Raw genomic sequence first — 42,236 nt, 5'->3', positions numbered from 1 at the left:
TTGAATCGAATCGTCCCGGAATTGGCATTGGAAACAGGAGTGATCTCAGAATCTCTCGGACGGGGGAAACATACGACCCGTCATGTGGAGCTTTTGCCGATTTGTGATGGATTGGTTGCCGATACACCAGGATTTAGTTCGATCGATTTTCTGGAAATCGAAGCAGTAGAGTTACCAAAGCTCTTCCCTGATTTTTTAGCAGTAGCTTCCAACTGCCGCTTTAGGGAGTGTATGCACCTCAATGAACCTGATTGTGCAGTTAAACAGGGAGTTGCAGCAAATGAGATTGCTGAAACTCGTTACAAAAACTACGTGCAATTTTTAGAAGAGATTGAAAACCGACGTCCGGTTTATAAAAAGAAGAAAAAGTGAGGGAAAAGCATGATGAAACTAGCACCATCTATTTTAAGTGCCGATTTTGCAAATCTTCAAAGAGACATTGAGCTGGTAGAGCGCCATGGCGCAGATTACATTCACGTAGACGTGATGGACGGTCATTTCGTTCCTAATATTACCTTAGGCCCAAACATCGTTAAAGCGATTCGCCCAGTTACCAAGCTGCCGTTGGATGTTCATCTAATGATCACCGAGCCAGAAAAGTATATCCATGCCTTCGCGGAAGCTGGAGCAGATATCATTGGTATCCACGCGGAAGCAACGCCTCATATCCATCGTGCGATCCAAATGATTGTGGCAGAAAATGTCAAAGCAGAAATCGTCATCAACCCAGGTACACCAGTTTCAGCCATTGAACATGTTTTATCCATGTGTGATCAAGTGTTAGTTATGACGGTCAATCCAGGGTTTGGTGGGCAATCCTTTATTGAAGAATCACTGGAAAAAATTGCGGCGCTGGCTGCTTTAAAAGAAGAAAAAGGCTACCATTATGATATCGAAGTAGATGGCGGGATCGTTCCTGATACAGCCAAACGCTGCCTGGAAGCAGGCGCAAATGTCTTTGTAGCAGGAAGCTATATTTACGATGCCGATGAACCTGCGGCGCAAATCAGAGCCTTGAAAGAAGCTTTACAGTAAATGAAAATTTTGTTAGCGGCAGGTGGAAGTCCTGAAAATTGGCCACAGTTGATGGCGTATGATAAATACATTGGAATTGATCGTGGGGCCCTGTTTTTGCTTCAGCACCAACGGCCAGTCGATCTAGCAATCGGTGATTTCGACTCCCTGACCGCAGCAGAATTGCAAGCGGTCAAACAACAAGTTAAGACAGTGATCCAAGCCCCTGCTGAAAAAGATGATACAGATACTCAATTGGCATTGGTTGAGACGTTGCGTCTTTATCCAGAAGCGCAAATCGACGTGATTGGTGCAACGGGGGGACGCCTTGACCATCTTTTAGCCAATCTGTGGTTAGTTTTAGAAGATCGGTTTCGTCCATTTGCCCCAAATCTGCGTTTTTTAGATCGTCAAAATGTCGTTCAGTTCTTTTTACCAGGCACCTATCAATTGGAAAAAGAACCCGGGATGCAGTATTTGGCGTATTGCTGTTTGACGCCGGTAACAGATTTGACGTTAACAGGTAGCAAGTATTTATTAGAAAACGTCCAAGTACCGTACCCAACTTCTTATGCTAGCAATGAATTTCTGACACAAACAGCAGGTTTTTCCTTTAGCAGCGGGATGATAGCAGTCATTCAAAGTTGTGATTAAGAGACGGAACGTCTCTTTTTTTTGTTGAAAATTTCAGAAACTTAATTACAAAAAAAACATTAAGACGGACAACTTAGCTTTTGTTTGCAGGGTATTAATGGTAAAATTGGAACTACAGTTTGGAATTATTTGAGGTGTCTTTGTGAAAAAGTTTAATCCTAATAAAAATATTATCATCACATTGATTATTGTGATTTTAGTTGTCACCGTATTAAGCGTGACGATCGCCCGCCGAGCAGCGGGAAACTCCACCAATGCCGTGCAATCTACGGTCAATGACTCCGTTGGCTTTATCGATAAAATGATTACCGCTCCTTTTCGTTGGATCGAAAATGGTGCCAATTCAGTCAAAAATTTGTTTGTGACCTATGAAGAAAATGAACGTTTAAAAGAGAAATTGGACAGTTTTGAGGAACTGGAACAAGCGAAGGACAATGCGCAAAGAGAAATCGATGCCTTGAAAGAAGAGCTAGAGCTGAATGCAACCTTGACGAATTATGAACGGATCTCCGCCAATGTCATCAATCGGTCACCTGATACTTGGCAAGATATGCTGATCGTGGACCGCGGCTCAAGAGATGGTGTTGAGGTCAACATGGCAGTCATGTCGCAAAAAGGCTTGATTGGTCGTGTCATTGAGGTCAATGCAGCTTCTTCTAAAATTGAACTTTTGACTTCTGAAAACCAGAATTCCAACCACTATCCGGTTCGGATCAGCGGCGAAGATGGGTCAAACTTTGGGATCCTAAGTAGTTACGATCAAAAAGAACGTTCCTTAGTCATTACCCAATTGACGGGGGACAATGAGCTGAAGGAAGGCGATGTCGTGCAGACCTCTGGATTAGGAGGAAACTCGCCCGCCGACTTAGCGATCGGAACAGTGATCCGTACCACCAAAGATGAGTTTGGTCTTGATACCCAAGTATTTGTAAAACCGTATGCCCAAATGTATGATATTCAAGCTGTAACGATTATCAAACGCTTGGCAGGTGAGGAATAGCCATGAAAAAGCATGACTACATCAAATACCTGGCAGCGGGCGTCTTCTTTTTGATGATGTTGGCAGATGGACAACTGACGCGTTTTTTGGAAAAATGGACCCAAGACAATTATATCGCCAGTGCGCATCTTTTATTGATCGCTCTTTTATGTGGCGCGAAGTATTTGCCGAAAAACTTTTTGATTACCACGGCGCTGGTGATCGGCTGTCTCTATGACGTGTATTATGTCGGTGTGATCGGCATCTACACGGTGGCGTTTCCCTTGATCGTGTGGATTATGTATATTTTGAAAAATACGCTTTATCAAAATGTATTTACCATGTTTTTCGGAATGATCATCTTTGTTACAAGCTTAGAAGTTGTGACATTGGGGGTTCAATTGCTGTTTAAGATCGCATCAGTTAGCACGTCATTCTTTGTTTCCCGCTTTTTAGCACCAACGCTTTTATTGAACATCCTTTTGTTTATCCTTTTAGTTGTTCCATTCATGAAGCTATTCAAAGACGAATAGCTTCATTTTTTTTGCGTTTGACTGTATAAAAATAACAGCGATTGAAATGTTTTTGTAATATTCCTTTTATCTCTCTGACATACGGCTGTGTTACAATCACACTATCGTGAAGGACTTTAGGTATTCTTAAGCATTTATACATAAAAAAACCATATTAGGGGAAGCAACAGCCGGAGGAATGAAGAGTGAAAAAGCGAATTTTATCTTTATTGTTAGTAAGTTCAATTGTTCTTACTTCTGCAGCAGCACCGACACTTGTCTTTGCATCAGATTTTGACAATAAAATTGAAGAAAAAAATCAAGAGATCTCTGACTTGCAAAACCAGCAAGCGAGCATCCAGTCACAAGTAGCAACACTTGAAAGCGACTTGACTGCAATCAATGAAAAAGCCCAAACTTTGTTGCAACAACAAGGGGATTTGCGTGCGGATTCTGAAAAGTTGAAGCAAGAAATTGCCGATTTGAAAGTCAGAATCGAAAAGCGTGAAGAAGCGATCCAAAAACAAGCTCGTGATGTTCAAGTCAATGGACAAAGCACGAACTTTATTGATGCAGTATTAGAAGCTGACTCTTTAACAGATGCTATTGGCCGTGTGCAAGCAATGACGACGATCGTCAATGCTAACAAAGATCTTGTAGATCAACAAAAGGCAGACCAAGAAGCAGTTGAAGCGAAAAAAGCGGAAAACGACGATAAATTGGCAGAGATCGCAGCGAACCAATTTGAATTAGAAACACAATTAGGGGATCTACAAGCCAAACAAGCTGATTTGAATGTTTTGCAAGCGGAATTGGCTGTTCAACAAGCATCTAAAGAAGATGAAAAAGCTGATTTAGAAAAACAAAAAGAAGAATACGAAGCAGAACAAGCTCGCATCGCTGCAGAAGAAGCGGCGGCAGCAGCAGCTCGTGAACAAGCAGCACAAGAAGCAGCGGCTCAAGAAGCGGCAGCAGCTGAAGCAGCTACTCAGGAAGCAGCACCAAGCGAATCTTCAACGTCGAATTCAACGACATCAAGCGCCACAACAAATTCTAGTACGACGACTGATACTACGCAAGGCAGTTCATCACAAGGCAGCGGTTCAGCAAATACGACACCATCGACACCTGCCAATAATAACAATAGCAATAACAACCAAGGATCAAATAATAGCAGCAACGGTTCAAGCAGTACTCCTGCACCCGCACAAACGGTCAATGGTTCAGCAATCGTAGCAGAAGCAATGAAATACATTGGTACTCCTTATGTTTGGGGTGGTACGACACCAGATGGCTTTGACTGTTCTGGCTTTACACAATATGTATTTGCTAAAGTTGGGATCTCATTACCACGGGTAACTTACGCACAAGAATTTTCCGGTACGGTAATTTCGATCAACGAAGCAAAAGCCGGTGATTTGTTATTCTGGGGTAGCCGCGGAAGCACACACCACGTGGCGATCGCTATGGGTAACGGACAATACGTTCATGCACCAACACCTGGTCAAAATGTTTCTGTCAGCAGTTACTCTTATTACTCACCAGATTTCGCGGTGCGCGTAAACTAAATCAATTGAAGCTATTTCAAAAGCTGGCGTTTTACGTCAGCTTTTTTTGATTTCTGTTTTAAAAAACGTATGCTTTTTTTGTTTTCAGTCTTGCCAGAACATCTTATAATAGAGAAGAGAAAGGAAGCGGATAAAATGAACAAGACCTCGTCTTCCAGAGAAAAAATGATAACGGTTAAGTTTTATACGAATTATCTTTCTCGCATGATGATGCCGAATTTAAGTATTTTTATTGCGTGGATGCTGATTTCATTCCTGTTGCCTTTTTTCTCAGTCGATCAACAAGTGATCCAGCAAATGGAACAAGGGGTCTTGACTGTGTTGCTGCCCCTCATGATTGCCTATACAGGTGGGCAAATGTTGGCACCTGAACGCGGTGGGGTCGTAGGAGCAGTGGCGGTTTTAGGGGCTATTCTTGCAACGGATATTCCCCAAGTCTTTGGGGCGATGCTACTGGGACCACTGGCAGGCTGGCTGTTGTATCGCAGTGATTCGTTCGTGAGTAAGGTCAAAAGTGGCTATGAGATGCTGGTGCGCAATTTTATTGCAGGTGCGCTTGGCGGACTCCTTTTTTTAGGCAGTTACTTCCTATTGGCGCCGCTTTTTAATTGGTTCAGTCTCGGCAGCTATCAGCTCGTTGATTATTTCGTTCGGCAAAACGTCTTGCCTTTTATTCATATCATTGTAGAACCATTGAAGGTTTTGTTTTTTAATAATATTGTCAACCATGGACTATTTACGCCGCTAGGAATCGAAGCCGCGGCACTCAATGGGCAGTCGGTTTTATTTTTGATCGAGGCCAACCCCGGTCCGGGATTAGGGGTCTTAGCGGCGTATCTTTTCTTTGGTTCAAAGCGAAACCGAACGAATGCCGCAGCATCCATTTTTGTGCAGGCCATTGGCGGGATTCATGAAGTGTATTTCCCGTTTGTTCTGCTCGATCCTTGGGTGTTGCTCGGTCCGATCGTTGGTGGTTTCAGCGGTACACTGATCTTCCAATTTTTAGGAGTAGGCTTGAGAGCACCGGCGTCCCCGGGCTCGATTTTGGCGATTTTGCTCAATACACCGGCTTCTATGATCCTTGGTGTCTTAACTGGGATTGTCGTCAGTACGGTCGTATCGTTTGCGATCGTTAGTGTGCTATTAAAACGGAAGACCAATACAGAAAATGAGGAGCGTAAGATGCCGAAAATGAAGAAAGTCACGGAGATCGTCGTGGCCTGTGACGCAGGGATGGGGTCCAGTGCGATTGGTGCCAGCATACTAAAAAAACAGTTGCAAGAAGCCCAGCTAACGTTTCCTGTCCGCTATCAGTCGATTTATCGTGTGACCGATGATCCCAAGCTGTTAGTGATCACCCAACGGGAATTAGCAGCTATTGCCCAAAAGCAGACACCACACGCACAGCATTATGTGCTAGATAATTTTTTGGCGGCAGATGAGTATGCTCCGCTGATCCAAGAATTACAAAGAAGAGAACAGGATCCGCAAAAATCGTTACAAATCGAAGCAGCAAATTCGCTAGGGTTTTCAACGATCATCTTTTTGTATACTGGAAAAAAACGCGGTTCACAAACGATGGCAGTGGAGATATTAAGAAAAATGGCTCGCCAACAAGCGCTGTCTTTGACCATCAAAAAAATGGCATATGAAGGACAAGCTCTTGATCCTACGGCAGTCTATATCCTCCCGAAAGAACTTGCAGAAAAGTGCCCGATCCCAGATGTTTCTTTACTGGTGGTGGATGATTTATTGACGACAGATGCGTATCGTCAGTTACTGACAGAAGGAGTCGACTATGTTTTTGACCAATCGTGAAACACTTTTATTAACGGAATTGATGAATAGTACCGGTCCGGTTTCTTTAGATCGCATGATGCAAGTCTTAAAAGTCAGTAAACGAACGGTGTACCGTGAACTGGCTAATCTAGAAAAATCCCTGGAAACAGTAGGTGCTACCTTAGAGAAGGTCGGTCGTGGTCATTTCCAAATTTTTGCATCAGAAACGAGCATTCGCCAATTGCAAGAAGCCATTATGGCAGATACCGATCAAGAATTCGCGGCTAGTGAGCGGCAACACCGTATTTTGTTGCAACTGACTACCGCCACGAAGCCTGTATCCAGTCATTTTTTCTTGGAGCGTTACCAAATCAGCAATACGACGTTTTTTTCAGACATCAAACAGCTTGAAGAGAGTCTCGCACGGCTGCCGTTAAGGATCGTGCGCAATCAAGGGTATGAGATTGAAGGCTCCGAAAAGTATCGGCGGTTGATCACAGCCAATACACTAGTGATGGAGATCAATGAATACCAATTTTTCCATTTACTGGAAACCGATGATGAAGCCCCGTTTATTTTTCAATTTCTGTCCCGCGACCATCTATTGCTAGCCCAGCGGCTGATTCGGGAAACCATCGAACCCCAATTCAAGGAACTTAGTGACCGCAAATTAGCCTTTATCGTCTTGATGCTGGCGCTAGCCATGGATCGGGTAGCTTTGGGCTATACGGTGGAAGAAGAGACGTACCCGAGTCAGATCAACAAAGACTTGCTGAAGGTGGCGAAAAAGATTTTTGCTCAGATCGCCGAAAAGACCAAACTGCTTTATTCCATCAACGAAATCGTCTTTTTTGCCGTGTTACTAGGTGATTTTGCCAATTCCTTTGACCGTGATTTTTTTGATGACAATTTTGATACCGACTTGGCTTATCGTGTAAAACGCTTGATCGAATTGGTCAGTGAGCAAACAGAAGTGGCGTTTTATGAAGACACGAACTTGTATAAAATGCTGCTGACCCATATCTCAGGAGTAATGACGCGGGCGATTTTAGAAGAAGATCATTTGAACAACCCTATCCTAGAAAAAATCATGAACCAGTATGTCGAGATTGCCAGCGGGATTCGCAATCATCTGCCGCAAGTCTTTCCGCAGCAGCAGTTCTCGGAAGAAGAAATCGCCTATATGGTCCTGCATTTTGCCAATTCGTTGGAAAAAAATCCGAAAGTGTTAGAAGTCAATATTGCAGGGATCTCTCCTAGCGGATTAGCCTCCATCAGTTTGTTAGAGATGCAGCTGCGGAAACATTTTCCCTTTATCAATCAAATCACCTTCTTTCGAGTGGGGGATGTCAAACGGGAAAATATCGAGGAGACCTATGACTTGGTGATCTCGACTTCATTGTTGCCAGGGTATCAAGGAGAGTACAAACTCGTTTCACCGATCCTGTTAGAAGAAGACATTCAAGAGTTGAAGAAGGCCTTCCAAGCCATTAGTCAGAAAAAACGTTCCGCCAAAAAAGCACCCTCTGCTTTGGTCAAAGAGGAATCCTATGAAGCGGTCTTGGCTTTTATCGAAGCTATTAACCAGCTATTGGCGCTGTTTCAAGTGCAGGCGATTGATAACCCAGCGGACTTGGAAGAAACGTTGCAGCTGGTGCTGACGTCTTTTGATGCACATGTTGTTTTGGATCGTGAGAAAGTCGTTGATCGTCTCTTACGGCGCTACTTCCAAGCGCCAGTGGGCATTCCTGACACCCACTTTGCCTTGTTTCACGCGGCGAGTTCGGCGATCCTGCAACCAGTTTTTCGTATTTTCGATTTGAAACAGCCGCTGCCACTTCTAGCGATGGATAAAAAAGAGATCGCTGTTACCCGTTTATTAGTCATGCTGGCGCCCTATCCTATCAATGAAACAAGCTCTCAGATGTTAGGAAAAATCAGTGGTTCGATCATTATGAATGATCTAAATACGGAGATTTTTAATTCCGGCAATGATTCGATTATTTATCAGTTACTCTCTTCGCTCTTGATTGAAGAAGTAAAACAATAGGAGGGATCAGCGATGTATATTCCACAGGAGCGGATTTTGTTGGATCAACACTTTACCGATGCCACAGAGGCCCTGACAAAAATTGGCGAGTACTTAGTCAACCAGGAAATCGTCTCTTTACCTTATGTCAAAAGCCTTTTGCGGCGTCATCAAAAAACAGGTGTTTACATCGGGAACTTTGTTGCACTGCCCCATGGGGAAGAAGAAGCCCAGCAATGGATCAAGGAAGAAGGGCTCTTTTTGATCCAAGTGCCTGATGGCGTTGACTTCGGCACGAAGGAGCAGCCCAAAACCGCTACGATCCTTTTCGTAGTCGTCCTAAAAGAGCAGCAATTAGCTGTTTTGCAAGAAATCGCCTTTTTTTGTTCTGATATGCAGAATGTTCGGGCGCTTAGTGATGCCGAATCGGTTGAAGAGATCCAACAGATTTTGCTGGCAGAAGAATAAGCAATCAGCAGCAGACTGGCTTGCAACAATAGCAGCGAACGAAATACATGAATGAGCTACAGCCGTGTGCTCGCTCTTTCTACCTTGTGTAGAAGGAGTGGGTACACGTTTTTTTTTGCGTTTTGGCAAAAACCAAATAAAAATGCTTCACGTGAAACATAACAAAAAGCCAGTGAGTGCAGGGGCTACTCGCGTTTTTTTGTTCTGTCTGTTTGGCTACAAGTTTTGGCACAGTTTTTTGTGACAAAGTACGACTTTCGACCGTTTTGGGAAGCGCCTACAATAAGGGTGTAAGCAGACGAGAGGAGAGAAAAAAATGGAACAGACACAAAAAGCAGCCAAATCATCAGTAAAAGCAAAAGTTCAAAAATTAGGCAGTACGTTGTCGAGTATGGTGATGCCGAATATCGGCGCATTGATTGCATGGGGTGTATTAACGGCATTATTTATTCCAGATGGGTATTTACCAAATGAAGCCTTTGCAACGATGGTTGGTCCAATGCTGACGTATTTGATCCCAATCTTGATCGGGTATACCGGCGGGAAAGTGATTGCTGGCGACCGCGGGGCCGTGGTTGGGGCGATCGCGACGATGGGGGTCATCGTCGGAACGGATATCCCAATGCTATTGGGTGCGATGATCATGGGTCCTTTAGGCGGTTGGGTCATCAAGAAATTTGACGAGATCTTCCAAGACAAAGTTCGCGCTGGCTTTGAAATGTTGGTCAACAACTTTTCATCAGGTTTGATCGGCTTTGCCTTAGCATTACTGGGCTTTGTAGCAATCGGACCAGTTGTTAACACCTTGACACAAGCAATGGCAGCAGGGGTAGAAGTGATCGTCAATGCCCACTTGATTCCATTAGCCAATATTTTTATTGAACCAGCAAAAATCCTATTCTTAAACAATGCCATCAACCATGGAATTTTGACACCACTAGGTACTGAGCAAGTCAGCGAATTTGGGAAATCGATTCTTTACTTATTAGAAGCCAATCCTGGACCTGGTTTAGGAGTCTTGCTAGCCTTCACTTTCTTCGGAAAAGGAGCAGCGAAATCTTCGGCACCTGGAGCGATCATCATTCACTTTATCGGTGGGATCCATGAGATCTACTTCCCATACGTCATGATGAAACCATTGATGTTCTTAGCAGTGATTGCCGGCGGTGTATCAGGAAGCTTTACCTTCCAATTGCTAGGTGCAGGCTTACGGGCACCTGCTTCACCAGGTTCGATCATTGCGATCTTAGCAATGACGCCATTCAACTCGGTGATGAGTGTCGTTTCTGTCTTAGCCGGAATTGCCGTAGGAGCAGGCGTGTCCTTTATCGTCGCTGCCGCAATTTTGAAAGCGGATGCGAAGGATACAGTGGATAATTTTGAAGAAAAAGTACAACAAACGCAAGCAGCAAAACTCAGCGCTAAAGGCTTGGCGGCTCAACCAATGACTGGCATTAATCGCATCATCTTCGCATGTGATGCAGGCATGGGCTCCAGTGCTATGGGGGCATCGATCTTACGTAAAAAAGTCAAAGAAGCGGGTCTTCCACAAAATGTCTCGAATTCCGCCATCAACAATTTGACGGACGATGCCAATACGCTGATCGTCACTCAAGAAGAATTGCAAGAACGTGCCAAACAAAAAGCGCCAAATGCGACCTTCGTCGCGGTTGAGAATTTCCTGAACTCTCCACGGTACGATGAAATCGTAACCACATTGTCAGGGACTAAGACAGCGGGGGATTCAGAAAAAACGTCTGAAGCAGGCAATCAGGCAGATGTTCCTTCCGCCAATGACCTTAAGCAAGTCAGTGAAATCATTTTGGCCCACGATGATCGCAAAGGTTCGGCAACGATGGCTCAGAAAGTCTTCCAAGATCTTTTAGCCAAAGAAGCTCTGACGATGCCAATCAGAAAAAGCCATATCAATGATCTCCATGCCAACGCCTCTTCCCTGGTGATCACAAAAGAAGCCCTAACGCCGCAAGCGCAAACCTCAGCGCCAGAAGCGATCCATCTATCCGTTAATAATCTGATGGGAACGACGAACTATCAACGGATCGTGGCATCGATCAAAGCAGCGAATTAAGAAAGGATGAGCCGAATGCAAGTATTAGAAAAAGACATGATTGAATTGAACAAACAATTTGCGACCAAAGAAGCAGCCATTCGTTACTGCGGCGAAAAACTGCTGGCGGCAGGCTGTGTGGAAAAAGAATACGTCGAAGCCATGCTTGAGCGTGACGAGATGCTCTCAGTCTATATGGGGAACTTTATTGCGATTCCTCACGGTACGGATGAAGCCAAAAAATACGTCAAAAAATCAGGTATCTGTATCGTGCAAGTGCCTGATGGCGTGAATTTCGGTACAGCGGACGAAGAAAAAATCGTCACCGTCCTTTTTGGTATCGCGGGCAAAGGGGAACATCATCTGCAATTGGTCCAACAAATCGCCCTCTTTTGCAGCGATATCGATAACGTTGTCGAATTGGCGGATGCCTTAGATAAAGAAGAAATCGCCCAAAGTTTGACCGTAGCATAAGGATTTAAGGAGGAGACAAGACATGAAGGCAGTTCACTTTGGTGCAGGTAATATTGGTCGCGGCTTTATCGGCGAGATATTGGCTGCCAACAACTTTGAAATCACATTTATTGATGTCAATGAAACGATCATTGACGCCTTAAAAGCAAGACAAGGGTATACCATCGAATTAGCCGATGAGACCCAAGAACAGATCCACATCGAGCATGTGACGGGATTGAACAATGCCAAAGAACCAGAAGCGGTGATCCAAGCGATCGCCGAGGCAGACATCCTTACGACCGCCATTGGTCCCAACATTTTGCCGCATATCGCTGAGCTGATCGCCAAAGGCTTAGAAGCACGTCAGCAACACCCAGACAAGCCAGCCATTGATGTGATCGCCTGTGAGAACATGATCGGCGGATCGACCTTTTTAAAAAGCGAAGTGCAAAAATACGTTGCGGATTGGTCAGCATTGGAAGCGACGGTTGGTTTTCCAGATGCAGCGGTGGACCGTATCGTACCGCTGCAGCACCATGAAGATCCCTTATTCGTTCAAGTAGAACCTTTTTGCGAATGGGTGATCCAAGAGTCAGGGATGAAATCATCGATCCATCTGCAAGGGGTCCATTATGTGGCGGACCTGGAACCGTATATTGAACGGAAATTATTCAGTGTCAATACGGGTCATGCCACGGTAGCGTACACAGGCGCTCTCCAAGGCTATCAGACGATCGATGAAGCGATGCAGGACCATTTAGTGGTGATCCAATTAAAATCCGTTCTCGAAGAAACTGGCCGCCTTTTAATTGAGAAATGGGCCTTTGATCCTGAAGAACATGAACGGTATATCGAAAAAATCATCCAACGCTTTAAAAACAAGCACATTTCCGATGCCATCACTCGGGTGGCACGGACACCTGTCCGCAAATTAGGGACCGAAGAACGCTTTATCCGACCAGTCCTTGAGTTAGAAAAACGCAACATGCAGCCAGATCATCTCTATGAAACGATCGGCATGATCTTCAATTACAAAGACCCTGAAGATGAGCAAAGCCAACAGTTACAAGCACTTTTGGATGAAAAATCACTACCGGAAGTCATTGCAGAAATCACTGGCTTGCGTGATGAAGACATGATTGAAACGATCCGACAAAACATTGAAAAATATGCGTATGTTGCCGCATAAAAACGAGTAACACACAGAACAAGCGTTGAAAGAAATTGACCTATCCGCAAAAGCTCGCTTGTTGGGCTAGCTTTTACGGATGCGGCAATTTATCTGCTTGTTCTGTGTTTTTTTGCTCACCGATTGACCTTTGCTGCCAACTTGACGATAATAAGAAAAGAAATGAGGGAGAGCAATGGAACGATGGTTTGAAGAAGCCCAGCTTCAAGTAATTGAGTTGCCGATCGAATGGCAGGAAAACCGCCCCGTCTATCGGGCCTTTATCCGTGAATTGCCGACGATCCAAGGGGAAGGAACATCGCGGCAAGCTGTTTACCGGCAGTTGGCAGAAGCCTACGCGGCTTACCTTGCCCAACTTCGAGAGGTCAATGAGGCGCAGGAAGAAATGACGTCTTCCTTATTATCGACGGAAGAATTATTGCGCTACTATGATGGTGAGACCTTCGATGGTTTTGAGTTGCCCTCTGACGAGTAACAGGAAAAAAGCCATTCACTGAAAATTGAAAAGCTACGCAAGAAAAAACCACTCAGCTGCAGCTCGATCGATACGAAGGATCGAACGCTGCAACTGGCGGCTTTTTTTCTATCAAAGAAACCACGTCTTATTCGTGGTTAGTTCAATGCCTCAGTAATCGCTTGATTGAAGGCATCTAAGTCATCTGGGTTCCGGCTGGTGATCAACCGATAGATTTCGTCGATCACGACGGGCTCATCTTTGACGGTGGCTCCCGCGTAGGCTAAATCTGGTCGCACAGAATCATAAGCCGTCAAGGTCAAATCTTTCGTCAGTCCTGTTTGGATAAACAGTTGTGGGCCGTGGCAAATGGCAAAGACGGGACGATCAGATGTTAAAAAGTCTTTCGTCAATGACACATAGCGCTCATCGGTCCGTAATTGGTCAGGGGAGAAACCGCCTGGGATCAACAAAGCATCAAAACTGGCGGGATCGATCGTATCGATGGCCGCATCAACGGGAAACGTTCCACCTTGTTTGCCTTTTACGGTCTCGGCGCCTTCATTACTAATAACGACTACTTCATGTCCGGCCGCTTCCAGTGCTTCTTTTGGTGACGTCAATTCAACATCTTCAACTAGATCAGTGACAATAACAGCAACTTTACTCATTCGATCTCCTCCTTATTACTTGATGAACAATTTGTTCACCTGCTATTATTTATGCTAACGAAGATTTTCGCTGTTGACAAATCATCTGTTTGTCTGCAGCTTGAAAAAGAAAGAAGGCAACGCCATGGCAACGATCCAACTATTTATCTCTGATACCCCCCTTTGCTTTGAAAAAGCGGAATTCACTTTTATGGAAGAAACATTTGTCATCGAGAAACAGCAACTATTTGAAAAAGTCGATGCGGTGATGCATCAAGAGGTATCCTCGTCCTTGGTTTCATTGGTAGAAAAAGCCCTTTTGACGCTAGAAGCGATCGGGGAAGAAGAGGATTATTTCGACCTGCTTTATTTGACCTATGAGAATACCCGGCGTTCCCTCAGCGGACAGCAATTACTCGCACAGCCTTTTCCAGCTGTAGAGGCAGCCTTGCAGCCGGTCTTTGATGAGTTGGCAGAACCGATCGTAGAAAAGTTTTATGAAGAGCTGACCAATCAATTAGAAGAAATCACCGATGATGAGCTGTTTAGTTCCTACTATCTGGATGATGAGCAAGCGGTGATTCAAATCGATGCCCCGATCCAACATGAAGAAGTAATCGCATTGCCCGCCCTTTTACGGGATTACCATGGCACGTTGCACCTGACCTTTGAAAAGTTTTATGAATACCTTGTGTAGCGGCGGCAACTGTCGTCGTTATTTTTTGTGAAAACAGTTACATGTTTAGTTTTTTTTAAATCCTGCGACAGAAGCCTCGGGAATCTTGACCCTTTTGTCAGAAACGATTATAAAGGTAAGAAGAGGCTGAAGGAACCGAGACTGCCGATGGGCAGAATCGGGTAAGAAAAGGATGAGAATCATGCGAAAAGTCCCGCCTATTTTAAAACCAATTGCACTTTTAACGATATCAACGATCATTGCCACTGCCACCGGCGTGGTGAATTCAGGCAGTTACCGCCAACCAAGTCGTGCGACGGAAACGACAGAAACGACCGAACAAGCACCAAGTGAAAGCACACCGTCTTCGATAACGGAAGACAGTCAAAATCAAACACCTGCTAGCACGGACTCACAACCGACGAACGATGACCAGCAGAACACACCGTCATCCAGCAGTGAAGTAGTAACACCAGAAACGACCCCGTCTTCTTCGGTGCCTGCAGAAACGACGCCATCAAGCGATGCCAATGTTTCACCGGCACCATCGGAAAACAATCAGGAAACACCTTCTTCAAGTGAAGAGACCACGCCAGATCCACAAGGGATCATGGATGAGAATCAAGGAAATGAGTAGGTGAGAAAATGACGCTTATTTTAGATTTAATCAACGGCATCCACAAATTTTTGGGCTATCTTGACATCAGTCCCAAATACTTGAATCGCGCCTATACCATCCTCAGTATTATTCCAACGGCGTATATTTTACGGATCATCTATGGAATGTTTGCGAACCAAAACTATTTTCAAGCGATCCTTTATACGATCGGCTTTTTGGTCTTAGTCTATTTTTGGGTACTGAATATCTTCTATTATTTCTTGAATAAAAATATGAAGTTCGATGTCACTCAGACCTTTGTCAAAGTCTTACCGGACGAAGTCTTCAATATTGAAGGGGAAACTATCAGCACCACCGACATTGATCGTTTGACGACTGAAAAAGCGGTGATCGATTTTGAAGAAGACTATCAGCTGGTATTGGCGAATCATTTGCAGACCTTGATCGCTCAAGAAGAATTGGCGATCAAACCGTCATCCAACGGCTTTACGATTCCGAAAAATACCTTGTACCCTTACTATTTTGTCAAACAGCAAGGGAAAAACGAGTACGTATTGCAGATCGGGACCAGCTACACGGAGATGACGAAAATTGGCACGATTCAATGGACAGGCAAGCAACCTTTAGAGCCAGTGGGCTTATTTATCACTGGCGGTGATTTTGTCAAAAACGATGTCAAATACCACGAACCATACAGTTTAAAATTGTATGTCAAAAAAGAGGTCTCCGAAGAAGAACCGCAGACCTCAAGACAGGCGTATCGACGACAAGCACGCAAATAAGAAAAGCAGTCCCGACCAGAGTTTCCTCTGGGGGGACTGCTTTTTTAATTTGTTGTTATTCGATCGGAATGTTTTTTGCAGGTGCGTCTTTGTAGCTAGCTTTCGGTAAAGTCAGGGTCAAAACGCCGTCTTCAAACACTGCTTTGATGGACTCGTCATCAATGTCTGTGATGGTGAAGGTCCGTTGATAGGCACTGCTGGAGCGTTCTTTGCGCAAATAATGTCCGAAATCATCCTCGGTTTCAGTGGTTTCTGTTTGAGCCGCTGAAATCGTCAGCGTGTTGTTGACGTAACTGACGCGGATATTTTCTTTCTTGATGCCGGGTAAATCTGCTTGAACGAGATACTTGTCTTCGTATTCTTTAATGTCCGTGTTCATTTGTCGTTCTTGCCAAAAACTGTTCATTAATTTGCCTAATAGTTCTTCGCCGCCTGCTAAATCTCTTGGAATCAAATTTGCCATGTGGTTCCCCCGCTTTCTTTTATCCATTGAGTTGGTACCTCTATTTTACGAGGAACCAAGCCAAAGGGCAACCAAAATGGCAACAATCATAAAAACAAGAGAAATCACTCAACTATCTTATAAGAATCTGCTATGATAGAACTAAATAACTATCAGATGATTGGATGAATGAAGATGGAGATTATTGAAAAAGCGCCAGCTAAGATCAACCTCGGTCTCGATGTGTTAGAGAAAAGAACAGACGGCTACCATGAGTTGGAAATGGTGATGTCTAGTGTTGATCTAGCCGACCGTCTGATAATGGAAGAGATAGCAGAAGATAAGATCATTGTAGAAACCAACAAAGCTTTTTTACCGATCGATAAACGCAATAATGTCTATCAGGCCGCCAGTATTTTAAAAAAACGCTATGGTATCAAAAAAGGCATTCGTATTCGCATCACCAAGAATATCCCGGTGGCAGCTGGGTTAGGTGGTGGCAGTACGGATTGTGCGGCAGCGCTGCGGGGGATGGTTCGCCTTTGGGACTTGGATCTCTCCATGGCAGAGCTGATCGATATTGGTATGGAAGTTGGCACTGATGTTCCCTATTGTCTGTATGGGACCACTGCTCATATTGCAGGAAAAGGGGAGCTGGTGACGCCGCTGCGGCCGATGCCGCAATGTTGGGTCATCTTAGTCAAACCTCGTCTGAGTGTTTCAACGGGGAAAATCTTTCAAGAAGTTGAGCTGGACCAACTGCACCATCCAGATATCGCAGCATTGTCTGCCGCCGTCTTAGCCGAAGACTACTCGGCTATGATCGCTGCCATGGGCAATAGCCTAGAAGCCATCACGATCCCCAAGTATCCGATCGTCCAACAGATCAAAGATCGCATGATGAAATATGGCGCAGATGTTGCCTTGATGACCGGCAGCGGACCGACTGTCTTTGCTCTTTGTCAAAAATATTCGCGGGCACAGCGGGTCTACAATGCCTTAAAAGGATTCTGCGATGAGGTTTATCTTGTACGTACATTGAAATGAATGAGTCAAGGACACAGGCTGGATTCGCCTGTGTTTTTTTGCATTCCTTCTATAAAATCCAGTTCAATAGTAAAGAATAAGGCAGCTGAGGTAGGGAGGAAGCATCTAGAAGCTGCCTTACAGAAAAGACCCCGACGAAAAAAAGGCGTCGGGGTCTGATTCTTTACGTAAAGCAAAGGCTACTCTTTTTGGTGCTGCTTCTTTGCGGATTTTTTCTTTTTGTCTTCTTCGTACAATGGTTTGTCGATCGTTTTGCGGATTTCTTCGGTTTGCTGCGATGCAGGATCTTCTGGTAAATCGATTCGATTCAGCAGTTCGCTGTTGTTTACAGTTGGCGGCACAGTTACAAATTCGTTCATCTTCGTTTCCTCCAAGTGCTTTTAGATGATTATCCTACTTACTCTCTAATTTTTCAAGTTATCACAAAGGAATCGCATGGCCAACGGTGTAAAATAAGACGATGTTCCCGAGAGAAGAATCCGCTTCAAATGAACGTTTTCTCCTATGTTTTCCGATTTATCTCGAAATAAAAGTTTTAAATCGTAAAACGTACGATTTGTCTTGACGAACCGGAAATCATTTGATAGAGTAACTTTTGCTAACAAAACGGAGTTGTTCCGTTTTAAAATAAAAAGATGAGCCAGCAAATGGAAGGGGAAATCCCGATGAAAAAAATCTTACTTACTACAGCACTCCTTTTAGGGGGCGTGCTTCTTGGCGCTTGTGGGCAGCAAGAAGCGACAAGTCAATCGAGTGACGCAGAAAAGCTGTCGATCGTCACGACCTTTTACCCAATGTACGAATTTACGAAAGAAGTCGCAGGTGAGGCAGCGGATGTCTCCTTGCTGATCCCTGCAGGAACAGAACCCCATGACTATGAGCCAAGTGCCAAAGATATGACCAAAATTATGGATGCAGATGCCTTGGTCTACAATAGTCCTGAGCTAGAAACTTGGGTTGCTAGTTTGACGGATTCCGTCGATCCTGAGCAAACAGCAGTGATTGAAGCGGCCAAAAACATTCAGTTGGTGGAAGGCACAGAGGAAGAGCATGGTCACGAGGACGAAGACAGCCATGAAGGCCATGATCATACGTATGACCCTCATGTTTGGACCGACCCAGTCTTAGCGATCCAAGAAGTAGAAACGATCCGCGATGACTTGATTGCGAAGTTTCCTGAGCAAAAGGCAACTTTCACGGAAAATGCGGCTGCCTATATCGAAAAGCTTTCTGCTTTAGATGAAGCCTACCAAGCGGCATTAAAGGATGCGACCCAACGAACCTTCGTTACGCAGCACGCAGCCTTTGGCTATTTGGCACGGCAGTATGATTTAGTCGAAGAATCGATTTCGGGCATTTCACCCGATCAAGAACCAACGCCAAGTCGGTTGGCTGAGCTGAAAGAATATGTGGAAGAAAAACAAGTCAAAGTTATCTATTTTGAAGAAAATGCCTCATCGAAGGTGGCTGAGACCTTAGCCTCTGAAACGGGCGTGGAGTTAGCGGTCTTGAATCCATTAGAAAGCTTGACGCAAGAGCAGATGGATAACGGCGAAACATACCTGTCTGTAATGGAAGACAATTTGGCAGCATTACAAAAAAGTATTCACTAAGGAGGCGCCTGCGTGCGTTATATCGATGTAAAAGATTTGACCTTTTATTATGACGATGAGCCCGTCTTGGAAGACATTTCCTACTTTGTTGAAGACGGCGAATTCGTGATTTTGACCGGCGAAAATGGGGCGGCAAAATCTACTTTGATCAAAGCAACCCTTGGTTTGTTGAAACCTTCTAAAGGTGCAGTCACCTTGGCGACCAAGAATGCAGCTGGTGAAAAATTAAGCATCGGCTACATTCCTCAGCAGATTGCTTCCTTTAACGTCGGGTTCCCCAGCACCGTTTTGGAATTGGTCCAATCAGGCCGCTACCCAAGAGATCGTTGGTTCAAGCGACTGACGAAACGAGACCATGAACATGTCCGCCGTGCATTAGATGCCGTCGGGATGTGGGACGTGCGTCATAAACGGATCGGTGAGTTGTCCGGTGGCCAAAAACAGCGGATCAGCTTGGCACGGGTCTTTGCCACGGATCCTGATTTATTTATTTTAGATGAACCGACTACGGGGATGGATGAACAATCCCGTAATCTGTTTTATGAACTGCTCCGGCACAATGCTCATGACCACGGCAAGTCGATTTTGATGATCACTCATGATCACGAAGATATCAAAGAATATGCGGACCGTCAGATCCGTTTAGTGCGGAAGGAGGATTCACCATGGCGCTGCTTTCATATGAATTCATGAGAAGAGCTTTTCTTGCGGCGATTTTTATTGCTGGTATCGCACCAATGCTAGGGGTCTTTCTGGTGATTCGACGACAGTCATTGATGGCTGATACGCTGTCCCATGTCTCTTTAGCAGGGGTGGCACTAGGCTTCTTTCTAAATCTAAATCCGAGTTTGACGACGCTATTGATCGTAGTCATTGCCGCAATCATTTTGGAATACTTGCGAACACTGTACCGCAGTTATTCAGAGATTTCGATCGCCATTTTGATGTCCGGCGGTTTAGCGTTAGCCCTCGTCTTGATGAACCTTAGCGGTGGAAACTCCGCAACGAGTATCCAATCGTACTTGTTTGGGTCGATCGTTACGATCACACAAGAGCAAGTTTGGATCTTAGGCTTTTTGTTTTTAGTCGTTTTTGCTTTATTTTTCTTATTCAAACGGCCCATGTACATTTTGACCTTTGATGAAGATACCGCTCATGTCGATGGCTTGCCTGTGCGAGTGATGTCGATGCTCTTTAATGTCTTGACGGGGGTGGCAATCGCCATGATGATCCCGATTGCGGGTGCATTGCTGATCTCTGCGATCATGGTTTTACCAGCTGCCATCAGTATGCGTTTAGGCAAAAGCTTCAACGCGGTGATTTTGATCAGTGTCGTGATCGGCATGATTGGGATGATGTCTGGTTTGACCAGTTCCTTTTATTTGGACACACCACCGGGAGCGACGATCACGCTGGTTTTTATCGCTCTTTTCTTAGTAATCAATTTGATCAAACGCATCGTGATCCTCGTGCAACGAAAACAACGCCTCAAATAAAGGGCTTTATGAAAAAGAAACGAAGAATTTTCGTTTCTTTTTTTTAAACTCTAATCAAAACCGAACGATATAAGCAATATTTCAGATAATGCTCGCATTTATCCCGAAAAAGCCTTATAATAAGGCGAATAAACTAAAGGAGTTGTCCGGTGTGAAAATACGTCGAAGTGAACGACTGATCGATATGACACATTACTTGTTGAATCATCCCCATGAATTGATTTCATTGTCCTTCTTTTCTAAACGATATGCCTCTGCAAAATCATCGATTAGCGAAGATTTATCTATTATCAAAAAGACCTTTAAAGAACGCGGAACAGGCATTCTTGATACCGTGCCAGGCGCTGCTGGCGGTGTTTTTTTTGTGCCTGAAATTTCTGAAGAAGAAGCGTATGCGTACGTTGAAGGGCTGGCAAAACGCTTGTCTGAGCAAGACCGTTTGTTGCCTGGCGGCTATGTCTATCTATCTGACTTATTGGGCGAACCGGAATTGCTGCGCCAAGTCGGCCGCATCATCGCTTCCAAATATTTAGGCGAACAAATCGATGCGGTGATGACCGTTGCTACTAAAGGAGTTCCGATCGCTCAAGCAGTCTCTTACTACTTGAATGTTCCCTTCGTGATCGTGCGTCGTGATTCCAAGATCACTGAAGGCTCGACCGTGAGTGTCAATTATGTCTCTGGTTCTTCAGAGCGGATCGAAAAAATGGAATTATCCAAACGCAGCTTAAAGCGCGGCTCTAGAGTATTGGTGGTCGATGACTTTATGAAAGGCGGCGGCACGGTCAATGGAATGAAGAGCTTGATTGAAGAATTTGAGGCCGAATTAGTCGGTATTACGGTTTTTGCCGAAACGAAATTCAAAGGCAAGCGGGCCATCAGCGATTACAGCTCTCTGCTGTATGTTGAAGATGTCGATACCCAGACCAAAACGATCTCGGTAGTACCGGGAAATTATTTTGAGAAAAAAGCCTGATTTTTGTGGCTCTTAGACTGGCGCAAGCAGCTGTTTTTCGAACGGCGGCTGCCAGTCTTTTTTTGATTGGTCTAGGTGGGGGTTCCTTAAATCGTTGAAATTTACAAGTACTTGGGCTAAACTGTTTATAGGAAATTCAATGAACAAAAATCGTTCAGATTGATAGGAGTGGAATACGTGGACGCACGTTTTGCAATAATTTTAGCGGCTGGAAAAGGCACGCGCATGAAATCGAAGTTATATAAAGTGTTACATCCGGTTTGCGGTAAGCCAATGGTGGAGCACATCATGAACCGAGTGGTGGAAACAAATCCTGAAGAGATCGTGACGATCGTTGGTCACGGGGCGGAAATGGTCAAGGAGCAACTGGGGGATCGCACCAATTACGCCTTACAAGCCGAACAATTAGGTACCGGTCACGCTGTCGTTCAAGCCGAATCATTTTTAAAGGGCAAAAAAGGCACGACCTTAGTAATTAGTGGGGATACGCCGTTATTGACGACGGAAACCTTGAATAACTTGTTCGATTACCATCAAGGGAAAAATGCATCGGCAACGATCTTGACGGCACAAGCGGCAGACCCAACGGGCTATGGCCGGATCGTACGGGATCATGTCGGCATCGTGGAAAAAATCGTCGAGCAAAAAGATGCGTCGACCGAAGAAGCACTGATCCAAGAAATCAATACAGGCACGTATTGCTTTGACAATGAATTGTTATTTGACGCCTTGGCAAAATTAGATACGGACAATGCCCAAGGGGAGTACTACTTGACTGATATTATCGAGATCTTAAAGGAAGACGGCAAAATCATCGCTGCTTATCAAACCGAAGATTTCCATGAATCTTTAGGAGTCAACGACCGCATTGCCTTAGCCGAAGCCAATCGCTTGATGCGCCAGCGGATCAACCGTCAACACATGCAAAACGGCGTGACCTTGATCGACCCGGCGACGACTTATATCGACGAAGGCGTTGTGATTGGTTCAGATACCTTGATCGAAGCCGGTGTGATCATCAAAGGGCAGACGACGATCGGAGAAGACTGTGTCATTACGGCAGCTTCTGAAATTGAAGACAGCAAGATCGGCAACCAAGTGACGATCAAGGCATCGACGATCGAGGAGAGCATCATTCATGATGGCGCCGATGTCGGTCCCAATGCCCACCTTCGCCCCAATGCGGAAATTTTGGCCCATGCCCATATCGGTAACTTTGTGGAAATCAAAAATGCGACGATTGGTGAAGGCACCAAAGTCGGACACTTGTCCTATGTCGGTGATGCAACCTTAGGCAAAAACATCAACGTCGGCTGCGGTGTAGTCTTTGTTAATTATGACGGCAAGAGCAAATTTAAAACGACTGTCGGGGACAATTGCTTTATCGGCTCCGGGTCTAATCTGGTTGCACCCTTGACCATCGAAGAGGAAACGATGATCGCTGCTGGCTCAACGATCACCAAAGATGTTCCTAAACACAGTATGGCGATTGCCCGCGCCCGTCAGGAAAATAAAGCGGATTACGCGAAAAAGTTACCTTATCTAAATTAGAAATAGCGAAATGACTTGATTTCTTAAGGAAAAATGACTACTATTTATTAGGAAGAAGATTCTAGTAAAAAGGAGTCATTTTTTTCTAGATGAACGCAAAGAAAGTGGAGGTTCTCATGTCAAATCATTATTTTGATCCAAGATTGAAGATTTTTTCTCTGAACTCAAATCGTCCTTTGGCGGAAAAAATCGCAGCTGCAGTAGGTGTTGAATTAGGTAAGTGTTCAGTCAAACAATTTAGCGATGGTGAAATCCAAGTGAATATTGAAGAAAGTATTCGTGGTGCCCACGTCTACGTGATTCAATCAACCAGCAGCCCTGTAAACGATAACCTAATGGAATTGCTGATCATGATCGATGCTTTGAAGCGCGCCAGTGCGAAGACGATCAATGTAGTAATGCCTTATTATGGTTATGCAAGACAAGACCGCAAAGCGCGATCAAGAGAACCAATCACCGCAAAACTTGTAGCAAACATGATCGAAAAAGCCGGTGCGAACCGTATGGTTACACTGGATTTGCATGCTTCACAGATTCAAGGGTTCTTTGATATCCCAGTTGACCACTTGATGGGTGCACCATTGATCGCCAACTACTTCTTGGAAAGAGGCATTCAAGGCGATGACGTCGTAGTCGTTTCACCAGACCACGGTGGCGTGACTCGTGCCCGCAAATTAGCTGAGTTTCTTAAGTCACCAATCGCGATCATCGACAAACGTCGTCCGAAAGCCAACGTAGCGGAAGTCATGAATATCATTGGTCATGTTGAAGGCAAAACTTGTGTCTTGATCGACGATATGATCGATACTGCTGGTACCATCACATTGGCTGCGAATGCGTTGAAACAAGCAGGTGCCAAAAGTGTTTACGCCTCATGTACTCACCCTGTCTTGTCAGGACCTGCCTTGGAACGAATCGAAGATTCGGCCATTGAGCATCTAGTTGTGACAGATTCGATTTACTTGCCAGAAGACCGTAAGTCGAAAAAAATCGATGAGATCAGTGTTGGTGCCTTGATGGGCGAAGCGATCAAACGAATCCATGAGAACAAACCAGTAAGTCCACTGTTTGAATCAAAATTATCAATTTAATCGTGCCTCATAAGCATGAGAACAACAGCCAATGGTCGGTCTTTAACCGCTCATTGGTTGTTTTTTTCTGAGGAGTTTCAGGATGTTTTTAGAAAAAACGATCGCAGTCATGTTTCTTTTCACCAATTTATGGTATTCTTGAAAGTGACTTGCGAAACGCAAGCACAAAATAAAATAGAATCTAATCACAAAGGGGAGTCTGCAAAGGCTGAGAATGAGAGTACTCTAAACCCTTCGTACCTGTTTCGATCATGCGAACGTAGGAATTGTGACGAGTTGAAGTGTCTAACACTTCTCCTTTGTGAATTGTGATGATTCTAAAGGAGGAGTTTTTTTTGAAACGAAAAATGTCGCTGCAAGTGTGGACGGAAGGAACGATGATTGCTGCTATCGGGGTCGTCTTGTCGTATATCCCGATCCAGACAGCCAATTCCAGTATCGACTTGTCTCTAGGGCTCGTGCCCTTGGTCTTGTATTCGTATCGTCGCGGGGTGCTGCCGGGAATGACGGCGGGATTTATGTGGGGCTTGCTGAATATTTTGATTGGTAGCGCCATGCGTAACTTTATCACCGTTCCACAGATCATCTTTGAATACCCCTTTGCCTTTGCTTTTGGCGGGATGGGCGGCTTGTTTGCTAATAAAATCCAACAAGCGATCCGTCAAAACAGCAAAACCGTTACGTGGTATGTCGTCTTAGGGGGCATCGTGGCGGTGATCAGCCGTTGGTTTTGGCATTATTGGGCTGGAGTCTTTGTCTGGGGAATGTACGCACCGCCAGGACAAAGTCCGTATCTGTATTCCTTGATCTTCAATGGATCATCGGTCATTATCAATATCGTTTATGTAGGGGTCGCCCTAGGTCTCTTAGTCAAGGCAGCCCCGAAATTATTTGTGCCTAAAGCTTAGTTTTAGAAATGAAATCATAAAAAATGTCTTGATGCTCTTTGAAAAAGAGAAGCATCAAGACATTTTTTTGTCGAAAAAGCCAAAAGCCAAATCTTCTTGATCAATTTCCAACGACCAGTTTTTTTTGCTGGCTGAGTAGCGCAAAACTGCAATTTGATCTAACTCTTTTTGATTGACCAATGTGCTTTTCAAGCCAGCATCTTCTGACAGATAGATTGGGATCGTATAAGTTTTATCGATCAGTTGTTCTTGTGTCAGACAGAAGACGATGCCTTCTTGCATGATTCCCCGCAACTCTTTCAGCAAATTAAAATCGAGTTTTTCCACCGGTGTTGCTTTTTTAAAAAAGGAGAGGCGATCATTGATTTTTTCTAAGACGATGCGGGTGATCCGATCCGCCAAGATCCGGTAATACTCATCTAAGTAACGATAATAAACGCGGGAACGTGCATCTTTTAAGTCAAAGAAAACAAAGTTATTTTGCAGTTTGTAAAAGAAAGGGGAGTGGAGGTGTGTCTTCATGTGGCCAAAATATAACAATTCGGAGATCTCTAAAGGCGTCAATTCTTTGACCATCTCGTAATCATTAAAATCGATCCACTTCATTTCTTCGGCAATGCGACCTTTGTTGATTTGCTGAAAAAACAGTTGGACATCTTCCATTCCGCGTATCACTTTTAAGCCCGTATGACCGTCGAATTCGCCGAAATCACTGGAAGGATCAAGCAAGAGCAAATTCTTGGGCTGATGGACGATGCTCTTGTTAAAATCTTGGGGGGCAAGCCCGCGGGTCAAGACGGCATTGCTGGTTGTATCAATATGTACGTAAATCGTGTTAGACATGCCGATCGATCCCTCCTATATACTAAGTTCATTCTACAACAAAGCGCTGAAAATTGCTTGTATCTTTTCGTTTAAAGTTATATTACAAAATAACAGAAAAAACAATTTTTAAGTTCCCTTTTTCGACAAAAAAAGGCAAATCTTGTCTTTTCGTAAAAAAACTGGCCAAAATTGGCGTCTTTATGAGGATTTTGGTATGATAAAAGAAGAAACTAATGGAGACGAGAACCTATGAGAAAAAAGAAAAGCAGACTTTCGAATTGGCTGAGCAATCTCTTTTTGCTTGTGCTGTTATTGATTGGTTTAGCATTGATTTTTAATAATCAAATCAAAAATTATTTTATTAAACAAACAGGTGAAGCATACGCAGTCGGCACCATTGATCGTAGTGAGGTCGAAAAAAATATGGAAGCGGAAGCGACCTTTGATTTTGATGCCGTGGAGCCGGCAAGTTCAGAAGCAGTCTTACGGGCGCAGCTGAGCAACAAAGCTTTGCCAGTGATCGGCGGCGTGGCGGTTCCCAGTGTTGGGATCAATCTGCCGATTTTTAAAGGCTTGGCCAACGAGGCCTTGCTGTATGGTGCTGGTACGTTAAGTCCCACCCAAAAAATGGGGGAAGGCAATTACGCGTTAGCTAGCCATCGCGCTCAATCGCCAGAGCTTTTGTTTACGCCATTGGATGATGTCGCGATCGGGGCGGCTATCTATGTGACCGATCTGGAAAATATTTACACGTATACTGCGACTTCTTCTGTGCGGGTCGACCCGACCGATGTTTATTTGCTTGACGAAGTAGAAGGCCGCAAAATGATCACGCTGATCACCTGTGGGGAAATGGGCGGTGTCACCCGTCGTGTGATCCAAGGTGATCTGGAATCTGTAACGCCTGTCGACGAAGCAACGGATGAGATGTTGGCAGCATTCAACATGGCACAACGAACATTTTAATCAAAAGAATAGCTCGAGTGGTACGGCAGATGGCGTGTCATTCGTCTATTCTTTTTTGCATAAGGAGGCGTCTTGATGAAAGTGAAAAAACTGACTTCGATCGATTTTCTTGCACAAAGGGCAGGGTTTCAAGAAAGCCGACTGGTCTTTTCCTTTTTTGAGTCGCACTCAAAAGCGCGACGAGCATTTCTTGCCGACATGGCGCAGCAGGGCTGGCAGATCGACAGCCGTTATGGCCGCTTTTACCTTGCCGGGCAGTTTGATTTTGACCAAAAGACACTGACTATCACCAATCTGCTGGTGGAAGCGGCCGCCGAGTTTACTTGGAAACAACTGCTGGCCGTGACAGAAAGCTTCGCCCGCAGTCGCTTTGTAGCAGCCGTCTTGTGGCAGCTTCCTCATCGGACCCCCTTGGCGGAGTGGTTTATCCAGCAAGGGTATCAGGTGGTCCCTCAAGGGTATCAAAAAGCGCTAGCTTATCAGACGGCGCTGGTTTTAGGCGGTGGCGGTGCTCACGGGGCGTATCAAATCGGTGTTTGGCAAGCGCTGCAAGAACGGGGCATCACCTTTGAATGGATCACGGGAACTTCCGTCGGTGCCTTGAATGGTGCCTTGATTTTAATGAACGATGTGGAAGCGGCCGTCGATTTATGGGCAAATATCTCCAGCGAGCAAGTATTGCACTATCCGCTTGCTTCGGTACGAGCCCAAACACTGCGGGATTTGATGAATCAAGCCAACTCGCTGGTCCGTGAAGCGGTTAAAAGCAACGGCGCCAGTACCGAACCCTTGGCAAAGCTTTTGCAAAAGACCTTTGATCAAGAAAAATTCAGCCAAACTGCTTGTCATTTGCTAATCTGTACGACTCGTCTGCCAGATTTCAAGGAGACGGTTTATGCCTTTGATCCATCAGCAGTAGAAGAAAACCTGCATTGGTTATTGGCATCCGCCTCATTTTATCCAGCGATGCAGGCGCAAAAAATTAATGACGCCTATTACATCGATGGCGGCTATCGCAACAACCTGCCCATCGATGTCGCTCTACAGCAGGGGGCAACGGAATGTATCACCGTGGATGTCCAAGGACCCGGCATCAATAAAAGGACGGTTTTGACGGAAGAAACTGCGCAACTTTCGTTAGGGTCTCCTTGGTCCTTAGGCAGCTTTTTGGTTTTTGATGCCCAGCGTTCGCTGGATAATATGACCTTGGGCTATTTGGAAACCTTGAAAGTGTTCGGCAAATACCAAGGCCATTGGTATACCTTTGAAAAGACGGTTGATTTTCAGCCGTTATGGCGGGGCTTTTTGAAAGAGCTACGCCAGACAGACCCGTTGCTTTATCAGGAACTAAAGAAAAAAGAATTTTGGAAAAAAATGCGTAAATTCTATCAACAGGATGTGCCATTTGAGCAGTGGGGGCGTATACTGATAGAGTGTACCGCGAAAGTATTGTATCTAGCGCCTACGGTGATTTATGAGCAGGAAACGATTCTAACGGCTTTAGCTGAAAAAATTGCGCTAAAGGCAGTGGAAGAAGCCGATGCCTGGTCGATCACCGAGTGGCTGAGCTATTATCGCGACCGTTTTTTTGTCTTGTCCGAGCAAAACCGCTTTTTCTTTTTTTATCGGACGCAGCAATTGAATCTGCCCGCCCTTCAGCAGATTCGTCGGCGTTACCCGCTGACTGCTTTAATGGCAGCGTATAGTCACTATCTTTTGAAAGGAGCAGAAAATGGATAAATTTTCGTATGAAATCGTTGAAGAGATCGCCGTGCTTTCGGAAAATCAAAGAGGCTGGCGCAAAGAATTGAATTTGGTGAGCTGGAATGGGCGTCCGCCAAAATTTGATCTGAGAGATTGGGGCCCAGAGCACGAGAAGATGGGCAAAGGCGTGACCTTATCCAATGAAGAATTTGCAGAACTTAAAAAAGCCCTGCTTTCCATGTAAGAAAGCAAAACGGTGAGGAGTGATCAAATGAAAAGTATGACTGGTTTTGGCAAAGGCAGTGCAGAAACGCCAGATGTGCAGATCGAAATTGAGATCAAAAGTGTCAATCAGCGCTTTTTGGACCTGCAGCTGCGAATGCCCAAACAATTGAATCCTCTAGAAGGTGCTTTACGGCAGTCGATCAAGCAGACCCTCCAGCGGGGGCGAATCGAATTGTATGTGACGTTAAAAGAAAAAACCGCAAATACGAAACAGATCGAGATCCAATGGGACCTGCTGGAACGTTTCATGCAGGAGATCGATACCGAAGCCAACGCCCGTTTTGACCTGACAGAGCTGCCAAAAGCAGCATTGCTGGAACAATTCCTGCTCCATGAGGCTTTTCTAATGATCTCTGATCAAGAGCCAGAAGAAAGCACCTTAGCCGATGGCGTGATGGAAGCATTAGACCAAGCGTTGGCAGCGATCGACCAAAGCCGCTGGGTGGAAGGGCAAGGCATTCTGCAGATCTTACAAGAAAACCAGCGACAGCTGCAGGAAAAGCTGACAGAACTCAAACAATTCGTGGCCCTCTATGAGGCGGACTACCAAGAACGCTTTGAAAAGAAACTGACTGCTTATTTAGGGGAAGAAGTCGATCGCGATCGTTTACTGACAGAGTTGGCGATTTTATTAGAACGCGGCGATATCCACGAAGAACTGGATCGTTTAAGTATCCATTTAACGACGATGACGGAGCTGCTGGCAGCTGAGACGCCGATAGGTCGAGAGCTGGATTTCTTGATCCAAGAGATGAACCGAGAAGTCAATACGATTGGCTCAAAATCAAGTCCGATCCAAATCAAAAACAGTGTCGTCCAAATGAAGACGATCATTGAGAAAATCAGAGAACAAGTTCAAAACATCGAGTAGGAGGAATGAACCAATGAAATATTACGATATCACCTTTCACGAACTGAGCGGAAAAAATGTCATCAAGCGCAGTATTCCCTCTGATAAAGAGAATTTCTATGCGTGGGAAGATGCCTGCGTAGCCATCGAGCCGGATTTTCTTCATCTACTAGTTGATGGCGTAGCTGTTTCTTTAAATCGTCGGTACATCGTACGTATCGATTGCCAAGAAGTGACGGATCCGACCGAAAAAGCGATCACTGCCAAAGACGAATTAGCAGGGGTCATCAATACCTTAAGCAACATGGGCTTTTAAGAAAGCAGCCGAAGTGTAGACTAGCAATTTCATGAAATTCCCATTATAATAAAGTAGTTCTTGAAAGTTGCTGAAAAAAAGTGCAAAATAGACGTTAAGCAAATGTCAGTGAAAGGACGTCATTATGTCAGAGCGAGGATTACTTATAGTTTTATCAGGACCTTCCGGAGTAGGGAAAGGGACCGTGCGCAAAGCAATTTTTGAGAGTGACGACAACGATTTTCAATATTCCGTTTCAATGACCACTCGTCAAAAACGCGAGGGGGAAGTGGAAGGGGTCGATTACTATTTCCGCACGCGGGAAGAATTTGAAGCCTTGATCGAAGCCGGTGAAATGCTGGAATACGCCGAATATGTCGGCAATTATTATGGCACCCCATTATCTTATGTCCAACAAACACTGGATCAAGGAAAAGATGTATTTTTAGAGATCGAAGTGCAAGGGGCAAAACAAGTAAAAGACAAAGTTCCCGATGGTGTGTTTATTTTTCTGACGCCACCTGATCTGGCAGAATTACGCTCTCGTATTACAGGAAGAGGAACCGACTCTGCCGAAGTGATCGATGAACGGATGCGTGTCGCCCGTGAAGAAATCGAAATGATGGCTTTGTATGATTATGCCGTTGTCAATGATGAAGTACCTAAGGCAGTCCAACGAATTCGCGAAATTATTTCGAGTGAACATTTTCGCGTTGACCGAGTGATCGGAACCTATATCAAAATGTTAGAGGAGCTGTAAGAAATATGATGTTAAAACCTTCAATCGATTCTTTGTTGGATCGTGTCAACTCAAAATATTCATTAGTGATCTTAGCAAGCAAACGGGCGCATGAACTTGATGCCGGTGCGCAAGCAACACTAGAAAACTTTGATTCAGTGAAAAGTGTGGGTCAAGCACTTGAAGAAATCGAAGCGGAATTAGTCGTTAATGATCCGCATCCAGAAATCAAACGGGCCCGTTTGAAAATGGAACAAGAAGAGCGCAAAGCGCAAAAAGACCAAGAACAAAAAGAATTAGAAGCGCGTATCCGCGACGAACAAAAGCTATAGACAAAAGCAAGCTAGAGCACGCCTGTGTTCTGGCTTTTTCTTTTGAATGGCGATGGTTAAATTTTTGTAAGGGGTACAGACAAACCCCAGCCCATTTAGTAAAATAGAACCTAAAAGGAGGAGAAGAGATGGCGTACATAGCAGAAGTGATCGTGGATGTTCCCACGATGCAGACCGATCAGCCTTTTACTTATCTGATCCCATCAGAATTACAAGCCGCCATTGAGACAGGAATGCGGGTCGAAGTGCCATTTGGCAAAGGTGACCGTCATATCCAAGGGTTCGTCGTCGGGCTTTCAGAAGTTGCCGAACCGCAACAGACCTTAAAACCAATCGTTCGTTTGTTGGATTTGTCGCCTGTCGTCAATGAAGAACTTCTCCAATTAGCCGACTACATGAAGGAAACGACCTTTGCCTTTAAGATTACTTGCTTGCAGACGATGCTGCCTAGTGTGATGAAAGCCGAGTACCAAAAGCAGATCGTTTTACTCGAAGGAAATCATCCCATCAAAGAATATTTTCCCGAAGACGGCATCCTCAGCTGGCAAGCCGCCGAAAGTGCAGGGCTGCTGCCGCAGTTGAAGCCTTTGCGGGAAGCCGCAGTAGTTGAACTGCAGTACCTCGTGAAAAATAAAAACAAAGCGAAAATGACCCGTTATATTGAACGTAAGATCGAGCCAGCAGAAATCCCCGCCGTCCAGCAACAGCTGCGCAAAGGGGCCAAACGCAAGCTGGAAATCTTACAGATTTTGACAGAGGAAGCCCGCTTGCCGGTTTCCTTTTTTACCGAACAAGGGATTTCCACCGCGGCTTTGAACCAAGCACAAGAAGCTGGCTGGCTGACCTTTACGGAAGTTGAAGCCTACCGTGATCCTTACAAAGACCGTCAATTTCAAAAAACGGTCCCCCTTGAATTAAATGAAGAACAGGCAGCTGCAGTAGCGCAAATCACTGCTTGTGCGGATAACCAAGAGGCGCAGACTTTTTTACTGGAAGGGATCACCGGCAGTGGAAAAACAGAAGTCTATCTGCAAGCGATCGCCCAATTGCTGAAACAAGGCAAAACCGCGATCATGCTCGTACCGGAGATCGCTTTGACCCCGCAAATGGTCGAACGCTTTAAAAGCCGTCTCGGCGACGCAGTGGCTGTTTTACACAGCGGCTTGTCCCAAGGTGAAAAATACGATGAATGGCGTAAGATCGAACGTGGGGAGGCGCAGGTGGTGGTTGGCGCCCGCTCGGCGATTTTTGCTCCGTTGAAAAACATCGGGGTCATCATCGTCGATGAGGAGCACGAAGCTTCCTACAAGCAAGATGAAGCCCCTCGTTACCATGCGAGAGATTTAGCGATTTGGCGCAGCCAGTACCATCACTGTCCAGTGGTGTTAGGCAGTGCGACGCCGTCATTGGAGTCTCGTGCCCGGGCGCAAAAAGAAGTCTACCGCCTATTGAAATTGAATCAACGGGCAAAAACCAGTGCGCAATTACCGCAGATCGAAGTCGTGGATATGCGTACCGAATTTGCCAACAAAAAGTATCAAACCTTTTCTCGTCCGTTACAGGAAAAAATCACAGACCGCTTGGCCCGGAAAGAACAGATCGTCTTGCTACTGAATCGGCGCGGCTACTCTTCCTTCGTGATGTGCCGCGATTGTGGGTATGTTTTGCCTTGCCCAAATTGCGACATCTCCTTGACGCTCCATATGGATACCAAAACGATGCGCTGTCATTATTGCGGACATGAAGAACACATCCCCCATCGTTGCCCCAACTGTAATGCAGACAAGATTCGTTATTACGGAACGGGCACGCAAAAAGTGGAAGAAGAGTTGAAGGAACTGTTTCCCGAAGCGCGGGTTTTACGGATGGATGTCGATACCACCCGCAAAAAAGGCGCCCACGAAAAAATCTTGACCTTGTTTGGGGAGAAAAAAGCGGATATTTTGTTAGGGACTCAAATGATCGCCAAAGGCTTGGATTTTCCTGATATCACGCTGGTAGGGGTCTTGAATGCCGATACGGCCTTGAACTTGCCAGATTTTCGTTCGAGTGAACGGACGTTCCAGCTGCTGACTCAGGTCAGTGGTCGGGCAGGTCGGGCGGAAAAAACCGGCGAAGTGGTGATCCAAACATTCAACCCTGAGCACTATGCCATCCAGTTGGCGCAGTCGCAAGACTACGAAGATTTCTATCAAAAAGAGATGTGGATGCGGCACCAAAGCGGTTATCCACCGTATTATTTCACCGTCAAAATCACCTGCAGCCATCCCGAAGAGCAAGTCGCCGCTCAGAAGATGTTTGCGATCGCGCGGGATCTGCAGCAGGAGCTGTCACCGCGAAGTATTTTGTTGGGTCCGGCACCAAGTGCGATTTTGCGGGTGAAAAACCGTTATTACTACCAATTGATCATTAAATACAAAAATGAACCGCAGCTACCTGCTTTGTTGACCCGTCTGTTGGATCAAAGTCAAATCGATCAGCGCAAAGGATTGTACGTATCGATTGACCAAGAGCCGTTGAATTTTATTTAGAGGAGAAAATATGCGTTATCCTATTATTATCACCCCCGATGAACGTCTTCGTCGGCAAGCAAAACCCGTCAAAGTAATTACCGATGAGCTCGTTCAGCTACTAGACGACCTTTATGAAACGATGGTCGCCCATGACGGGATCGGTATTGCCGCACCGCAAGTCGGCAAAAACCTGCAAGTGGCGATCGTGGAAGTCGAAGAAGACGATCGCTTTGAAATGATCAACCCTGAGATCATCGCTTCTTCTGGTGAATCCCTTGATGTGGAAGGCTGCTTGAGTATTCCCCACACCTTTGGGACCGTCAAACGAGCAGACGAGATCACTGTCCGCTATTTCGATCGAGAAGGAGAAGAAATGGAAGTGGAAGCATTCGGCTACTTGGCGCGTGCGATGCAGCATGAGATCGATCATTTAAATGGCGTGCTGTTTGTCGACAAGCTCGTCGAGCGCATTCCTGAAGAAGACTTAGAAAAGTATATGGAGGAACATGAAAATGACTAAAATCGTCTTTATGGGTACCCCGGCGTTTTCCGTCCCAATTTTAGAAGGCTTGCTTGAAGCCGGCTATGAAGTGGCAGCAGTCGTGACCCAGCCGGATCGTCCCGTCGGTCGCAAAAAAACCATCACTCCGACACCCGTCAAAGAAGCGGCGTTGAAGCATGGCTTGTTGGTTTTACAACCAGAAAAAATCAGTGGGTCACCAGAAATGGAGCAAATTCAAGCTTTAGCACCTGATCTGCTGATCACGGCAGCTTTCGGCCAATTTTTACCTAGTGCTTTACTAGAAGTACCGAAGTATGGCGCTATCAACGTTCATGCGTCCCTACTACCGAAATATCGGGGCGGAGCACCTGTGCATTATGCCATCATGGAAGGCGAGCAAGAAACGGGTGTAACCATCATGGAAATGATCAAAAAAATGGATGCTGGCGGTATTTTTGCTCAAGCTCATTTGCCCATCACGGCCCAAGATGATGTGGGGACGATGTTTGATAAGTTGAGCCTATTAGGCAAAGACTTGCTGCTGGAAACTGTGCCGAAAATCTTGTCGGGAGAGCTGCAGCCTGTCCCGCAAGAAGAAGCAAAAGTCACCTTTTCACCAAATATCAGCCGTGAACAAGAAGCCATCGACTGGCAGAAAACGGCGGTGCAAATCGATGCCCAAGTCCGAGGCATGCGACCATGGCCGATCGCCTTTACGACACAAAATGGCAACCGCTGGAAACTTTGGCAAGTAACACCGCTGGAGCAAACGACGACAGCCGAACCAGGAACGATCATTGAACGGACGAAAAAAACGTTGCTGATCGCTTGTGGGGAAGGCACGGTATTGACTATCGATGAATTGCAGCCAGCTGGAAAAGGCCGACAAGACATTGCTGCATTCTTAAACGGCAGTGGACAACAGATTCAAAAAGGGGATCAGGTAGGTACCTATGAAGCGTAATCTTGGAGACATACAATATACAGTGCGTTTTGTGGCACTAGAAGCGTTGTTGCGAATCGAAAAAGGCGGTGCTTATTCCAATCTACTGCTGCGGGAATTGATGAATCAAGGGCGTTTAAATGACAAGGACGGTCGCTTACTGACTGAATTGGTGTACGGCACCATCAGTCGTCAGCTTTTATTGGATTATTATTTGGACCGGTTTATTAAAAATGCCCGCAAAGTCGACCCGTGGGTCAAAACGCTGCTGCGGCTTTCCTTGTATCAGATGCTGTATCTCGATAAAGTACCCGCCCATGCCATCATTCATGAAGCCGTGGATATTGCGAAAGCCAAAGGCAATCCGGGGACTGGTAAATTCGTCAATGGCGTGCTGCGCACGATCCAACGACAAGGAGTGCCAGACTTGGCATTGATTAAAGACCCAATGGAACGTTTAGCAACGGAAATCAGCCTGCCCTTATGGCTAACGAAGAAACTAGTCAAACAAATTGGGATCGAAGAAACCAGTGAGCTAGGCTATGCCCTATTTGAACCCAATCATGCCAGTGGTCGTATCGATCTGCAGCGCATCTCGCAAGCAGCAGCGATCGAACGGCTGCAAGAAGAAGGCATTGACGCACGACCAAGTGAGCTTTCCCCCTATGGGGTTGTGGCTGACAAAGGCTTTATGGCGGGCTCTTCCCTCTACAAAGAAGGCTTACTGACGATCCAAGATGAAAGTTCGATGCTGGTTGCCCCCGTTTTACAAGTAGCCCGGGACCATCAAGTATTGGATGCGTGCGCCGCACCAGGAGGCAAAACGACCCATATCGCTGCCTTCTTGTCTGCCGCAGAGGGCGGCAAAGTGACAGCACTGGATATCCATGCCCATAAAGTTAAGCTGATTCAGCAAAATGCCCAACGTTTAGGCGTAGAAGCAGTTGTGGAAACCCGCGTGATGGATGCCCGAGAGACGGCTCAAACCTTTGCCCCCGAACAATTTGATCGCATCTTAGTGGATGCCCCTTGTTCTGGATTAGGGTTGATGCGCCGTAAGCCGGACATCAAATACAGCAAGACGGAGGCCGATTTCCAACGCTTGCCGCGGATTCAGCGAGAGATTTTGGAAAGTGCCGCCCCAACCTTGAAAAAATCGGGTATAATGGTCTACAGCACATGTACGATTCTAGAGGAAGAAAATCAACAAGTCGTGGCAGCGTTTCTCGCTGACCATCCTGAATTTGAGCAAATGCCTCTTGCGGTAGGACCGCTGGCAGCCGAAGCTGTTCAAGAGGATATGTTGACGATCTATCCGCAAGATTTTATGACAGATGGCTTTTTTATCAGTTGTCTACGCAAAAAGTAACGAGGTGAAAGAAATTGGAGATTCGTTTTCAAACAGATGTCGGCAAACGTCGCAACACAAACCAAGATTTTGCAGCAACCTATGTAAATAAAGCCAATGTGACATTGGCCTTGCTTGCCGATGGCATGGGGGGCCACCGGGCCGGAGATGTCGCTAGCCGTCAAGCAGTCAGTGAGATCGGCACCGCTTGGGAACAGACAGAGCTGACAGACAGTGAAAAAACTGCCCAATGGCTGATCCAAAAAATCCAAGCAGAAAGCCAAGTGATTTTCCAAAAAGGACAAGAACAAGAAGAACTTAGCGGCATGGGCACCACGATCATTGCTGTGGCCTTATTAGGCGACCAGTTTACGATTGCCAATGTCGGGGACAGCCGTGCCTATCTTTTACGCAATCAAGTGCTGACCCAAATCACAGAGGACCATTCACTGGTCAATGAATTGGTGAAGTCAGGACAAATCACAGCAGAAATGGCCTTGAATCATCCTCGCAAAAACGTTTTGACCCGCTCGATCGGCATGCCAAGCGAAGTCGAAGTCGATGTGGCGATCCACTTTATTGCAGACGGGGATTATTTGCTGCTGTGTTCAGACGGATTGACCAACATGGTCTCAGATGAAGAGATCACAGCAACGATCCAAGAAACCCCTGTGCTGGAAGAAGCAGTGCAATCATTGATCGATCAAGCCAACGAACGCGGCGGTGTCGACAATATCACGGTATTATTGATTAAAGTTGGAGGAGAGCGCCCATGATCGAAATTGGGAAGAAGATAAACGGCCGATACAAAATCATCGGCAATATCGGCAGCGGCGGAATGGCAAATGTGTTTTTGGCGCATGACTTGATCTTAGACCGTGAAGTGGCAATCAAAGTGCTTCGTTTTGACTTCCAAAACGACCAAAGTGCGATTCGGCGCTTTCAACGAGAAGCATTGGCGGCGACTGAGCTGGTTCATCCCAACATCGTAACCGTTTATGATGTCGGCGAAGAAGACGGCATGCAGTTTTTGGTGATGGAATATGTCAAAGGGATGGATCTCAAGCGCTATATCCAAACGCACTATCCAGTACCTTATTTGCAGATCGTTGATATCATCCAACAAATCTTATCAGCGGTAGCGCTGGCCCATCAACACCGCATCATTCACCGGGACCTCAAGCCCCAGAATGTGCTGATCAATGAAGACGGCGTGGTGAAAATCACCGATTTTGGGATCGCGATCGCCCTATCAGAAACATCGATCACCCAAACCAACTCGATGCTAGGCTCGGTGCATTATCTTTCACCAGAACAAGCACGAGGCAGTATGGCGACCAATCAATCAGATATTTATGCGATTGGGATCATTCTCTATGAAATTTTAACCGGCAAAGTACCTTTTGATGGCGAATCAGCCGTAACGATCGCCTTGAAACATTTCCAAGATGAGATCCCTTCGATTCGGATCTATGACAAAAATGTTCCGCAATCGTTGGAAAACGTCGTATTGAAGGCAACCGCCAAAGAACCGGCGGATCGGTACAAAACTGCCGATGAAATGCGAGCGGATCTTGATACTGTATTGTCACCTGATCGACTCAATGAACTGAGATGGGAACCTCATGCCCTGATGGATGAAACGAGAGTGCTGACCCCTGTAGAAGCAGCCCAAGTTGAAACGCCGCCAGTGGAAGAACCCGTGGCAGAAACGGCTGCGGATCAAGCCGAAGAATCAGCGAAACCGAAAAAGAAAAAACGCAAACGCTGGCTGCTGCTGCCGGTCATTATGGTGATCGCACTGCTAGGCATAGGCAGTTACTTCCTATTCGGCGGTGGTCGGGGGGATGTAGCGATTCCTGAAGTCAACGGCCAGACAGAAGCGGCCGCCCGGGCCGAACTGGAAGCCGCTGGCTTACAAGTGGCAGACGAAGTAGAAGAAATCGAAGACGATGAAGTCGAAGCAGGCAATGTCGTCAAGACCGATCCGCCAGAAGGCAATGAAGTCAAAAAGAATTCCGTCGTGACCCTCTACATCAGTAGCGGAACCAAGAAAATCACCCTTGATGACTATGAAGGTCGCTCCTTTGATGATGTCAAAAAAGAGTTGATCGATTTGGGCTTTGATGAAGACAGAATCAAAGAAGAGCTAGAGTCGTCAGATGATGTCGATGAAGGGGATATTATCAGTCAATCACCAGCAGCAGGGCGGGAAGTTTCCCCAGCAGAAGACGAAATCACCTTTAAGGTCAGCTCCGGACCAGATAGCTTCGCAATGGACAACTATTATGGCATGACAGAGGCAGATGCACGAGCAGCATTGACTTCTCGTGGTGTCGACCGATCACAGATCGAAGTGAACTATCAATCTAGCAGTCAACCATCAGGCACGATCATCGCCCAAGCACCCGCAACAGGTGAAACGGTGGTGACTTCCCAAACGACCATCACTTTGACGGTCAGCAGTGGGCAGGAAATGGTCAATGTACCAAGAATCGTTGGGAAAAGCCAAGCCGATGCAGAAGCAGACTTGAATGAAGCGGGATTGGACTCAACTTTTGAGGAAGAGGACGGCTATAATGACTCGGTACCAGCTGGACATGTTGTCCGTGTCTCTCCAGGTGCCGGAACCTCCGTCGAAGTTGGCTCTACTGTAACGGTCACGATCTCTAGAGGACCTGAACCAGATGATTCGTCCTCATCGACGCCAAGCAGTAGTTCAGATGATTCCTCTGATTCAAGCGCTACGAGTGAAAGTAGCTCAGAAAGTGATTAGAAACTAGCTAAAACCAAATACTTTAACCAAGCAGCCTTCGGGGACCAAAGAATTCTCTTTTTGTTCCCCGTCCAGCTGCTTGTTTTTGTTTCTAAACCTTATAGTGAGGCACAGGTGTCTTTAAAATTTCCTTTAGTCCTGCCATTTGTGCAAGCGTACATCTTTCCAAGGATTCAAAAATTGGGTATAATGAAGGTCAGAATTAGTCAAGGGAGGGAATGAATTGAGTCATCACAATACTTCCGATTTGATTGAAGCGTATTTGAAGAAAATTCTTGAAGATAGTGAAACCATTGAGATTCGTCGCGCGGAAATGGCAAATTTGTTCAACTGCGTGCCCTCACAAATAAACTACGTGATCAATACCCGCTTCACCGTTCAAAGAGGCTATGCGGTTGAAAGCAAACGCGGCGGGGGCGGCTATATTCGGATTGAAAAAGTCAAAATCACGGACAGCCACCACTACTTAAAAGAAATGAATCAACTATTCGATGAAACCATCTCGGAAAAAGATGCGTATGCAATAATCCAGAAACTTTATGAGGAAGGAATCCTGTCCAAGCGAGAAGGCAACTTATTATTGACCGTCATCGCGAAAGCAGTTCTAGGACGTTCTCCTTATGAAAATAGAACACGAGCTGATTTGCTCCATGCAATTCTAGAACGATTAAGTTACGAAGACAGGAAGTGAAAGAGATGGATGAATTATTCACCCAACGCGCGAAAGCCGTTTTGGCTATCGCCCAAGAAGAAGCAAAATACTTTAAGCACCAAGCGGTAGGTTCTGAACATATTCTATTGGCACTGGTCATTGAACAAAACGGGATCGCCGGCAAAACGTTACGGGAAATGAATATCACAGAAAACGATATTCGTGAAGAAATCGAACATTTAACAGGGTACGGCACCGTTCGTCAATACCCAGAAAATGCCTATCTCGCGTATTCACCACGAGCAAAACATACATTTGCTTATGCAGGGGATGAAGCCAAGCGTTTAGGGGCACCGCAGATTGGTACCGAACATCTATTATTAGGCTTATTAAGAGACGAAGACATTTTGGCTTCACGAATCATGCTGAATCTCGGCTTGAGTCTCGCGAAAATGCGTCAGCTTTTGAAGAAAAAAATGGGCTTCAATGAAAGCAAAACCAACGGAAGTGCTGGTCGTCGTCGTCCAGCCCAAGCCAAAGCGCAGCAAGGAACACCAACCTTGGATTCCTTAGCCCGTGATTTGACCAAATTAGCCCGTGAAAAACGGTTGGATCCTGTTGTCGGTCGTGCCAAAGAAGTCAAACGCCTGATCCAGATCCTTAGCCGTCGGACCAAAAACAACCCTGTTCTCGTGGGGGAACCTGGTGTTGGGAAAACCGCGATCGCCGAAGGCTTAGCCCAAAAAATCATCAATGGGGAAGTCCCAGAAGACATGCAAAACAAGCGTTTGATGATGCTGGACATGGGGGCTTTAGTTGCCGGAACGAAATACCGGGGCGAATTTGAAGACCGAATGAAAAAAATCATTGATGAGATCTATCAAGATGGTCAAATCATCTTATTCATTGATGAATTGCATACACTGATTGGGGCCGGCGGAGCAGAAGGGGCGATTGATGCCTCGAATATTCTGAAACCAGCCTTAGCCCGTGGGGAATTGCAAACCATCGGTGCCACGACACTAGATGAGTACCAAAAATACATTGAAAAAGATTCTGCATTAGAACGCCGTTTTGCCCGGGTGCAAGTTGACGAACCGACACCAGAAGAAGCGGAAGAAATTTTACGGGGCTTGCGTCCTCGTTATGAAGAACATCATGGGGTGGAAATTTCTGATGATGCGTTACACGCCGCTGTGCAACTGTCCGTGCGTTACATCAATTCGCGCCAATTACCAGATAAAGCCATCGATTTGATGGATGAATCAGCTGCCAAAGTGCGTTTAGACAAAACCGATGAAAGTTCAGAATTGGCAGATCTGCAAAACGAGATCGCCAACTTGATCGAAGAAAAAGAAGCCGCTATTCGTCAGCAAGATTTTGAAGCAGCAGCTCGTTTACGGATCAAGGAAAAGAAATTGACCCAACAGCTGACGGAAGTAGCGTTTATGGAAGTCAAAGAAGCATCAGGCTATGCCGATAGTGTTACTGCAGAAGATGTTGCTACGGTCGTTTCCCAATGGACCGGCGTACCTTTGCAGCAGATGGAGAAAAAAGAAAGCGAACGCTTGTTGGATCTTGAAAAGATCTTGCATCAACGGGTAGTTGGCCAAGAAGAAGCAGTCAAGGCAGTCGCTCGTTCGATCCGCCGCGCCCGCAGTGGGTTGAAAGATCCGAACCGTCCAATTGGTTCCTTCATGTTCTTAGGCCCGACCGGTGTCGGGAAAACCGAGCTTGCCAAAGCCTTAGCAGAAGCGATGTTTGGTAGTGAAGATGCCTTGGTTCGTGTCGATATGTCCGAATTTATGGAAAAATACAGCACGAGCCGTTTGATCGGTTCACCGCCAGGCTATGTCGGCTACGATGAAGGTGGGCAATTGACGGAAAAAATCCGTTCAAAACCATACTCCGTCATCTTATTGGACGAGGTGGAAAAAGCCCATCCCGATGTCTTCAATATCCTCTTGCAAGTGCTAGATGATGGTCATTTGACGGATGCCAAAGGTCGGAAGGTCGATTTCCGCAACACGATTTTGATCATGACCTCTAATATCGGTGCCCAACAAATCCGCGAAGAAAAAAGCGTTGGGTTTAATGTCACTGATTTAACGAAAGATCACCAAGCGATGCAAAAACGGATCTTAGAAGAGCTGAAAAAAGCCTTCCGTCCAGAGTTCTTGAACCGTGTGGATGAAACAGTGGTCTTCCAATCCTTAGGTGAAGGGGAGATCCACGAGATCGTGAAGATCATGAGCAAAGCGATCATCAAACGATTAGGCAACCAAGACATCCAATTGAAGATCACGCCATCTGCCATTGATGTGATCGGTAAAGCTGGTTTTGATCCAGAATATGGGGCACGGCCGATTCGTCGGGCCTTGCAAAAAGAAGTCGAAGACCGTTTAAGTGAAGCACTCCTATCAGGACAAATTCATTTAGGTGACAAAGTGACGATCGGTGCTTCCAAAGGATCGATCACCCTCAA

The 42,236-nt window shown here is 45.7% G+C and carries 43 protein-coding genes and 1 riboswitch (2 of these 44 running past the window's edge); of the genes, 39 read left to right on the top strand and 4 right to left on the bottom strand.

All coding sequences use genetic code 11. The annotated features are described in order from the left end of the window. From rsgA to IGJ17_RS16615, 13 genes are all read left to right on the top strand, one after another. A protein-coding gene (rsgA, locus tag IGJ17_RS16675; RefSeq protein WP_005232946.1) for a ribosome small subunit-dependent GTPase A crosses the window boundary here: on the top strand, positions 1-372 show its 3' end. 513 nt of this gene lie to the left of the window's left edge; only the last 372 of its 885 coding nucleotides appear in the window; the start codon falls outside the window, past its left edge; it ends in the stop codon at positions 370-372. Positions 373-381: 9 nt separating this feature from the next. Continuing rightward, the gene (gene rpe / locus IGJ17_RS16670) at positions 382-1,035 is read left to right on the top strand and encodes a ribulose-phosphate 3-epimerase (protein WP_185932207.1); all 654 of its coding nucleotides are present in this window, start codon (positions 382-384) and stop codon (positions 1,033-1,035) included. Next, positions 1,036-1,668 (top strand): thiamine diphosphokinase, encoded by a 633-nt coding sequence (locus tag IGJ17_RS16665; RefSeq protein ID WP_016612034.1) that lies wholly within the window; start codon positions 1,036-1,038, stop codon positions 1,666-1,668. 142 nt (positions 1,669-1,810) lie between these two features. After that, positions 1,811-2,668: a rod shape-determining protein MreC gene (gene mreC / locus IGJ17_RS16660; protein WP_005232949.1), complete on the top strand. Its 858-nt coding sequence runs from the start codon at positions 1,811-1,813 to the stop codon at positions 2,666-2,668. 2 nt (positions 2,669-2,670) lie between these two features. Next, positions 2,671-3,180, top strand: coding sequence for a rod shape-determining protein MreD (gene mreD, locus IGJ17_RS16655; protein WP_008381673.1), 510 nt, complete (start codon positions 2,671-2,673; stop codon positions 3,178-3,180). Between the two features lie 185 nt (positions 3,181-3,365). Next, positions 3,366-4,727, top strand: coding sequence for an NlpC/P60 family protein (locus IGJ17_RS16650; RefSeq protein WP_142437288.1), 1,362 nt, complete (start codon positions 3,366-3,368; stop codon positions 4,725-4,727). 69 nt (positions 4,728-4,796) lie between these two features. After that, on the top strand, positions 4,797-6,545 hold the full coding sequence (locus IGJ17_RS16645; protein ID WP_035007201.1) for a PTS sugar transporter: 1,749 nt from the start codon (positions 4,797-4,799) through the stop codon (positions 6,543-6,545). Further along, the gene (locus IGJ17_RS16640) at positions 6,526-8,556 is read left to right on the top strand and encodes a BglG family transcription antiterminator (RefSeq protein WP_008381679.1); all 2,031 of its coding nucleotides are present in this window, start codon (positions 6,526-6,528) and stop codon (positions 8,554-8,556) included. Before IGJ17_RS16645 ends, IGJ17_RS16640 begins: the two co-directional genes overlap by 20 nt. Positions 8,557-8,568: 12 nt before the next feature. Then, positions 8,569-9,003: a PTS sugar transporter subunit IIA gene (locus IGJ17_RS16635; RefSeq protein ID WP_086316708.1), complete on the top strand. Its 435-nt coding sequence runs from the start codon at positions 8,569-8,571 to the stop codon at positions 9,001-9,003. Positions 9,004-9,319: 316 nt separating this feature from the next. Further along, positions 9,320-11,092, top strand: a complete 1,773-nt coding sequence (locus tag IGJ17_RS16630; protein ID WP_142437287.1) for a PTS mannitol transporter subunit IICBA — start codon at positions 9,320-9,322, stop codon at positions 11,090-11,092. Positions 11,093-11,107: 15 nt separating this feature from the next. Continuing rightward, entirely contained in the window at positions 11,108-11,545 is a 438-nt protein-coding gene (locus tag IGJ17_RS16625; RefSeq protein ID WP_142437286.1) for a PTS sugar transporter subunit IIA, read from the top strand. A gap of 22 nt (positions 11,546-11,567) precedes the next feature. Next, on the top strand, positions 11,568-12,716 hold the full coding sequence (locus tag IGJ17_RS16620; protein ID WP_142437285.1) for a mannitol-1-phosphate 5-dehydrogenase: 1,149 nt from the start codon (positions 11,568-11,570) through the stop codon (positions 12,714-12,716). A gap of 175 nt (positions 12,717-12,891) precedes the next feature. Next, positions 12,892-13,191 carry a hypothetical protein gene (locus IGJ17_RS16615; protein ID WP_005232957.1) on the top strand — a complete coding sequence of 100 codons (300 nt, stop codon included), beginning with the start codon at positions 12,892-12,894 and terminating at the stop codon, positions 13,189-13,191. Between the two features lie 137 nt (positions 13,192-13,328). Here IGJ17_RS16615 and IGJ17_RS16610 read toward each other — a convergent pair whose 3' ends face one another. Further along, a complete protein-coding gene (locus IGJ17_RS16610; RefSeq protein WP_429961618.1) occupies positions 13,329-13,841 on the bottom strand; it encodes a type 1 glutamine amidotransferase domain-containing protein in 513 nt (170 codons plus the stop codon). Positions 13,842-13,965: 124 nt separating this feature from the next. Here IGJ17_RS16610 and IGJ17_RS16605 point away from each other — a divergent pair, with 124 nt between their 5' ends. The 3 genes from IGJ17_RS16605 to IGJ17_RS16595 all read left to right on the top strand — a co-directional run bounded on the left by IGJ17_RS16605 (position 13,966) and on the right by IGJ17_RS16595 (position 15,897). Next, entirely contained in the window at positions 13,966-14,517 is a 552-nt protein-coding gene (locus tag IGJ17_RS16605; protein WP_061053507.1) for a hypothetical protein, read from the top strand. A gap of 181 nt (positions 14,518-14,698) precedes the next feature. After that, positions 14,699-15,133 (top strand): hypothetical protein, encoded by a 435-nt coding sequence (locus IGJ17_RS16600; protein ID WP_142437284.1) that lies wholly within the window; start codon positions 14,699-14,701, stop codon positions 15,131-15,133. A gap of 8 nt (positions 15,134-15,141) precedes the next feature. Beyond that, entirely contained in the window at positions 15,142-15,897 is a 756-nt protein-coding gene (locus IGJ17_RS16595) for a DUF6681 family protein (RefSeq protein ID WP_016621099.1), read from the top strand. A 55-nt stretch (positions 15,898-15,952) separates the two neighbouring features. Here IGJ17_RS16595 and IGJ17_RS16590 read toward each other — a convergent pair whose 3' ends face one another. Then, the gene (locus tag IGJ17_RS16590) at positions 15,953-16,360 is read right to left on the bottom strand and encodes an Hsp20/alpha crystallin family protein (RefSeq protein WP_034871953.1); all 408 of its coding nucleotides are present in this window, start codon (positions 16,358-16,360) and stop codon (positions 15,953-15,955) included. 174 nt (positions 16,361-16,534) lie between these two features. Here IGJ17_RS16590 and ispE point away from each other — a divergent pair, with 174 nt between their 5' ends. After that, the gene (ispE, locus tag IGJ17_RS16585) at positions 16,535-17,386 is read left to right on the top strand and encodes a 4-(cytidine 5'-diphospho)-2-C-methyl-D-erythritol kinase (protein WP_034878197.1); all 852 of its coding nucleotides are present in this window, start codon (positions 16,535-16,537) and stop codon (positions 17,384-17,386) included. A gap of 179 nt (positions 17,387-17,565) precedes the next feature. Here ispE and IGJ17_RS16580 read toward each other — a convergent pair whose 3' ends face one another. Then, positions 17,566-17,745 carry a hypothetical protein gene (locus IGJ17_RS16580; protein WP_005232965.1) on the bottom strand — a complete coding sequence of 60 codons (180 nt, stop codon included), beginning with the start codon at positions 17,743-17,745 and terminating at the stop codon, positions 17,566-17,568. A 306-nt stretch (positions 17,746-18,051) separates the two neighbouring features. On the opposite strand from IGJ17_RS16580, the gene IGJ17_RS16575 reads away from it, so the two are divergent. From IGJ17_RS16575 to thiT, 7 genes are all read left to right on the top strand, one after another. Next, the gene (locus IGJ17_RS16575) at positions 18,052-18,999 is read left to right on the top strand and encodes a metal ABC transporter substrate-binding protein (protein ID WP_139843219.1); all 948 of its coding nucleotides are present in this window, start codon (positions 18,052-18,054) and stop codon (positions 18,997-18,999) included. A gap of 12 nt (positions 19,000-19,011) precedes the next feature. Next, on the top strand, positions 19,012-19,692 hold the full coding sequence (locus IGJ17_RS16570) for a metal ABC transporter ATP-binding protein (protein WP_005232967.1): 681 nt from the start codon (positions 19,012-19,014) through the stop codon (positions 19,690-19,692). Next, positions 19,665-20,495 (top strand): metal ABC transporter permease, encoded by an 831-nt coding sequence (locus IGJ17_RS16565; RefSeq protein WP_005230272.1) that lies wholly within the window; start codon positions 19,665-19,667, stop codon positions 20,493-20,495. Before IGJ17_RS16570 ends, IGJ17_RS16565 begins: the two co-directional genes overlap by 28 nt. A 151-nt stretch (positions 20,496-20,646) precedes the next feature. Beyond that, the gene (gene purR, locus IGJ17_RS16560; RefSeq protein ID WP_008381701.1) at positions 20,647-21,471 is read left to right on the top strand and encodes a pur operon repressor; all 825 of its coding nucleotides are present in this window, start codon (positions 20,647-20,649) and stop codon (positions 21,469-21,471) included. A gap of 177 nt (positions 21,472-21,648) precedes the next feature. Next, complete coding sequence (glmU, locus tag IGJ17_RS16555; protein ID WP_034871957.1) at positions 21,649-23,022, top strand: bifunctional UDP-N-acetylglucosamine diphosphorylase/glucosamine-1-phosphate N-acetyltransferase GlmU; 1,374 nt, start codon at positions 21,649-21,651, stop codon at positions 23,020-23,022. 116 nt (positions 23,023-23,138) lie between these two features. Further along, on the top strand, positions 23,139-24,113 hold the full coding sequence (locus IGJ17_RS16550) for a ribose-phosphate diphosphokinase (RefSeq protein WP_008381705.1): 975 nt from the start codon (positions 23,139-23,141) through the stop codon (positions 24,111-24,113). A gap of 181 nt (positions 24,114-24,294) precedes the next feature. Next, positions 24,295-24,396: riboswitch (TPP riboswitch) on the top strand. A gap of 52 nt (positions 24,397-24,448) precedes the next feature. Next, positions 24,449-25,021 carry an energy-coupled thiamine transporter ThiT gene (thiT, locus tag IGJ17_RS16545; protein ID WP_429961617.1) on the top strand — a complete coding sequence of 191 codons (573 nt, stop codon included), beginning with the start codon at positions 24,449-24,451 and terminating at the stop codon, positions 25,019-25,021. Between the two features lie 54 nt (positions 25,022-25,075). Here thiT and IGJ17_RS16540 read toward each other — a convergent pair whose 3' ends face one another. Beyond that, entirely contained in the window at positions 25,076-25,864 is a 789-nt protein-coding gene (locus tag IGJ17_RS16540; protein ID WP_005232973.1) for a hypothetical protein, read from the bottom strand. Between the two features lie 231 nt (positions 25,865-26,095). Here IGJ17_RS16540 and IGJ17_RS16535 point away from each other — a divergent pair, with 231 nt between their 5' ends. The 15 genes from IGJ17_RS16535 to IGJ17_RS16465 all read left to right on the top strand — a co-directional run. Further along, the gene (locus tag IGJ17_RS16535) at positions 26,096-26,812 is read left to right on the top strand and encodes a class A sortase (RefSeq protein WP_005232974.1); all 717 of its coding nucleotides are present in this window, start codon (positions 26,096-26,098) and stop codon (positions 26,810-26,812) included. A 75-nt stretch (positions 26,813-26,887) separates the two neighbouring features. Continuing rightward, on the top strand, positions 26,888-28,552 hold the full coding sequence (locus IGJ17_RS16530) for a patatin-like phospholipase family protein (protein ID WP_142437282.1): 1,665 nt from the start codon (positions 26,888-26,890) through the stop codon (positions 28,550-28,552). Further along, positions 28,545-28,760: a YdbC family protein gene (locus tag IGJ17_RS16525; protein WP_005230288.1), complete on the top strand. Its 216-nt coding sequence runs from the start codon at positions 28,545-28,547 to the stop codon at positions 28,758-28,760. The genes IGJ17_RS16530 and IGJ17_RS16525 overlap by 8 nt, the downstream gene beginning before the upstream one ends. Positions 28,761-28,787: 27 nt before the next feature. Further along, on the top strand, positions 28,788-29,672 hold the full coding sequence (locus tag IGJ17_RS16520) for a YicC/YloC family endoribonuclease (protein WP_429961616.1): 885 nt from the start codon (positions 28,788-28,790) through the stop codon (positions 29,670-29,672). A 13-nt stretch (positions 29,673-29,685) separates the two neighbouring features. Further along, the gene (locus IGJ17_RS16515; protein ID WP_429961615.1) at positions 29,686-29,967 is read left to right on the top strand and encodes a hypothetical protein; all 282 of its coding nucleotides are present in this window, start codon (positions 29,686-29,688) and stop codon (positions 29,965-29,967) included. A gap of 124 nt (positions 29,968-30,091) precedes the next feature. Continuing rightward, positions 30,092-30,706 carry a guanylate kinase gene (gmk, locus tag IGJ17_RS16510; protein WP_005230308.1) on the top strand — a complete coding sequence of 205 codons (615 nt, stop codon included), beginning with the start codon at positions 30,092-30,094 and terminating at the stop codon, positions 30,704-30,706. A 5-nt stretch (positions 30,707-30,711) separates the two neighbouring features. Beyond that, positions 30,712-31,017, top strand: coding sequence for a DNA-directed RNA polymerase subunit omega (gene rpoZ / locus IGJ17_RS16505; RefSeq protein ID WP_005232977.1), 306 nt, complete (start codon positions 30,712-30,714; stop codon positions 31,015-31,017). A gap of 128 nt (positions 31,018-31,145) precedes the next feature. Then, the gene (gene priA, locus IGJ17_RS16500; RefSeq protein WP_016612055.1) at positions 31,146-33,548 is read left to right on the top strand and encodes a primosomal protein N'; all 2,403 of its coding nucleotides are present in this window, start codon (positions 31,146-31,148) and stop codon (positions 33,546-33,548) included. 10 nt (positions 33,549-33,558) lie between these two features. Further along, complete coding sequence (gene def, locus IGJ17_RS16495; protein WP_005230314.1) at positions 33,559-34,050, top strand: peptide deformylase; 492 nt, start codon at positions 33,559-33,561, stop codon at positions 34,048-34,050. Continuing rightward, positions 34,043-34,996, top strand: a complete 954-nt coding sequence (gene fmt / locus IGJ17_RS16490; protein ID WP_429961614.1) for a methionyl-tRNA formyltransferase — start codon at positions 34,043-34,045, stop codon at positions 34,994-34,996. Before def ends, fmt begins: the two co-directional genes overlap by 8 nt. Beyond that, complete coding sequence (gene rsmB / locus IGJ17_RS16485) at positions 34,986-36,344, top strand: 16S rRNA (cytosine(967)-C(5))-methyltransferase RsmB (protein ID WP_086332808.1); 1,359 nt, start codon at positions 34,986-34,988, stop codon at positions 36,342-36,344. The genes fmt and rsmB overlap by 11 nt, the downstream gene beginning before the upstream one ends. A 14-nt stretch (positions 36,345-36,358) precedes the next feature. Then, on the top strand, positions 36,359-37,099 hold the full coding sequence (locus IGJ17_RS16480) for a Stp1/IreP family PP2C-type Ser/Thr phosphatase (protein WP_005230317.1): 741 nt from the start codon (positions 36,359-36,361) through the stop codon (positions 37,097-37,099). Next, positions 37,096-39,099: a Stk1 family PASTA domain-containing Ser/Thr kinase gene (gene pknB, locus IGJ17_RS16475; RefSeq protein ID WP_429961613.1), complete on the top strand. Its 2,004-nt coding sequence runs from the start codon at positions 37,096-37,098 to the stop codon at positions 39,097-39,099. Before IGJ17_RS16480 ends, pknB begins: the two co-directional genes overlap by 4 nt. A gap of 223 nt (positions 39,100-39,322) precedes the next feature. Beyond that, the gene (locus IGJ17_RS16470) at positions 39,323-39,790 is read left to right on the top strand and encodes a CtsR family transcriptional regulator (RefSeq protein ID WP_005230319.1); all 468 of its coding nucleotides are present in this window, start codon (positions 39,323-39,325) and stop codon (positions 39,788-39,790) included. A 5-nt stretch (positions 39,791-39,795) separates the two neighbouring features. Further along, on the top strand, positions 39,796-42,236 hold the 5' portion of the coding sequence (locus IGJ17_RS16465; protein ID WP_008381720.1) for an ATP-dependent Clp protease ATP-binding subunit. Its footprint extends 40 nt past the window's final position; the window shows 2,441 of its 2,481 coding nt (coding positions 1-2,441); it begins with the start codon at positions 39,796-39,798; its stop codon lies off the right edge, out of view.

Origin of the sequence: Enterococcus sp. DIV1096b (assembly GCF_050498765.1) — a bacterium.
In the GTDB taxonomy this organism is placed as follows: Bacteria; Bacillota; Bacilli; order Lactobacillales; family Enterococcaceae; genus Enterococcus_D; species Enterococcus_D entomosocium.
The sequence above is the reverse complement of the archived record's forward strand: the minus strand, read 5'-3'. Positions and strand labels throughout refer to the sequence as shown.

What these genes read in the sequence shown, in the direction of transcription:
- IGJ17_RS16515 (WP_429961615.1), top strand. Translation starts at nt 29,686, where the DNA reads ATGAAATATTACGATATCACCTTTCACGAACTGAGCGGAAAAAATGTC.
- rpoZ (WP_005232977.1), top strand. Translation starts at nt 30,712, where the DNA reads ATGATGTTAAAACCTTCAATCGATTCTTTGTTGGATCGTGTCAACTCA.
- priA (WP_016612055.1), top strand. Translation starts at nt 31,146, where the DNA reads ATGGCGTACATAGCAGAAGTGATCGTGGATGTTCCCACGATGCAGACC.
- pknB (WP_429961613.1), top strand. Translation starts at nt 37,096, where the DNA reads ATGATCGAAATTGGGAAGAAGATAAACGGCCGATACAAAATCATCGGC.
- mreD (WP_008381673.1), top strand. Translation starts at nt 2,671, where the DNA reads ATGAAAAAGCATGACTACATCAAATACCTGGCAGCGGGCGTCTTCTTT.
- IGJ17_RS16590 (WP_034871953.1), bottom strand. Translation starts at nt 16,360, where the DNA reads ATGGCAAATTTGATTCCAAGAGATTTAGCAGGCGGCGAAGAACTATTA.
- IGJ17_RS16635 (WP_086316708.1), top strand. Translation starts at nt 8,569, where the DNA reads ATGTATATTCCACAGGAGCGGATTTTGTTGGATCAACACTTTACCGAT.
- IGJ17_RS16665 (WP_016612034.1), top strand. Translation starts at nt 1,036, where the DNA reads ATGAAAATTTTGTTAGCGGCAGGTGGAAGTCCTGAAAATTGGCCACAG.
- IGJ17_RS16595 (WP_016621099.1), top strand. Translation starts at nt 15,142, where the DNA reads ATGACGCTTATTTTAGATTTAATCAACGGCATCCACAAATTTTTGGGC.
- IGJ17_RS16575 (WP_139843219.1), top strand. Translation starts at nt 18,052, where the DNA reads ATGAAAAAAATCTTACTTACTACAGCACTCCTTTTAGGGGGCGTGCTT.
- fmt (WP_429961614.1), top strand. Translation starts at nt 34,043, where the DNA reads ATGACTAAAATCGTCTTTATGGGTACCCCGGCGTTTTCCGTCCCAATT.
- IGJ17_RS16630 (WP_142437287.1), top strand. Translation starts at nt 9,320, where the DNA reads ATGGAACAGACACAAAAAGCAGCCAAATCATCAGTAAAAGCAAAAGTT.
- IGJ17_RS16540 (WP_005232973.1), bottom strand. Translation starts at nt 25,864, where the DNA reads ATGTCTAACACGATTTACGTACATATTGATACAACCAGCAATGCCGTC.
- IGJ17_RS16640 (WP_008381679.1), top strand. Translation starts at nt 6,526, where the DNA reads ATGTTTTTGACCAATCGTGAAACACTTTTATTAACGGAATTGATGAAT.
- IGJ17_RS16580 (WP_005232965.1), bottom strand. Translation starts at nt 17,745, where the DNA reads ATGAACGAATTTGTAACTGTGCCGCCAACTGTAAACAACAGCGAACTG.
- ispE (WP_034878197.1), top strand. Translation starts at nt 16,535, where the DNA reads ATGGAGATTATTGAAAAAGCGCCAGCTAAGATCAACCTCGGTCTCGAT.
- def (WP_005230314.1), top strand. Translation starts at nt 33,559, where the DNA reads ATGCGTTATCCTATTATTATCACCCCCGATGAACGTCTTCGTCGGCAA.
- gmk (WP_005230308.1), top strand. Translation starts at nt 30,092, where the DNA reads ATGTCAGAGCGAGGATTACTTATAGTTTTATCAGGACCTTCCGGAGTA.
- IGJ17_RS16645 (WP_035007201.1), top strand. Translation starts at nt 4,797, where the DNA reads ATGCTTTTTTTGTTTTCAGTCTTGCCAGAACATCTTATAATAGAGAAG.
- rsmB (WP_086332808.1), top strand. Translation starts at nt 34,986, where the DNA reads ATGAAGCGTAATCTTGGAGACATACAATATACAGTGCGTTTTGTGGCA.
- IGJ17_RS16620 (WP_142437285.1), top strand. Translation starts at nt 11,568, where the DNA reads ATGAAGGCAGTTCACTTTGGTGCAGGTAATATTGGTCGCGGCTTTATC.
- IGJ17_RS16550 (WP_008381705.1), top strand. Translation starts at nt 23,139, where the DNA reads ATGTCAAATCATTATTTTGATCCAAGATTGAAGATTTTTTCTCTGAAC.
- IGJ17_RS16600 (WP_142437284.1), top strand. Translation starts at nt 14,699, where the DNA reads ATGCGAAAAGTCCCGCCTATTTTAAAACCAATTGCACTTTTAACGATA.
- IGJ17_RS16625 (WP_142437286.1), top strand. Translation starts at nt 11,108, where the DNA reads ATGCAAGTATTAGAAAAAGACATGATTGAATTGAACAAACAATTTGCG.
- IGJ17_RS16615 (WP_005232957.1), top strand. Translation starts at nt 12,892, where the DNA reads ATGGAACGATGGTTTGAAGAAGCCCAGCTTCAAGTAATTGAGTTGCCG.
- IGJ17_RS16535 (WP_005232974.1), top strand. Translation starts at nt 26,096, where the DNA reads ATGAGAAAAAAGAAAAGCAGACTTTCGAATTGGCTGAGCAATCTCTTT.
- IGJ17_RS16610 (WP_429961618.1), bottom strand. Translation starts at nt 13,841, where the DNA reads ATGAGTAAAGTTGCTGTTATTGTCACTGATCTAGTTGAAGATGTTGAA.
- IGJ17_RS16525 (WP_005230288.1), top strand. Translation starts at nt 28,545, where the DNA reads ATGGATAAATTTTCGTATGAAATCGTTGAAGAGATCGCCGTGCTTTCG.
- IGJ17_RS16605 (WP_061053507.1), top strand. Translation starts at nt 13,966, where the DNA reads ATGGCAACGATCCAACTATTTATCTCTGATACCCCCCTTTGCTTTGAA.
- IGJ17_RS16520 (WP_429961616.1), top strand. Translation starts at nt 28,788, where the DNA reads ATGAAAAGTATGACTGGTTTTGGCAAAGGCAGTGCAGAAACGCCAGAT.
- IGJ17_RS16565 (WP_005230272.1), top strand. Translation starts at nt 19,665, where the DNA reads ATGGCGCTGCTTTCATATGAATTCATGAGAAGAGCTTTTCTTGCGGCG.
- IGJ17_RS16530 (WP_142437282.1), top strand. Translation starts at nt 26,888, where the DNA reads ATGAAAGTGAAAAAACTGACTTCGATCGATTTTCTTGCACAAAGGGCA.
- rpe (WP_185932207.1), top strand. Translation starts at nt 382, where the DNA reads ATGATGAAACTAGCACCATCTATTTTAAGTGCCGATTTTGCAAATCTT.